Below are 41,467 nucleotides of genomic sequence, written 5' to 3' on the forward strand. Positions count from 1 at the left end.
GCTCGCGCGCGACCACCGGCCGGGGCGGCGTCCTTGCCCGACTTCGCGGCGGCGGCCGTGGCGGCGGTTGCCGCGGCGGCGCCGGCGGATTTCCGGCTGAACAGTTTGCGTGCGAGCCCACCGAGCGCCTTGGCGCCCTTCTTGGGTCCGCTCGCACCGACCGCCGGCTGAGCGCCAGTGTCGGCGTCGCCCTCCACGTCGGCGAAGTTGCGGTAGGCGTCGAAGTCCATCACGTCGGAGAACCCGCCGTCGGCCCGCTCGCGCGGATCGGCACCGGCGTCGACCTCGGAGAGGTCGTAGGTCACCACGTCGTCGGATTCGACGACGACGAGCCCCTCTTCGGAACCCTCCACGACCGGGATGATGCCGGTGACCGCGTTCGCCGACTCCTCGTCGACGGGGGCGGAGTCGCGGGGTGGGCTCATCCGCCGGGCAACGGAATCCGAGCTGAAGTCCCGGGTGGCCGGCGGTGCCTCGCCGAAACCGGGCATGCCGCTGGCGTTGCGACCGGACGTCGAGAACGGCCGGTCCGGACGGGAGCGGTCGGCGACCGGGCGGTCGTCGGCGGAGCGGCGCGCGACGGGGTTCCCCGACCGCGGGAACGGACCGCTGGGGCTGCCGGTCCCCGACCAGCCCGCGGGACCCCAGGCGCGGGGTGCGGCCGACTCCGGGCCGGAGGTCTCGGGATCGGAGGTTTCCGCGGGTTCGGGGGCTTCCTCGGGTTCCGGAGCCGACGGTTCGGTGGCCGATTCGGGCGTCGAGGGCTCCGGTGCCGATGCGGCCTCGGGGGCTTCCGTCTCCGGCTGCTCGACCTCGGCGACCTCGTCCCGGGGTGCCTCGACCTCGGGTGTCTCCGCCGCTGCGGGTTCGGCCGCCTTCTCGTTCGCGGGCTTCGCGTCGCCGGGAGCGGGCGTGTCACCGGCGTGTGCCGCGGACGCGTCGGTGATCGTCGGGATCTCGCCGGTCAGCTCGGACACCGAGACCGATCCGTCGCGACCTGCGCGCCGACGGCCGCGACCGTCACGCCGCGTGGGCGTGGTGCCGCCGGCCGCCTGCGAGCGCGCGAGTAGTTCCGATACCGAAATGGGTCGAGATTCGGGCTCCGAATCCTTCGACATGAAGTGGCTCTCCGTCCTCGAACGTCACCGGATGCCGGTTGAGCGCATCCGCTTGGGTACTTCTCGGCGCTCGTGGACGCACCGTCGACCGTCTCCCCCATCCCGCGTGCCCGTGGGCATCGCAGACCGGATCAGCCGACGCCGCCCCGGGCGCCAGTCGTCTGTGAGGGCTCGAACGAGTCGGCTGGTTCCGCATCGAGTCGACGCAAGATCACACCCTCCCGCAGAGCCCACGGACAGATTTCCAGTGTATCGACTCGGAGGGCCCGCATAGCCGCCTCCGCCACGAGCGCGCCGGCGACCAGCTGACCGGCACGATCGGCGCTGACGCCCTCGAGTTCGGCGCGATCGGAGCGGGTCATGCGGGAGATGAAGGAGATGAGCTGACGGAGTCCGCTCGTCGTCAGTTCGCGCCGGACGCGGGGTCCCGCGCTCGACGGTGCCGCGCCGGTGAGACGGGCGAGGCTGCGGAAGGTCTTCGAGGTGCCGACACACAGGTCGGGTGCGCCGGGCGCGAGTAGCTCCTTGGCGGGGGTGCGCAGCTCCGCGTCGAGCCAGTCCCGCAGGACACCGATCCGACGCCGGTCCGGCGGGTCGTCGGGCAACCACTCGCGGGTGAGTCGTCCGGCGCCGAGCGGCAGCGACAGCGCGACGTCGGGTTCCTCGTCGACGCCGTTGGACATCTCCAGCGAACCGCCACCGATGTCGAGGGCGAGGATGCGGCCCGCGCTCCAGCCGTGCCAGCGGCGGACGGCGAGGGAGGTGAGACGTGCCTCGTCGCGACCGGAGAGGACCGCGATGCGCACCCCGGTGCGCTTCTCGACCTCGTCGAGCAGGTCGTCGGAATTGGCGGCATCACGGACGGCCGAGGTCGCGAAGGCCATCATCTGCTCGCAGCCGGAGGTGCCGGCGATGTGGGTGAACTCGTCGACCGAGTCGATCAGCTTCGACACCGCTTTGTCGCTCATCCGCCCGTCGGCGTCGATCTGTTCGGCCAGGCGCAGAACGGCCTTGGTCGAACTCATGGGCGTCGGGTGGCCACCGCGATGTGCATCGACCACCAGGAGGTGGACAGTGTTGCTGCCCACGTCCAGAACTCCTAAGCGCACGGGTCAACGGTAGTGCAGCCGCCGTCTCGGCACGATCCCGGCTACCGTTGTAGTCGTGACCGCACTCTCGCCGTCCGCGCCACGAATCACGCCCGCCCCGGAAGTCGAACTCGACTTTCCGCGTGAATGGTACGAATTCGTCGATCCGGCCGATCCCGAACACTTCATCAGAGCCGACCTCACCTGGCTGCTGTCGCACTGGACGTGCGTCTTCGGCACCCCGGCCTGCCAGGGCATCCTGCCCGGACGCGAGACCGACGGCTGCTGCAGCCACGGCGCCTACCTGTCCGACTCCGACGATCGGGAACGTCTCGCCCACGGCGTCTCCATGCTCACCCCGGAGGACTGGCAGTTCTACAAGAAGGGCTCGGGCAAGAACCCGCTCGGCCCCAAGGGGTATCTCGAGGAGGGCGACCTCGACGACGAGCCCGCACTCAAGACGCGACTTCACAAGGGCGCGTGCATCTTTCTCAACCGGCCGGGCTTCGAGGGCGGCGTCGGATGCGCGCTGCACTCGATGGCCCTGCGCAAGGGACTCGAGCCGCTGACCGTGAAGCCCGACGTGTGCTGGCAGTTGCCTGTGCGCCGCGAGCAGGACTGGGTGGAACGTCCCGACGGCACCCAGGTCCTGCAGACGACGATCACCGAGTTCGACCGCCGCGGCTGGGGCGAGGGCGGCCACGATCTCAAGTGGTACTGCTCGGGATCACCCGACGCCCACGTCGGCGCGAAGCAGGTGTGGGAGTCCTATGCGCCCGAGCTGACCGAACTCCTCGGCGCGCCGGCCTACGAGGCGCTCGCCGCCGCCTGTCGGCGTCGTAACGGGCTGGGACTCATCGCCGTTCACCCGGCGACCACGGCCGCGACTGCCCGTCGCGAGACCGACGTCAAATACGAGCTGCAACCGCCGGAGTGACCCGGGTGCGCGGGAGACCGCGCACCCGTGTCAGGCCTCGAGTTTGTACCCGAGACCGCGGACGGTGATGAGGTGCTTCGGGTTGCCCGGGTCGGGCTCGATCTTGGAGCGCAGCCGTTTGACGTGCACGTCGAGGGTCTTGGTGTCGCCGACATAGTCCGCGCCCCAGACCCGGTCGATGAGCTGCCCGCGGGTCAGGACACGGCCGGCGTTGCGCAGGAGATACTCGAGGAGATCGAACTCCTTGAGCGGCAACGTGATCGACTCACCGTTGGCTGACACGGTGTGTCGCTCGACGTCCATCCGGACCGGGCCCGCCTCGAGGACACCGAGATCGAGGTCGTCCTCGCCGGCATCCGCGCCGCGTCGCAGGACCGCCCGGATACGGGCGATGAGCTCGCGCGCCGAATACGGCTTCGTCACATAGTCGTCGGCGCCGAGTTCCAGTCCGACAACCTTGTCGATCTCGGCGTCGCGGGCCGTCACCATGATCACCGGCACGTTCGACCGGGCACGCAGGGCCTTGCAGATCTCCGTCCCCGACATCCCGGGGAGCATCAGGTCGAGGAGGACGATGTCGGGGCTCACGCGGTCGAAGGCGGGCAGCGCCTGGGCACCGTCGTTGACGATGCTTGCCTCGAACCCCTCCTTGCGCAACAGGAAGGCCAGCGGATCGGCCAGCGATTCCTCGTCCTCGACGATCAGCACGTGGGTCAACTCTCGGATTCCTTGTCGTCAGCGGACCAGCCCACGTCGGACAGGTCCTCGGGGATGCACAGCGTGAACGTGGAGCCGGTACCCGGTTCGCTCCACAGCTTGATCGTGCCGCCGTGATTGGCGGCCACGTGTTTGACGATCGCCAGGCCCAGACCGGTGCCACCGGTCATCCGCGACCTCGCCTGGTCGACGCGGAAGAAGCGCTCGAAGACACGCTGCTGGTCTGCGCGGGCGATCCCGATGCCGCGGTCGGTGACGGCGATCGCCACCATCGGACGTCCGGCGTCGGTGATGATGCGGCGACTGACCGAGACGACCGTGTTCGACGGCGAGTAGGCGATGGCGTTGGAGATCAGATTGCTCAGGGCCGTCATGAGCAGCACACGGTCGCCAGAGATCGTCGCGCCGAGCGGCTCGTCGGACCGTAGCTCGATGGACGCCGCCTCGGCCGTCAGCGTCGCCGCGGCGAGAGCGTCGTCGACCAGCTCGTCGACGTCGATCCGGGTGAACTCGGGGGTGTCGCCGTCCTGCAGCCGGGACAGCGCGAGCAGCTCGCTCACCAGCCTGCCCATCCGTTGGGTCTCCCCCACCACCCGCTGGCCGAAGTGCTGGACCGACTCGATGTCGTCGGAGGATTCCAGGAGGGCCTCGGCGAGCAGGCCGATCGCCCCGACCGGCGTCTTGAGTTCATGCGACACGTTCGCCACGAAGTCGCGGCGGGTGGCCTCGAGGCGCTTGTGTTCGGTGTCGTCGAGGCCGTAGACGACGGCGTACCGCTCATCGTCCTGCGCCACCACCTTGGCCAGGCAGCGCACATGTTCGACGGTGGGCCGCGGGGTGCGGCCGGTGGAGACGAAGCCGAGGGTCGAGGTCGGCGGGCTGAACTCGAAATGTTGCTCGACGGCGGTGTCGAGGACGTCCTTCACCGCATCCCAGACGGGGTCGGCGAGCAGCATCTCGCGGACGATGCCCAGTTCGACCGCCCGGTGGTTGAACATCACGACGTCGCGGAACTCGTCGACCACGGCGACGGCGGTCGTCGAGTTGCGGACGACCATGCTCAGCAGGCCGGCCTTGGTCATCCGGCCGTCGGCGGTCGTCGACGTGACATCGGAATCGCGGATCTCGGCCGAGGCGGGCACCACCCTCGGGACCTGTGCGCGATCGGTGGCCGGGACGGGCAGGACGGCGTCGGATCGTGGGGACGTGTGTGCGCGGCCGAACCAGGAACGGAGGGCGAGGCGTCGGGGCGACCCGGGGGCGCCGAGACGACGACCCAGCATGACTCCGAGGACGAGCGCGAGCACGAACGCGATCGTCGCGGCTGAGATTGCGGCGGCCACGGACCCAGCTTACGGCGGAACCAACGCGAGCTGCACAGATGTCGCAGCTGTTCGGCAGCTGTTCACGTGCCGTTCGCCGAAGACCCGACGACCACCGCACCGTCCGCGGATGGGGCTCACGCCGCCGGCGAGGGTCACTGAGGGACCGGCACCGCCATGTCGGCGAACTCCGGATGGCGCTCGATGAAACGCTGCACGTATGAGCAGACCGGCACGACCTGCTTGCCACTCGTCCGGATGTCCTCGAGGACGAACCGAACCAGTTGTCCCGCATAGCCGTGCCCACTGTATTGCTCACGGACCACCGTGTGGGTGAGCACGACCTGGTAGGGCTCGGAGACATAGTCGAGGTACCCGACCACCTCGTCCTCGCCGAAGGAATCAGAGACGAGAATCGCCTCATACCGTTCCTGAGCAGGTGAATGATCGATCCGAAGGGTGCCCACATCCGCCATAGCGTCTAATGTAGCGCGCGTCACACCAAAGAAGCTATGACGATTGTGTTACGCGCTCGCCGCCCGGCGTTTCCGGGCGGCGAGCGCGCGTGTCGAAGCTGTTTTCGTCGACTACTTCTGACCCTGGGCCGCCACCGCGGCCGCGCCGGCCGCAGCCGCCTCGGGGTCGAGGTAGGTGCCGCCCGGGTTCAGGGGCTTGAGGTTCTCGTCGAGGTCGTAGCGCAGCGGGTTGCCGGTGGGGATGTTCAGGCCCGCGATGTCCTCGTCGGAGATGCCGTCGAGGTGCTTGACGAGCGCCCGGAGCGAGTTGCCGTGTGCCGCGACGAGCACGGTCTTTCCGGCCTTGATGTCGGCGGCGATCGTCTCGGTGAAGTACGGGATCATCCGGGCCACGACGTCCTTGAGGCACTCGGTCAGCGGCACCTCGTCGAGGTCGGCGTACCGCGGGTCGCCGACCTGGCTGTACTCGGCATCGGGCTCGATGGCCGGCGGCGGGGTGTCGTAGCTGCGACGCCACAGCATGAACTGCTCCTGGCCGTACTTCTCCAGGGTGTCGGCCTTGTTGAGACCCTGGAGCGCACCGTAGTGACGCTCGTTGAGACGCCAGTCGCGGACCACCGGGATCCAGTGGCGGTCGGCGGTGTCGAGAGCGATCTGCGCCGTCGAGATGGCGCGTCGCAGAAGCGAGGTGTAGAGGACGTCGGGCAGCAGATCGTGCTCGACGAGCAGTTCACCGGCCCGTACGGCCTCGGCCTTGCCCTTGTCGGTGAGCGCCACATCCACCCATCCGGTGAACTGGTTGGACGCATTCCATTCGCTCTCGCCGTGACGCATCAAGATCAGGGTGCCGTTGCTCATGGGCGATAGTTTCGCACAGTCGCACCGAGGCCTCTTCTCACCGTCCGGCCATTTGGTGGTCATCGCCGCAATTCGCCCGGCGACCGCCACTTCCGAGGTCTAGCGTTATCGCATGGCAGCCAGCACAAACGCCGGCGAGACCGGCAAGAACGCGGCGCAGCAGCCCGAGCTCAAACGCGTACTGGGCTGGAAGCTGCTGCTCCTGTTCATCATCGGCGACATCCTGGGCACCGGCGTCTACGCGCTGACCGGCCAGGTGGCGGGCGAGGTCGGGGGCGCGGCGTGGCTGCCGTTCCTCATCGCCTTCTCGGTCGCGACGCTCACCGCGTTCTCCTACCTCGAACTGGTGACGAAGTATCCACAGGCCGCCGGGGCAGCGCTCTACGTGCACAAGGCTTTCGGCATCCACATCGTCACGTTCATCGTGTTGTTCACGGTGATGTGCTCGGGAATCACGTCCGCGACGACGGCCTCCCGCGCGTTCGCGGTGAACATGCTGACCGCGTTCAGCGGCGGAGAGTCCCCTGACGCCACCGATCCCGCGCTGTTCGCGGTGGCCGTCGGATTCCTCCTGCTCGTCATGTTCATCAACTTCCGCGGCGTCGCCGAGGGCGTCGGCACCAACGTCGTCCTGACCCTCGTGGAATTGACCGGTCTGCTGCTCGTGCTGTTCATCGGCTACTGGTTCATCGTCGGCGGCAACGCCGAACACTGGGATGCGGTGGTGGCCTTCGAGAGTCCCGACGACAAGAACGTCTTCATCGCGGTCACCGCCGCGACCTCGTTGGCCTTCTTCGCGCTCGTCGGCTTCGAGGACTCGGTCAACATGGCCGAGGAGTGCAAGGAGCCGACGCGCATCTTCCCGAAGGTCATGCTGAGCGGCCTGGGCATCACGGCCGCGATCTACGTCCTGATCGCGATCTGCGCGGTCGCGATCGTGCCCGTCGGGGTGCTCGCCGAGAGCGAGACGCCGCTCGTCGACGTCGTACAAGCCGCCGCGCCGGACTTCCCGATGTCGGATCTGCTGCCGTGGATCTCGATGTTCGCGGTCGCCAACACCGCCCTGATCAACATGATGATGGCGAGCCGCCTGCTCTACGGCATGGCCAAGCGTGGCGTCCTGCCCAAGTTCCTGGCCTACGTTCATCCGGGACGCCGGACCCCCGTCGCGGCCATCGTCTTCACCACGGTCATCGCCCTGTTGCTGCTCACCTACGTGAGCTCCGACCCGAAGGGTTCCATCGTCGGACTGCTCGGCGGCACCACCGCGCTACTGCTGCTCGCGGTGTTCACCATCGTCAACGTTTCGGTTCTCGTGCTACGTCGGGACACGGTGGAGCACAAGCACTTCCGCACCTCGACGCCGGTCGCCGTGCTCGGCGTACTCACGTGCGGCTACCTCACCCTGCCGATCACCGGCCGCGATCCCGAACAGTATGTGATCGCCGGTTGGCTGTTGCTGATCGGCGTGCTCCTGTGGGCCCTGACCTACTGGTGGAACAGCCGCTCCGGCGACCATGCGATCGGTTACGACGAGGTGCCGCCGCATCAGATGAGCTGACGGCCTCGCGGAGAGGCCGGATATGAAACGACCCCCAACCGGGTGATCACCTGGTTGGGGGTCGTTTCTGGTAGCGGGGACAGGATTTGAACCTGCGACCTCTGGGTTATGAGCCCAGCGAGCTACCGAGCTGCTCCACCCCGCGTTGCAAGGAGCAACACTATCCGCGGGGTGCGTCCTGCACCAAATCGGCAGCTCGGACGGGTCCTTGTCCTGCGCCCGGACCTACTTGCGCAGGTCCTTGCGGAGGATCTTGCCCGACGCCGACTTCGGGATCGCGTCGATGAACTCCACCGCACGAACCTTCTTGTGCGGGGCCACCTTCGACGCCACGAACTCCATCACCTCGTCGGCGGTCAGCTCGGCCTCGGGCTGCCGGACGACGAACGCCTTCGGGATCTCCTCCCCCGACTCCGCATCGATCGCCCCGACCACCGCCGCGTCGGCGATCTTCTCGTGGGTCAGCAGCAACGCCTCCAACTCCGCCGGCGGCACCTGGTAGCCCTTGTACTTGATGAGCTCCTTGAGCCGGTCGACGATGTAGACGCAGCCCGTCGGGTCGACCTGAGCGAGGTCGCCGGTGTGCAGGAACCCGTCGGCGTCGATGGTGTCGGCGGTCGCCTGGTCGTTGTTGAGGTAGCCGAGCATCACGTTCGGACCCTGCACCCACAACTCGCCCGGCTCGGAGAGCCCTTCCTGCGGCAGCGGTAGGTCCTCACCGGTGGCGGGATCGACGATCTTGTTCACCGTGTTCGGCACCGGCCAACCCGTCGACGACAGCGGCGGATCCTCACGCCCCAGCGTGGCCTGGGTGTCGAAGGGGATGATGTGGGACACCGGGGACAACTCGCTCATGCCGTAGCCCTGCAGCATGTGCAGATCCAGACGCTTGGCCACGGCCTGGCCCAGCTCGTCGTCGAGCGGGGCCGCACCCGACATCATCGTGTGCAGCGAGGACAGGTCGTAGTTGTCCACGATCGGATGCTTCGCGAGCGCCACCGCGACCGGCGGCGCGATGTAGGCCATCGTCACCTTGTGGTTCTGGATGTTCTCCAGGAACTCCACGAGGTCGAAGCGCGGCATGATGACCAGCGAGCCGCGAGCCGCAAGGGCCGCGTTGAGCAGCACGGTCATGCCGTAGATGTGGAAGAACGGCAGCACCGCGATCACCACGTCGTCGGCGGTCATGCCCTGCAACGGACGGAGCTGGGCGACATTGGCGACCAGGTTGCGGTGAGACAGCGCCACGCCCTTGGGGTTTCCGGTGGTTCCGGAGCTGTAGGGCAGGACCGCGACGTGGGTGCTCGGGTCGAACGAGACGTCCGGCGCCGGGAGGTTCGCACCGAGGAGGTCGATCGCGTTCGGGTGACCCGAGGCGTCCTGGCCCTCGCCGTCGAGGACGATGAGGTTCTCCGCGGACAGTCCCACCTCGTCGGCAGCCGCCTTGGCCTGCTCGAACATCGGCGAGATGGTGACCAGCATCTTGGCGCCGGAATCCCGCAGCTGCTTGGCGATCTCGGTCGCGGTGAACAGCGCGTTGATCGTCGTGGCCGTCGCACCCGCACGCAGGATGCCGTGGAACACGGTCGCGAACGCCGGGATGTTCGGCGAGAGGATGCCCACCACGTCCCCGACCCCGATCCCGCGCGACGCCAGGGCCCCGGCCGCGGCCTCGATCTGACCGACCAGCTGACCGTAGGTGGTCGTCGAACCCGACTTCGGGTCCACCAGGGCGATCCGCTCGCGGTCCTCGTCGGCGACCGACCCGAACAGGTAGTCGAAGACACTCACGTCGGGGATCTCGACGTCGGGGAAAGGACTCGTGAAGCTCATGACACCTCCGGTGATGGGTCGGTTTTGCCCGCCTACCGTATCAACACCCATTGACACGGTGTGACCTGGACCTCTCCATCCAACCAAATCCTCCCGGCCGCGTGGGCACCACCTACGAGAACCGGCCCCCGAACCTCCGGAGCGCAGGGGCGACCCCTCGCCGGTTGAATAGGCGAGGAGCTTGCGACGAGGCGTATCGAAACCCGCTGCCGCTCTACAGCGCGGTTACCGGGCGCGATTCTCAGTCGTCGGACGCGGGCTCGTCGCTGGAGGTCTGCGCCCCCTCGACCACGGACTCCCCTGGAACGTAACGTCCTTCCAGCGGGGCGCCGGCCTCGGGCAATGCCTCCTTGTCGATGAGGTGCTCGAAGGCCAGGAGATTGCGGAGGGATTCACCGCGTGAGACGCGCCAGGCCCACTCGCGCTGGATCGAGGAGAGGAAGCCGAGTTCGAGCAGGGTGTTGAAGTCGCCGTCGGCAGCCTCGAGGACCTGCCCGAGGACGCGGTCGAGTTCGTCGGAGCCGAGCGCGTCGGCCGAGATCCGGCCGACGAGATAGATGTCGCCGGTGTTGTCGATGGTGTAGGCGACGCCGTACAGCCGACGGTTCCGCTTGAGCAGGTATCGGTAGACGCCGGCGTGGTTCTCGTCGGGTCGGCGGCACACGAAGGCCTCGACCCTGACCCCGTGTTCACTGGCGGTGAGGAGCACCGTCGTCTTGAGCTTCTGCTCGCCCGGGAGTTCCAGGATGACGTGGTCGACGTCGGCTCCCCCGCCGCCCTTGCGCGAGTAGGCGATCTCGTTCTCGGTCAGTGTCTTCTCGAGCAGGTCGACGACCTCGGTGCGACTCACGACATCCTCTCGGTGGGGAACGGGTACTGCGAGACCCTCAGACGGTCACCCGATTGCGCCGCCGACGCCAGCGTCGACGAGCCCGGGCGGGGCCGCCCGGTGTCTGTGCCGCCGCCTGCTCGGCATCCTTCTGCGCCGCATCGGTTTGGGCGGCAAAGGACTCCATCGCCCGGCGGTAACTCTCGATGAGCTGGTCGACGGTGTGCTCCCAGGAGAACTTCTCGGCGTGCCGGCGGGCGTTGCGGCCGAGTTCGGCCAGGCGATCAGGTTGCGCCAGAAGCTTTTCCAGAGCGTTCGTCCAGTCGCCGGGCACATGACCGTTGACGAGCACACCGGTGCGGCCGTTGTCGACGGCGACGCCGAGACCGCCGACATTGGCGGCGATGACCGGCGTCCCACAGGCCTGCGCCTCGATGGCCACGAGACCGAAACTCTCGGAATGGCTGGGTACCGCGACCAGGTCCGACGCGCGGTACACCTGGCGGAGACGATCCGACGGTTGCGGCGGAAGGAAGGTGACGGACTCGGAGATCCCCAGTTCGGCAACCTGATCCATGAGCGCGGTGGGGCGCTGCAGCCCGGAGCCCGACGGCCCGCCGACGATCAGGAGCCGCAGCCTGCGCCCGGACGCGACGGCGTCCTTGATCAGCGGCGCCATCGCGGTGACGAGGAGGTCGGGGGCCTTCAGCGGCTGGATCCGTCCCACGAACGTCACGATCGTCTCGTCGGGATCGAGACCGAGGATCGACCTGGCCTCGGCCGACGAGCCGGGCGTGTAGCACTCGAGGTCCGCGCCCGGCGTCACCACGTCGATGCGGTCGGCATCGGCGTCGTACATCGAGAGCAGTTCCGCCGCTTCGGTTTCGGTGTTCGCGACCAACCGGTCGGCCTCGCCCACCACCTGCTGCTCGCCGATGACGCGCAGCTGCGGCTCGGCGGTGTCGCCCTCGGCCAGGGCGGCATTCTTCACCGCGGCGAGGGTGTGGGCGGTGTGCACCAGCGGCACGCCCCAGCGGTCGCGCGCCAGCCAGCCGACCTGCCCGGACAGCCAGTAGTGGGAGTGGATCACGTCGTAGTGGCCCGGCGCCTGCGCCGCCTCGGCGCGGAGGACGCCCGCGGTGAAGGCGCAGAGCTGGGCGGGGAGGTCTCGCTTGTCGAGACCCTCGAACGGGCCGGCGACGACGTGGCGGACGGTCACCCCCGGTGCGGCCGCGACCGACGGCGCGTCGGACGACGAGGTCGCCCGGGTGAAGATCTCGACCTCGATGCCGCGTCGGGCCAGTCGGATCGCCGTCTGCCAGACGTAGACGTTCATCCCGCCCGCGTCGCCGGTACCCGGCTGCGCCAACGGCGAGGTGTGCACGGAGATCAGCGCAACACGCCGCGGCAACGGACTCGAGGTCATGGTCTCCACCTTAGAGAAATGACCGCGACGGTGACGCGCGCCCTCCGCGTCGACCAGCGCACACCGCAGATCGCTGACGGCTTCGCGCCCGGCCCGGCCATCCCCTACACTGTTTTCGGTAACGATTGTCATTTGCGTAAAGGGTGTCATGAGGAAAAAGCTTCTGGCCGCGGCCGGAGCCCTGTCCGCGGCCGCGCTGGTCCTGGCCGGCTGCTCGAGCGACTCCGGAAGCGGGGACGGCACCCCGACCGTGGTCGCGTCGACCAACGTCTGGGGCGCGGTCGCCTCGGCCGTCGCCGGCGACAAGGCGACCGTCACCTCCGTCTACACCAGCACCGAGGGCGACCCCCACGAGTTCGAGCCGTCTGCCGCCGACACCGCGACGATCGCCGACGCCGACATCCTCGTCATGAACGGCGGCCACTACGACGCCTACATGGAAGAGGCTGCCGAGTCCTCGGGCGCAACCGTCGTCGACGCCTACGCCCTCACCCGCAGCGACGACCACGACGCGCACGATCACAGCGCAGACGACCACGCGGATCACGCCGAGCACGACCACGGCGACGAGAACGAGCACGTCTTCTACGACCTGCCCGTCGTCGCCGAGGTGGCCGACAAGGTCGCCGACGCCCTCGCCGAACAGGACCCGGCGAACGCGGAGACCTACCGCTCGAACGCCGAGACCTTCACCGGCGGCATCGACGAGCTCCGGACCGAGGTCGCCGGCATCCGCAAGGCGCACGACGGCACGAAGGTGGCCCAGACCGAACCGCTCGCGGGATACCTGCTCACCGAGGCCGGCCTGATCGACGCGGCTCCGGCCGGGTTCACCCAGGCCGTCGAGGAGGGGCAGTCGCCGTCGGCCGCGGACCGCGCGGCCATGCAGGACCTGCTCGCCTCCCGCGACGCCGCCGTCCTGATCTACAACGTCCAGGCCGTCGACCCGGTGACGCAGGCGATGCTCGACGTCGCCGAGTCCGCGAAGGTGCCCGTGGTCGAGTGCACCGAGACCCTCCCGGACGGCGTCACCGACTACCTCGTCTGGCAGCGCGCACAGATCGACGCGCTCGCATCAGCCCTCGACGCCGAGAAGAGGTGACCGCGATGACGGCGGGAGCCGACCCGGTGGTCACGTTCTCGGGTGCGCGGCTCGGCTTCGGCGACCGCGTGCTCTGGGACGACCTCGACCTGACGATCCGACCGGGAGAGTTCGTCGCCGTCCTCGGGCCCAACGGTTCGGGAAAGACCTCGTTCCTCCGCGTCCTGCTGCGTCAGTACTCGCTCGACCGCGGCACCGTGGCGACGACCGACCGGATCGGTTACATCCCGCAGCAGCACGCCGACGAGGGTGACCCGATGGCTCTCCGCGGCCGGGACCTGGTCGGTTTCGGCGTCGACGGCAACCGGTGGGGACTCGGTCTGCGCGGCCGGTCGCGCCGGCGTCAACTCGTCGACCAGGCGCTCGCCGCGGTCGACTCGTTGCCCTACGCCGACGCCCCGCTCGGTGTCCTCTCCGGAGGCGAACAGCAGCGGCTGCGCGTGGCCCAGGCGGTCGTGAGCGATCCCGACCTCCTGCTGTGCGACGAACCGCTGGCGAGCCTCGACCCGACCAATCAGCAGGTGGTCGTCGACCTCATCGACCAGCGCCGCAAGCAGGCGGGAACCGCGGTCGTGTTCGTCACGCACGAGATCAACCCGATCCTCCCCTACGTCGACCGTGTGCTCTATCTGGTCGGCGGACGGTTCCGTGTCGGCACCCCCGACGAGGTGATGACCACCGAGACGCTCAGCGAGCTGTACGGCAGCGACGTCGAGGTGCTCCGGGTCAACGGTCGCCTCATCGTGATCGGCGGCGAGGACGCCCACCACTGCGTCGACATCGCCGAGGCCGGGAGTCAGCCCCTATGAGCGTGACTCCGCTGGCCGCCGAACGACAGTTCAGCGACCTCTGGGACTTCTCGACGACCATCGACCTACTCGGTTACGACTTTGTGCAGCAGGCGCTGCTCGCCATGATGCTGCTGGGGCTGATCGGCGGCCTGCTGGGCCCGCTGATCGTCGCGCGGCAGATGTCGTTCGCGGTCCACGGTTCCAGTGAGCTGTCGGTGACCGGCGCCGCCGCCGCCCTGCTCGCCGGCTTCAGCGTGAACCTCGGCGGCGTGATCGGTGCGGTCCTCGCCGCGGCGGTCTTCGGCATCCTCGGCGCCAAGGCGCGCGAACGCGATTCGGTGATCGGTGTCGTGATGGCGTTCGGCCTGGGCATCGGTGTCCTGTTCCTCGCCCTGTACGGCCGGATCGGCACCGGCTTCGCGCTGTTGACCGGGCAGGTCGTCAGCGTCGGACTGGAAGGCCTGGTCGCGATCGCGATCACGACGGCGATCGTGGTGGCGGTGCTCGCCGTGATCTACCGGCCGCTGCTGTTCGCGTCGACCGATCCGCGGGTGGCGCAGGCGCAGGGCGTCCCGGTGCGCACGCTCTCGGTGGTGTTCGCGATCATCATGGGCCTCGCCTGCGCGCAGGGCGTCCAGATCATCGGCGCACTGCTGGTGATGTCCCTGCTGATCACCCCGGGTGCCGCCGCTGCACGGGTGACCGCCAACCCGATGCGGGCGCTGGTGCTGTCGGTGATCTTCGCCGAGGTCGCCGCGGTCGGCGGCCTGCTGATGTCGCTCGCGCCGAAACTCCCGGTCTCGGTCTTCGTCACGATCATCTCGTTCGTGATCTACGTCGTCTGCCGCGTCATCGGCTCACGCCGCGTGCACACCACTCGCTAGTACTCCTCGGCGAACCCCGGATTGCACCGGGCGCCGATCATGTCCTCCTCGGTGACGACTGGCCGTCCGGGTTCCAGGTTCCAGCTCGGCTTCTCCGGTTCGATGATCCGCGCGAACCGCCAGTGACAGTCGAACTGTGCCTGCATTCCGGGGGTGTCGGCAGTCGCGTCGAGTCCGACGACCTCCCGCCACGCCGCGGCCATCGCCGACGGTTCCTGGGTGTACCGACCCGACGTCGTCGGGAAGACCGAGAGGCTGGGGCCCACCTCGGTGTCCGTCCACTCGACGCGTTCGATGAAGGGCGGCCGGTAGACCACCGTCGGAGTGGTCGACCGACTCGTGGGGCCCGGTCCCGTCGTGGGGGTGGACGTCGGGACAGAATCCGCACTCACCTGACTCGGCGTCGACGCCGTGCCGAGCGACTCGCCCGCGTCGTCGGATCCCGAACCGCAGCCCGCGAGAAACATCGAGCTCGCGACACCGCCCACAACGGTCAAAGCACAGATTCGCGCCGTGATCGCCCCGAAGCCTTTCGTCCCCATACGGCCACCGTAGGGCACGAGTAGCCTGCATCTGTGATTAACCGCGGGGGGCGCCAACTCGATCAGTCCGTCGACCTCTTGCTGGATCGCAACCCGACCACCGTCGACTACCTGCGGAGCCATCACGACACGACGTCTCCCGATGGGCCCGAACACTTCTCGGTGGTCTACGACAAGACCATCCGGATGCTGTCCACCGAACCCGACTACGCGGTCGACGAGTTCACCGAGGTCCGCGCGCCGACGCTGGTGGTGATCGCCGACCGGGGCCTGGTGCGGATGGAGCACGCACTGGACATCGTCCGCACGCTGCCGAACGCCCGGTTCGCGGTGCTGCCCGGGACGCACATCCTGCCGGTGGAGGCGCCCGAGCTGTTCAACCCGCTCGCGCTGTCGTTCCTCGCCGCCGACCCGCCGACCGACTGGCTACCGGGCTGACGGACCGGACGGACGGTCAGGCCCCGGAGGGCGCGTGCACCCGGTACCAGGCCTGACGACGCAGGGTGTCGGGATCGGCGACGACCCGATCCGGGTCGTTGATGACCAGGACCTTCCGTTCGTCGGTGGTGTAGACCGGCCAGCCCAGACCGGGGTCGCCGGTGCGGGCGAAAGCACCCCAGCGCCCCTGCACGTTCTCGGTGACCCGGCGTGTGCCCGGCCAGTCGGCGATGGCGAGGCCAGCCCCCATCGGCGCCCGGTAGGCACCGAACACGGTGAACAGTTCCGTCGCGTGCGTCGCGCCGAAGCCCGTCGCGTCCAGCACCTTCGTCCGGTAGTCGTAGCGGTAGACGTAGGTCGGCGCGACCTTGCTGTGCCCGTCGGCGAAGGCGGTCATCGGCGCCCAGAAGATCGAGTCGCCGGCCAGCCGGATGCGGTCGCGGTCGCCGTTGCCGTACTGGGCGGCGATCTCGCGGCGGACCTCCTCGTCCTCCACCCGCATCAGCATGCGTTCGGAATCGGGTAGGACGTTCCAGAGTTTCGCGAAGAGCTTGCCCTCGTCCTTGTTGCTCCCGATCACCAGCGGCACCGGCACCGTCAGGCCCTCGGTCGCCGCCGCCAGCGGCGAGCGCGGCAGCACGTCACCGTCGACGACCGGCGCGAACGGGATCGCCCCGCCGGACGACTTGGTCGCGAAGCGCATCAGCCGGTTGCCGGCCTCGAGCAACAGGGCCGGGTTGGGTGTGGTGAGGAGGCGCTGCGCCTCGGCCGGGTCGATGGGGTCCTCGGTGCGTTCCATCGAGGTGTTCCGACGCTGCGGGTCGCGCAGGATCCGGACGAACTCGTCGGCGTAGACGGTCGCCTCGTCCTGCTCGACCACGAGTTCGGGTGCCGGGCTCTGCGCGATGGCGTGGTGGAACAGGCCGGTGGCCTCCGGCGCGGACAGCAGGGCGAGCACCGATGAGCCGCCGGCGCTCTCGCCGAAGACGGTCACGTTGTCGGGGTCGCCGCCGAACGCGGCGATGTTCTCCTGCACCCAGCGCAACGCGGCGATCTGGTCGCGCAGACCCGCATTGGTGTCGAACGGCCGGTCGTCCGTGGCGAACTGCGAGAGGTCGAGGAAACCGAACGGCCCGAAGCGGTATTGGATCGTCACCACGACGACGTCCTGGGCGCGGGCCAGGAAGGCGGCGTCGTAGAGCGGCGTCGCGGCGGTACCGAGGATGAAGGCGCCGCCGTGGATGAAGACCATCACCGGGCGCGGCCTGCTCGATTCCACCTCGGGCGAGAACACGTTGAGGGTCAGGCAGTCCTCGGCCATCGGGGCGAACTTGCCCGGCGCGACCGCGGTGAACCGCTTCTCCTGGATGGCGGCCTTGGCGAGCTTGGTGCAGTCCCGCACGCCGGGCCAGTCGTGGACCGGTTCGGGAGCGCGGAAGCGGCGGTGGGCCACCGGGGGCGCGGCGAACGGGATGCCCCGCCAGCTGATCGTGCCGCGGCGAAGCCGCTTCCCCCGGGCGCCACCGACGACGCCGTTGACCGTGGTGACCTTGGTGTCGAGCAGTGCCATGCCCCCACCGTAGACGAATCGCCCGTTTCGTCTGTTCAACCTGCGGCAGAACTAGGATGTGGCCATGACCCCCGACAGGGCCACCTCCGACCCGGCGCGCACTCCTCGCATCGATCTCAACGCTGATCTCGGCGAGGGGGTCGGCGACGACGAGACGATGCTGACCATCGTCACCAGCGCCAACGTCGCGTGTGGGTTCCACGCGGGGACTCCCGCCGACCTGCTGGCCACGTGCCGGGCGGCCGTCGCCGCCGGTGTACGGATCGGCGCCCAGGTCTCCTACCCCGACCGCGCCGGATTCGGCCGCCGATTCATGGAGATGTCGACGCCGAACCTGATCGCCGACCTCGTCTACCAGATCGGCGCACTCGACGCCCTCGCCCGCTCTGTCGGCGGAACCGTCTCCTATGTGAAACCCCATGGCGCGCTGTACAACACGGTCGTCCACCACGAACAGCAGGCCGACGCGGTCGTGACCGCGGTGCACGACGTCAACCCCGACCTCGCGGTGATGGGCCTACCGGACTCGGAGGTCCTGGCCCGAGCCGAACGTGCCGGACTCGCGGTCATCACCGAGGCCTTCGCCGACCGCGCCTACACCCCGGCCGGCACGCTGGTCCCCCGCACCGAGCAGGGGGCGGTTCTCTCCGACAGCGCAGAGATCGCGCGCCGCGTCGTCGAGATGACCACCAGCGGACGGCTCACGGCCCTCGACGGATCGGTCATCACCGTCGCCGCGGATTCGATCTGCCTGCACGGCGACACCCCGGGCGCGGTAGACCACGCCCGCGCGGTCCGCGAGGCCCTCGGCCGGGCCGGCGTCGAGGTCGGGCGCAACCGGTCGTGACGGTTGCCGGGCGCTACCGGCGCCGCTGACGTGCGAACTCGGCGAGCACCACGCCCGCGGCCACCGACGCGTTGAGAGACTCCACGTCACCGGCCATCGGGATGGAGAGGATCGAGTCACAGCTCTCGCGCACGAGACGTGACAGCCCCTTGCCCTCCGACCCGACGACGATCACGGTCGGGCCGGTGCCGTCGTACTCGTCGAGCGTGACGTCGCCGCCGGCGTCCAGACCCACGAGCTGAGCACCTGAATCCGCCCAGTCCTTGAGAGTGCGGGTGAGGTTGGTGGCGCGCGCGACGGGCAGCCGCGCGGCCGCGCCGGCACTGGTCCGCCAGGCCACCGCGGTGACACTCGCGCTGCGTCGGGCCGGGATCACCACACCGTGCCCGCCGAAGGCGGCCACCGAGCGGATCACCGCACCCAGGTTGCGCGGGTCGGTGATGTTGTCGAGGGCCACCAGCAGCGGCGGGGTGCCGCTGGCCTTGGCGTCGGCCATCAGATCGTCGGGATGGGTGTACCGGTACTCCGGCACCTGCAGGGCGATGCCCTGGTGCATTCCGTTGGTGGACAACCGATCCAGCTCCGGCTTGCCGACCTCGAGGATGGAGATCGCCTGATCGCCGGCGATCTTGACCGCCTCGGCGACACGCTCGTCCGGCTCGGAGTTGGTGGCGATGTAGAGCGCCGTCGCGGGCACACCCGCACGCAGGCACTCGACCACCGGGTTGCGACCGAGGACGTACTCGGGCCCTTCGTCCTTCGCCCGCGACGGGCCACCACCGCTGCGTCCGGTGTTCGACTTCGCCGCGGCCTTGGCCTTCTTGTGCGCGGGGTGGTACGGGCGGTCGACCGCCTTCGGGGTGGCGCCGCGGGCCTCGAGCCCACGACGACGCTGGCCGCCGGACCCGACGACCTGCCCCTTCTTGGTGCCCGACTTCCGGATCGCACCCTTACGCTTGGAATTCCCTGCCATCACGCCTCACCCTTCAATGCCCACTGTGCACCATCAGGGGTGTCGGTCACCTCGATGCCGGCCTCGGCCAGGCGGTCTCGGACCGCATCCGCGGTCGCCCAGTCCTTGGCGGAACGCGCGTCCGCGCGTCGTTGCAATTCGGCGCGCACCAGCACGTCCAGCACGGAGGTCGCGGCCGAGTCGTCGGCCGCACCGGCCCACTGGTCGTCGAGCGGGTCGACGCCGAGGATTCCCATCATGCCCCGCACCGACGACGCGGCGGCGAGAGCAGCCGCCCCGTCACCCGATTCGAGTGCGGTGTTGCCCTGTCGGACGACGTTGTGCACCACCGCGAGAGCCGCGGGGACACCGAGATCGTCGTCGAGTGCGGCACCGAACTCGGGATCGATGTCACCGATCACCACCTCACCGACGCGGGCGGCGACACGTTCGACGAACGACTCCACGCGCCGATAGCCGGCGGCCGCCTCGGTGAGCGCACCGGGCGAGTACTCCAGCATCGACCGATAGTGCGCGCTGCCGAGGTAGTACCGCAGTTCGACGGCACGCACGCGCTGCAGCATGGCGGGGATCGACACCACGTTGCCGAGCGACTTGCTCATCTTCTCGCCACCCATGGTGACCCAGCCGTTGTGCAGCCAGTAGCGCGCGAACGGGTCCCCGGCGCCGTGCGCCTGGGCGATCTCGTTCTCGTGGTGCGGGAACACCAGATCCATTCCACCGCAGTGGATGTCGAACTCGGAACCCAGAAGACTGGTGGCCATCGCCGAGCACTCGAGGTGCCAGCCCGGGCGTCCCGGACCCCACGGTGTCGGCCACGACGGCTCGTCGGGTTTGGCCGCCTTCCACAGCGTGAAGTCGCGGTGGTCGCGCTTGCCGGTACCCGCGCTCTCGCCCTGGTGGACGTCGTCGAGCTTGTGCCCGGACAGCGCGCCGTAATCGGGCAGGCTGCGGACGTCGAAGTACACATTGCCGTCGGCGACGTAGGCGTGGCCGCGCTCGATCAGCCGCTCCATGTACTCGACCATCTGGGTCACGAAGCCGGTCGCGCGCGGTTCCGCGGACGGCGGCAGGACGCCGAGGGCGCGGTAGGCGTCATCGAAGGCGCGCTCGTGGGTTGCTGCCCACTCCCACCAGGGGCGCCCGGCGTCGGCCGCCTTGCGGAGGATCTTGTCGTCGATGTCGGTGACGTTGCGGACGAACAGCACGTCGAGGCCCTGGTGGCTCAACCAGCGGCGGAGGATGTCGAAGGCGATACCGCTGCGGACGTGGCCGATATGGGGAACACCCTGCACAGTCGCGCCACAGAGGTACACCGATGCCTGGCCTGGGCGCAGCGGCACGAAGTCGCGCACCTCTCGGGAGCTGGTGTCATAAAGGCGCAGGGTCACGACCGGCCATCCTACCGGACCACGATCGGGCCACCGACCACGCGAGCGCGCGGACGAGCCCCGCTCCGCAGCCGGAATGCCATCAGCCCGCGTCGGCGGCGAGCACCGGGTCGAGAACCGAGTCGAGGAGCGCCTGCATCGTGTCGAGCGTGTCCCCGAGGACCGCCACGGCCCGTTCGGTGTGCGGGTGCCGCACCCGGACATGGATGCCGTCACGGTCGCGCCAGAACCACCACTGTGCCGTGTCGGTCGGCTTCTGACTCGAGATCTGCCGCACGTCGACGTCCCCGCGCGGCATGGGCAGCCGCGTGTAGTCGACGTAGGACATCATGAAGACGTCGCTGCGACCGGGGCGCAGACGATCACCGAAGGCCGCATACACCGGCGTCAACCCGATCTCGGCCAGGGGCAGTGCAGCCGAGAGACGCCGGGTGTTCCGGTACATGGCGGCGTACAGGTCTCCGGTCGCATTGATCCGCAGCGGGGCGTTGCCCACCGACCAGCTCACACAACCCGGTCCCGCCCCGGCGCCGGTGGGCACCACGGTCGCGATCTCGTCGGGTCCGCCGGCTGCGTGGACGGCCATAGCCGCACAGGTGAGGACGGCCGGATAGGTGCGCGCACCGCGACGGTGGACCGTCGAGCTGAAGGTCGCGGCGTCGTCGCCGGACAGCAGCGTCCGGACCATCGTGTGCACGGGCAGGCTGTCGCCCATGGCGACGCCGAGGTCGAGTGGGAACTCGGGCACCGTCCAGCCGGTAGCGGCGAGGAACTGCCCCCAGGCGCCCAGGCGGGGGTCGTCGGCGGTCACCGACGCCTCCCCCTCGGCGACGACGCTCAGGGCCGCGAGCCCCGACTCCGCAGGCTTCAGCTCGCGACCCGCGAGCAGTTCACAGATCTCGGTCGACACGACCGCCAGCGAGCGGGCGTCGACATAGCAGTGGTCGAAAGCGCAGATGAGCGTCGTCCCGCCGGCACGCGTGACCGCCGCCAGGAAATGCGGCATCGGTTCGAAGGGGTCGCAGGTTGCGCCGATGGACTCGATGAGCTTCGCGGCGAATGCCTGTGACGAGAGCCCCTCGGCGGTCTCGCGGAACTCCTCCTTGACGTCGACGCCTGGATGTACCAATCGGGTGACCCCGTCCTCGGCCTGCACATAGTGGCTGCGCAGCGCGTCATGGCGGGCGATGACCGTCCCGACCACCTCGCCGAGCACGTCGGCGTCGATCCGTTCGGGGAAGTCGAGGGTCAGCGCCATCCAGCCCGGCTGCCCCGAGGCGAGCGACGCCAGGTGGAATCGCTCGTTCTCCGACACCGGCGCGCTCGACCGCGCGGCGGCGCCACCCGGCACGGCGCGCCAGCACACCAGTTCACCCGGCTCGACCTCCCACGATTCGGAACTCGAGAGCTTCATCGCAGACCTGCCTAGCTGTTCCGCACGCCCGACTCGCCACCGACGAGCACCGCGTCGATGGCTTCGACGCCGGTCGAGGCACCGAACCGATAGGTGTACTCGCAGTCACCGTCGGCGACGATCCGTTGGAGGATCGCGTGGAAAACGGAGAGGAAGGTCTCGACCGCGGGCGCGTCCTCGGCCGGGAAGCGCGCGGATACGTTGACACCGGTGGGGATGCGGTTGATCCAGAAGTAGACCTCGTCGGCGTCGCGGGTCGCGCTGCGCAGCACGCGTGCCGCGCGCGGCTCCCACTCGGCCGATCCCTCGGCGTGGCGGAGGTCGATGTAGGACACCACGAACCCCGGCGGCGTGACGTCCCCGCCGATGAGCTCGGCGACCGGCGCGAACGGGGCACCGCCCACGTCCTTGTACTGGGCCGAGGTGGCCCCGACGGCGGTCAGCGCGTCGGTGAACTTCAGCGGCCGGCCCGGGCGCACGGCCACCGGGATGATGCCGACGAACCAGCCCACGGCCTCACCCCACTCGATCGAGTTGCGAGTGTGGACCGGACTGATGAAACGCAGATCCGCGGAACCGGTCAGGGCCGCCGACGTCATCGACAGCGCGGTGTAGATGCCGGCGGTCATCGACGACCCGGCCGCCTTGCAGATCGCGTCGAACCGCTTGGTCTCGGCGGGATCGAGCAACCAGTGCGACAGCGTCGTCTGGAAGCCCTCGTCCGGGACCCGCTGCGCGGTGATCGTGCGCGGCGCGTCATCGGGAACGGCGAACTGCGGGAAGCGCGGGATCGGCTCCGGCTGAACAGCGGTGGTGGTGTCGTCGAAGAAGGCTCGCCACTGGCTGACCGCGGCGTTGTTGGCGTCGATCTGCTCACCGAGGCGGCGCTCGGCGTCGCTGAAGTCCAGGTAGCTGCCGAAGGCGGCGAGGCCGTGCGGATCGCCGGTGAGCTCGGCGAGGTACAGCGCGGTCAGCTCGCGGATCGCGAACACCTGGGTGTAGGCGTCCATCACCGTGTGGTCGGCCGCGAACACGACCAAAAAACCCTCGTCGTCGCCGGGCGTCTCGACCGTCACCGCGATGCAGTGGGGCCACGCCAGCGGGGTGACGGTGGTGTCGAAGTACTCGGTGACGAGTTCGGAGACCTCGGCGGGTTCCAGATCCGCTCCGAAGGCCCGCTCGCGCACCGAGATCGCGTCGGCTGCGACGGTGATGCGGGTCAGGTCGCCCTGCGGGTGTCCGGCGTCGTGGACACGGACCGAGGTTCGGAACGCCTCGTGCCGTCGGTGCCACGCGACGAGGGTGCGCGAGAACGCTTCCCGGTCGAGGGGGCGCTGGATGCGGAACGCCGTCCCGATCCACTGGCTGTACCAGTCGTCGCTCTCGCGAACCGCGCGCCGGGCGTGCTCGAGGTGCATGTACGACAGCTGCCGCGAGTCGGTCTGCCATTCCGATGCCTCGACCGCCGGCTCCCACGCGGTCACCGTGCCGCCGGGCATCGCATAATCATTCAGTTCGGTGTATTCCATCGAAACCTCCAGTGCTGAGACACGTGTCGGCCCCCGATTGATGGTCTTTGGGCCCCTCCCCTGAGGCCTCGGCGCTGCGTTGCGCTAGCGGTGTTGTCGATCGAAATCGACCCGGGCACGCGTCCTCGACGCTGAGAACTGCTGTGCCCCCGGTTGTCTCGCCATGGTCACAACCCCAGTCCGCGTCGGAGCGTGGGCCACGACTCCCGCTGTTGGTCAACCCAGTACGGCCACGAATGTGTGCCCGGGTCGACGTAGCGGATGGTGGCCGGGACACCGGCAGCCGCGAGTCTGGACTGCAGCTGCTGGGTGCACCACATCGAGCCGACCTCGATCACGCCGCCGACGATCTGTCGGTCCATGGGGTTCTCGTTGCCCGGGTAGCCCGGGGCATCGTACTTTCCGGAGCGACCCGTCCCGGTGGAGACGTAGACGGCGGAGCCGCGGAGGTTCCCCGCCTGGGCGAGCACATCGTGCGCAGCCCAATCCGGGTCGTTCGGCGCGCCCCACATGTTGTTGGCGTCACCGCCGAACGCGGCGACGATGCCTCGAGGGTAGGCCTGGCCGGCCGGTCCCGTCGTGGTGAAGCATCCGCTGTACGCGGCCACCGCATCGTAGAAGCCCGGATTACGGGCGGCCAGAACGAGCGCCGCACCGGCACCCATCGAAAGTCCCGCGACACCTCGCGCACCGTTCCCGGAGAACCGCGTGTCGATCAGCGGCGGCAGTTCACGGGTCAGGAACGTCTCCCACTTGTAGCGGCCGAGCCTCGGATCGTCGCGCTGCCAGTCCGTGTAGAAGCTGCCGTCACCCGCGATGGGCATGACCACGTTGACGTTCTTGTCGGCATAGAAACCGCCGAGGTCCGTCTTCAGCTTCCAGACGCTGTTGTTCGGATCCTGTTCGTTGAGGCCACCCAAAAGGTACAGGGACGGCCGCGGGCCGGTGTCGGTGCGCGGGGTCAGGACCTGGACCTTGATGGTCTTGCCCATGGACGCGGAGTGCACGTACACGGCATGCAGATTCGGCCCCTCGGGCACCACTCGCTCGATGACCGATCCGCCGGGCATCGCGCTCGCGCTACCAGCCGACACGGTCCCGGCAAGACCTGAGAGTGCGATCGCGGCACACACCACGGTCGCGAGCACACCCCTGGCACGCGTTCCGACACGGCGATACGTGTTCCGGCGGGCAGCACCCGTCATATCGTCGTGTCCTCCGAATTTCGAGATTGGCAGTCAACTGACCAGATCCGCCGGTCTCCCGGATAGCCGGGGCCGGTCCACATTGGTCACGACAGTAACCCGAATTCATCCGATTGGATAGTTCGGCGTACGAATTGCGCGTCAGCAAGGCAACCCTTAAAGATCCATGATATGGCCGTTTTTGAGGATGCCACCGCCACCGAAGGGGCCCACCTCGGAGACCCGTAGACGCCACCGGTACCTCGGGTATGGTTTGCACGGTCTCGACGCCACCGAACACGGATCAGGGTGTCCGGGATCAAACACAAGCACCGAATCCGCAGTTGCGCACGCCATACCGTTCGGCCCACGTCGACACAGCCCGCGCCGGTCCGACGGCCACGGCCGCTCGAGGCATCAGAACGGCGGCGGCGGACGAGGACCTCGGGAGGCGCACACTTGGAAACCTCATGTGACACAGCGCACATCATGGCGAGCTGCGGCAGAAGCCCGTCGGAGCGGCGACTTGTGCAGAAAATCACTCTCGACGAACGGCAGGTGCAGTCTTGAACCCCGCATCCCCCGTCGGCAACACGCCCGACGTCTCCGCCCGCGCGCCCGTCGACTGGCTAACCGCGGACGACGACCTCTTCGTGAAGCTGGACGCAATCCTCGGTCTCCCCGTGATCATGCAGACGGTGTGGCGATTCCCCGGCTCCGTCGACGTCGAGGCGATCGCCTCCGTCGCGGAGCGGATGCTCGCTGGCCGGCTGAGCCGGCTGGTCGCCCGTCACCGCGGACCCGGCCGCGCGTACTGGCGCTACACCCCCGAGGCGGGGTCCGTGACCGTCCAGGCCGAACCCGTCGTCGAGGGCGGGGCCGAGAGTTGGGCACGAGCGCAGGCCTACATTCCCCTCGACGTCGTGAACGGCCCAGCGTGGCGGTTCACCGTTGCCCGCACGGCCGACGGCTCAGCCGTGTTGGCCTCGCTGACGATCGCACACGTCATCGCCGACGGAGGGTCCGGAACCGTCGCTGTCATAGAGGCAGTCCACGGCGTCGAGTTCACGCCAGGAGTCGCACCCGGGATCGTCCACAACGTGGTCGATGCGGCGGACCTGCTGTGGAAGGCGGGCAGGACTGCGTATCGCGTCTGGCGCGAGGGCACCGCACCGACGATGACGCCGGAGCGGATCACCGGAGAACCCGCCCCCGACACCGACCCCTCCACCGCGCAGGCCACTCCGAACGTCACCGTGCTCATCCCACTCGCCGACTACTCGGCGGCAGCAAGCTCACGTGGTGGCACCGACAACAGCCTGTTCGCCGCCATCATGGTCGGCATACTCGAGCGCTGCGGTCGGGTCTCGGACGGAGACGTCGTCCCCGTGTCCTTGCCGGTCTCGACACGCGAAGGCAATGACCGGCGTGCCAATGCCACTTCTGGCGCGCGGGCTTTCGTCGGGGCCTCCCCTGACCGCTATGACGACCTGACCGACATCCGCATAGCGTGCAAGGAGGCGTACGGCCGGATGTCGGTCACGCCGGGCGCAGTCGCCAATCGAAACGTCATCGTCCAGGCACTCCCGAATCCGATCGCCCGGCGTCACGCGGCGAATGCGACGAACCCGCTGTGCCTGGCATCGAATTTCGGCCCGTTCCCCGATGACGTCGTCACGCTCGGCACGGGCGTGCGATCCGAGATAGCCGTCCGTGCGTTCACCGCGGCAGATGACCTCACCCGGTTGAAAGACACCAAGGGTGGAGTCAGCGGTTGGCTCGGAATCAACGGCGACGAGGTGATGCTGAGCGTCAGCTCGCTCGATCCGGTTCGCCTTCCCGATCCCGAGGCTGTTCGCACGTTGGTCGTCGATGAGCTCGCCGCCTGGGGTCTCAGCGGAAGAGACTGGGGCGCATGAGAATCGGCTTCACCGTCCACGGCAGCCGAGGAGACATCCAGCCGGCGATCGCGGTCGGGGCAGAATTGGCCCGTCGTGGACACGAGATCAGGTTCGCGGTGACCGAGGACCTGGTGCACCTGCCTGCCGCGGCAGGATTGCACACGGAGAGCCTCGCGCCGTCCACCGCGGAGCTATTATCCAGCCCGCTGGTCAAACAGCGTCTCAAATCGCGCAACCCGAAGGTGCGGCTCGAAGCACTGCGTGAGATCTCGGATCACGGCCGCGATACATCGGAACAGGTGATGGGCGAACTCGCCCGGTCCTGCGAGCTCCTGGTCACCGGGCCGCTGGCACAGGACCGCGCAGATGCGATCGCCCAGATCCATGGAGCCACTTTCGTCCCGTTGCACTACTGCCCGTTACGGCCCAACACCAGCCTCGGCGTCGGCTATCGCGAGTACCCACGTCCGGTCTCGCGGGCGATGTGGCACCTCGCCGACCAGACCTACTGGCTCACGCTGCGTGCTGCCGACCGGCGGCTACGCACCGAACTCGGCCTCCCATCGGTGAAAGGCCCTCTGGGAAGCCGACTTCGGAAGCGGGGGGTCCCCGAGATCCAGGCCTACGACGCCGCTCTGTTCCCCGGTCTCGAGAACGACTGGGGTCCGCAGCGACCACTCGTGGGATTCCTGTTGCCGGACAACGACACTCGTGCCGCACTGTCGAACGGCGACGACGCGACCTCCCGTGCGGTCGAATGGGCGACCACCGACGAGGCGCCCGTCTACGTCGGCTTCGGCAGCATGAAGATCACCGCCGAGCAGATCGGCGGCATCGTGAGCTCGCTTCTCGACCGCGGCCTGCGGGTCATCGGACACACCGATCACGAACTCCCCCAGCACGATCGGCTTCTGCACCTCACCCAGCCGGTCAACCACGAGACCCTGCTCCCGCAATGCCGCGGCGCGGTTCATCACGGCGGCGCCGGCACCACGGCAGCGGTTACCCGCGCAGGCATCCCGTCGGTGATCGCCTGGCTCAGTGCGGATCAACCGATGTGGGCCGCGGCGCTCCGACGCAAGGGTGCCGGTTCCGGCAACAAGCTGGCCCGGTTCGGACCATCCGATCTCGATCCGCTCACGGATCCGGCAGTGGCGGCCGCGGCCGCGCGTCTGAGTACGGAACTCACCCCGCCGTCCGAGGCCGTCGACCGTGCCTGCGACATCCTGCTGGACGCCGCCGCGCGCTGACCGGGGCGTCGTCGAACGGCGCCTCAGGCGTCGTCGAGCAGGGCGGTGGCGACCGCCGCGATCCCCTCGCCGCGTCCGGTCATGCCCAGACCGTCGGTGGTGGTCGCCGATACGGAGACGGGCCCGCCGACCGCCGCCGACAACACGTCCTGGGCCTCGGTGCGACGGGGTCCGATCTTGGGTCGGTTACCGATGACCTGCACGGCCGCGTTCACGACGCGAAGTCCCTCGGCGGCGATCAGCTCGGCCACATGGGTGAGCATCGCGACACCGGAGACGCCTTCCCACTCGGGTCGCCCGGTGCCGAACACCGAGCCGACGTCGCCGAGTCCGGCGGCCGAGAGCACCGCATCGCACAGGGCGTGTGCGCCGACGTCACCGTCGGAGTGACCCTCGCAGCCGGGCTCGTCGGGAAAGTGCAGGCCGACCATCCAGCAATCCGCTGACGGGTCGATGCGATGCGCGTCGGTGCCGATCCCGACCCTCATGACCGGGCCTCGGCGTCGGCCGCGGATTCACGGACGACGTCGCGGATGATGCGGAGGTCCCACGGTGTGGTGATCTTCATGGCGAGAGGGTCTCCCGGGACGATGTGGACGGGGATTCCGCAGCGTTCGGCGAGGCCGGCGTCGTCGGTTGCGAGACCGGAATCGTCGGAATGCGCGCGCAGGAGGGCGTCGCGGGTGAAGCCCTGCGGGGTCTGTACCGCGCGGAGTTCTTCGCGGTCGACGGTGCGGGCGACGAGTTCGAGTCCGCTGGCATCCGAAGTGACCTGCTTGAGGGTGTCGACGACCGGGACTCCGGGGACCACGGCAGGATGGCCGGCGGCGACGGCCTCGACCACGCTCGTGAAGACGTGAGCGGGCGTCAGGGGCCGTGCCGCATCGTGCACGAGCAGGATCCGGGCGGTGCCGGCCGCGGCGATCCCAGCACGCACCGAATCGGATCGGTGAGCACCGCCGGACACGACAACGACCCCGGGGAGCAGCTCTCGAGCATGCTCCACGAGGTCGGTCGGCACCACGACGACGATGGACGCCCCGAGCGAGTCGGGTATGTTGTCGACGCAGCGCTCGATGATCGTCGCGCCACCGAGGTCGACGAACGCCTTCGGGACCGGCTCGCCGAGTCGGGTTCCCGACCCGGCAGCCGGGATGATGACGCAGACTTCTGCGCCGGAATCCTCCGGCGAAGTGGTCAATGTTCTACCTGATCAGGTACGAACCGATGTCAGGAGGCGGCCGCGAGGACCTCGTCCAGGATGATGGTGGCCTTCTCGTCATCGGTGTTCTGCGCGAGCGACAGTTCGTCCACGAGGACTCGGCGGGCACGGGTCAGCATGCGCTTCTCACCGGCCGAGAGTCCACGGTCCTGCTCGCGACGCCAGAGGTCGCGCACGATCTCGGCGACCTTGATGATGTCGCCGGAGATGAGCTTCTCCTGGTTCGCCTTGAATCGCCGCGCCCAGTTGGTCGGCTCTTCGGTGTGCGGGGCCCGCAGCACCTGGAATACCTGGTCGAGACCCTCTTGCCCGACCACGTCGCGGACGCCCACGTATTCCAACTTCGTCGAGGGAATCTGAACGGTCATGTCACCGTCGGCAACCTTGAGAACAAGGTATTCGATCTGCTCACCCTTGATGGTCCGGGTAACGATGTCTTCGACCCGAGCAGCACCGTGATGGGGGTAAACGACGGTGTCGCCAACTTTGAAATTCAATGTTCCTTGCCCCTTTCGAGTGAACCCAGTCTAGCACGGGCGTTCCGAGGGCCCCACCCAACGGTGCAGGTCAACGCGGTGAACCGGTTCCAGTACTGCCTCTTCCGAGGTGGCGGGGGGTGCCGTAGCAGCGTGTTCGGCGTCACGCAACACCACCCGGACGAGGCCCGCCGAGGCCCCTCCGCCGATGCCCGGAACATGCCCTCGCAGACACGAATCGGGCACCCGGGCGGACTTTTCCGGACGGCGCCCACTACGCTGCGTAGTGCAGGGTTTCGCGCGCTGCAATTCGACTTCGTTTGACCTGGGAGGATCGGGTGTCAGTGCTTCCACTATCCGCACGGCGGTCGGCGGTTCGGCCATCTCGTCTGGCCACCGCGGCAGCCACGATCGGCATCGCCGTTGCCCTGGGCACCACCGGTTGCGGTGCGGGCCAGATCGCGCAGACCGCCAACCAGCTGCCTGCGGTCAACGGCGCGAACGTCAACATCGACGCGCTGCAGCTGCGCGACGTGCAGATCCTCTACCCGGAGAAGGACGCACCGACCGTCTTCGGCAACGGCGGCCCCTTCGAACTCGCGTTCGTCGTCGCGAACGCCGATCAGACCGTCTACTACCGCCTGAAGGAGATCAAGCCCGAGAAGGGTTCGGTCGAGTTCGTCGAGGGCAGTGACTCCGCGGCTCGCGTCATCGCGCCGGGGCAGGCTCTCAGCAGCGGCACGCCCGTCGGCTCCGTCCGCGACAGCGAGAAGACGGTCACCGCCGAGCTGACCGACGCGGGCGACACCGTCGCCGCCGGTCTGACCACCGACCTGACCTTCGTCTTCGAGAAGCGCGAGGGCAACGGCTCGTGGGTCCCGGCCGGTGAGACCACCGTGCAGACCCCGGTCGATGCCGGCGCCGATCTCGAGCGCCAGGACGTCGCCCGCAACGCGGAGCCGACGTTCTACAACCAGCACCACGGCGAGGGCGACCACGGCGAGTCCGAGGGCGGCTCCCCCGAAGCCGGACACGAAGAGGGCGGCGGGCACTGACCCCACCCTTCGAGACACGCAGACGAGGCCTGGCATCCGCCGGGCCTCGTCTGTTCTGTCGGTACATCCGCCTAGGCTGACCGGGTGGCAAAACCCAAATCCTCGTATCGCTGCACCGGATGCGGCCATCAGGTCGCCAAGTGGGTCGGCCGCTGCCCCGAATGCGGTGAATGGGGATCGATCGACGAGGTCGCCGGCACCCCCACGTCCTCCCGGACAACCGCCGCGGTGGCACCGTCGAGCCCGGCCCTGCGTATCACCGAGGTCGACGCGGAGTCCTCGGCAGCGGTGCCGACGGGCATCGGCGAACTCGACCGCGTCCTCGGCCGCGGCGTCGTCCCGGGATCGGTCATCCTGCTCGCCGGTGAACCCGGCGTCGGCAAGTCGACGCTGCTCCTCGAGACCGTCAAGCACTGGGCGGCCAAGGATCGCGTCGCGCTGTACATCACCGGCGAGGAATCGGCCGGCCAGGTACGCATGCGCGCCGAACGCACCGGCGCGGTGCACCCCAACGTCTACCTGGCCGCAGAGACCGATCTGGCGACCATTCTCGGCCACGTCGACACCGTGCGACCGTCGCTGATGATCATCGACTCGGTGCAGACCGTGGTCGCATCCGGCGCCGACGGCGTCACCGGCGGCGTGACCCAGATCCGCGCCGTCACCACCGCGCTGGTCTCGCTGGCCAAGAATCGTGGCATCGCGGTGATCCTGGTCGGCCACGTGACCAAGGAGGGCGCCGTCGCGGGCCCTCGCTCGCTCGAGCACCTCGTCGACGTCGTCCTCGCCTTCGAGGGCGACAAGCATTCGACGCTGCGGATGGTCCGGGGCGTGAAGAACCGGTTCGGCGCCGCCGACGAGGTGGGCTGTTTCGAACAGCGCGACGACGGCATCCACCAGGTGCCCGATCCATCGGGAATCTTCCTGCACCAACGGGATTCGGACGTCAGCGGCAGCGTCACGATGGTGACGATGGACGGCAAACGGGCCCTCGTCGGCGAGGTCCAGGCGCTCGCCAACGGGACCGAGATGTCCAACCCCCGTCGTGCGGTGTCCGGTCTCGACTTCAACCGGGTGGCGATGGTCCTCGCCGTCCTGCAGGCGCGCGCCGGCCGCAAGGAGTTGGGCAAGTCCGAGGTCTACCTGTCGACGGTCGGCGGCATGCGCGTGACCGAACCCGCCGCCGACCTCGCCATCGCGCTGTCGGTCTACTCGACCCTGACCCAGCGTCCGGTCCCGCAGTCGACCGTCGTGATCGGCGAGGTGGGGCTCGGCGGCGAGATCCGTCGGGTCTCGGCGGTCGCACGACGCCTGGCGGAGGCCAAGCGACTCGGCTTCCGCGAGGCGATCATCCCGGCGGCCACCGACGAGGAACTACCGAAGGGCATCCGCATCCTCCGGGTCGCCAACCTCGGCGACGCCGTCCACCTTCGTGATTCCGACCCGGTGGACGCGCCGTTCTGAGCGGGCCTCAGAGCTGAGGTTTGCCGCCCAGGTACTCTGCCGCCTTCGCGCTGTTCTCGATGTGGTCGGCGAAGTGCTCCCGGACGTCGATCTGGACGAACAGTCCGTTCGCACGCGCCACCGGCCGCTCCGGATCACCAAGGTGCGCAACACCTTCGACGTAGATCTTGCGTCGCTGCTTGCCCAGGATCTCGGCATGCAGGTGCAGTGTCCTGCCCACCGGGATGGGCTGGAGGAAATCGACCTGGAGGTGCACGGTCACCGCCGCCGGACCGATCAGCCGCGGCGTCATACCCATGACGTCGTCGAACGCACTGGACAGGATGCCGCCGTGGATCACGCCCGGCCCGCCCTCCATCCAGTGCTGGACGGGCATCTCCGCGTCGACGCTGAAGCCCTCGCCCGCGTAGATCTGGAGGTGTAGGCCGTGCGGGGATTCTGGCCCGCAACCGAAGCACACCATGTTGTGCGGGCGCATGAGTTCGCCCGGCGCGGAGGTCTTCGGGTGGCGCTCGAGCACGTCGAGCTCGTCGGGCACCACAAAACTGCTGCTCTTCACATCCCGGTACCCTAGTCACCGTTGTGACGACCTGCTTCGACGGGCGTCGTCCGCCCGGGAGTGCCCGGTGCCGAAGGGGAGACATGGTTGCCGAAGTGGTGAAGTCCGAGCTCACGCGTGAGACGTTGGCGCGCGTCGCACCGGGCACCCCGCTGCGCGACGGCCTGGAGCGGATCCTGCGCGGCGGTACGGGCGCCCTGATCGTGCTCGGGCACGACTCCGACGTCGAGAAGATCTGCGACGGCGGTTTCCACCTCGACGTCGAGTTCGCCCCCACGCGGCTGCGCGAGCTCGCCAAGATGGACGGCGCGGTCGTCCTGTCCACCGACGGCAAGCGCATCGTGCGCGCCAACGTCCAGCTCGTACCGGACCCGTCGATCCCCACCGAGGAATCGGGCACGCGGCATCGCAACGCCGAGCGCACCGCGATCCAGACCGGGCATCCGGTCATCTCGGTCAGTGCCTCGATGTCGATCGTCAGCGTCTACGTCGACGGCGCGCGTCGGGTCGTCGAGAGCCCCGACCCCATCCTGTCGCGCGCGAACGTCGCCCTGGCGACCCTGGAACGCTACAAGGCACGCCTGGACGAGGTGATCGCCGCGCTGTCGCGCGCCGAGATCGAGGACTACGTACTGCTGCGCGACGCCATGTCGACCGCGCAGCGCATGGAGATGGTGCGCCGTGTGTCGGTGGAGATCGAGGAGTACGTCCTCGAACTCGGCACCAACGGCCGGCAGGTGAGCCTGCAGCTCGAGGAGCTCATCAGCGACAACGACACGATGCGCGAACTCCTCGTCCGCGACTACTACGCCAGCCCCGAACCGGCCACCGCCGAGGACGTGCGGCAGGCGCTCGAGGTGATCGAGGGACTCAGCGACGCCGATCTCCTCGACCTCACCCAGCTCGCCGGCGCCTTCGGCTACCCGACGACGATCGACGCCCAGGACAACGCCATGAGTCCGCGCGGCTACCGCCTGCTCGCACGTATATCCCGTCTGCAGTTCGCGCACGTGGACCGCCTGGTCCGCAGCTTCGGCACGCTGCAGGCGCTGCTCGCCAGCACCTCGGCCGACCTGCAGGCGGTGGAGGGCATCGGCAGCATCTGGGCGCGGCACATCCGCGAGGGCCTGTCGCGGCTCGCGGAGACCAGTATCGAGCGATACGACTAGAGCCCCGACGAATCGGGGCTCCAGACGATCAGGTTTCTCCGTCGATCAGGGTTCTTGCGCCGGTGCGACCACGTTGAAGGTGATCGGGAACGACTCGCGCTCGCCGATCTTGCCGATCGCCGAGTAGGAACCGGCGGGGACCTGGGTCCGCGGGCGTTCACACCCGGGGCTGCTCGTGGTGCCCGACCAAGTGATCGTGTCCTTGACCTGCTGTGCGGGCTTGAGGACCACGTTGTTCACGGTGTCGATCGGCGAACAGTCCCGCGCCGACCACAGTGTGCGCGACCCGTCGAGCGTCCGCACGATCACGTTCTGGGCGGCCTTGCCCACGTCGCGGGTGCAGTCGGACAGGCCGGCGTTCGTGGTGACGATCGTGAAGACCGGTTGCTGACCGATCGTGTACGTCGGTTTGTCGGTGTAGAGGACCACCGAGATCGCCTGATCCGGGCAGAGGTTGGGGCCAGGAGGCCCACCGGGCACGCCTGCGGGGCTCGCCGATTCCGGGGGTGACGCCGACGCGGACGCTCCGCCCGGGGCTCCGGCACCGGCGGGAGCGTTACCACCCGGACCACCACCCGCACCGGCGTTGCCGGCGGCGGGCGGCTCGGACGACAGGGGCGCCGACTCCGACAACGGCGCCGCACTGCTGGGCACCGACGAGGTGGCCGCGGTGTTCTGCGGCGCGTCCCCACCGGAGGTCATCCACACGATGAGAGCGACGACCAACCCCACGACGACCAGCGCGCCACCCCCGGCGACGACGCGTCGTCGCCAGTAGATCTCGGGTGGCAGCGGGCCCTGGGGTTCGATCACGTCCACAACGCTAACGGCCGGATCTTGACTTCCGGTTGATCACGTGCGGCGTGTCGCGGCCGAAAAACGGCCCCGAGCAGGCAAAGTCTAGAGTTCGCCTTCAGGCTCGGGGCCGGTTGCGGCTCAGGCGGTCTCGGCCTGCGCGGTGTGTGACGGCTTCTCGCCGATGTCGCCGTAGACGGATTCCAGGTTCACCCGGCCGTCGCTGAGCTTGTAGGTCAGGCCGACGATCGCGAGCTTCCCGGTGGCGATGCGGTCTGCGATGATGCGGCTGCGCTGCATCAGCAGGCGACCGGTCTCCACGACGTGACGCGCCTCGAACTCGTCGACGCGCGACAGTCCCTCACTGCGTCCGGCGAGGATGGACGGCGTCACGCGCTCGACGACGTCGCGGATGTAGCCACCCGGGATCTGCAGGTCGTCGAGAGCGTCGAGGGTCGCCTTGACCGCGCCGCAGCTGTCATGGCCGAGGAGCACGATCAGCGGGACCTCGAGCACCTCGACGGCGTACTCGAGCGAGCCGAGAACAGCCGAATCGATGACGTGGCCTGCGGTTCGGACGACGAACATGTCGCCGAGCCCCTGGTCGAAGATGATCTCGGCGGCCAGGCGGGAGTCCGCGCAGCCGAACAGCACCACGTGGGGATGCTGCCCTCCGACGAGTCGCTCGCGGTCCTCGATACCCTGACTGGGATGTTGGGACTCGCCAGTGACGAATCGGTCGTTGCCGTCGCGCAGAACGCGCCAGGCCTGACGTGGTGTCATTCCGATCATGATCAATAGTGTGCCACCAGGCGCTTTGCTCGGTTGGTTCGATACCCACGAACGTGACCTGCCTTGGCGAGATCCGTCGTGCACCGGGTGGCAGATCCTCATCAGCGAGATCATGCTCCAGCAGACCCCGGTGTCCCGGGTGATTGAGCCGTGGCGGGTGTGGGTCGAGCGCTGGCCGGTGCCGTCGGCAATGGCCGCCGAGTCCGCGGGCGAGGTGCTGCGCGCCTGGGGCAAACTCGGCTATCCACGCCGAGCCCTCCGTCTCCACGAATGCTCGAAGGTCCTCGCGCGCGACCACGACGACCGCGTGCCCGAGGACGTCGCGACGATGCTGACCCTGCCCGGCATCGGCGACTACACCGCACGGGCGGTCGCCTGCTTCGCCTACGGCCAGGCGGTTCCTGTCGTCGACACCAACGTCCGCCGCGTCATCGCGCGGGCGGTGCACGGCCGGGAACAGCCGGGCAACCCCTCGCGACGGGACCTCGACGACGCCGAGGGACTCCTCCCCCGCGCCGCCGACGCGGGCTTCGCACCCAACGCGCCGAGATTCTCCGCGGCCCTCATGGAATTGGGCGCGCTCGTCTGCACAGCCCGAAACCCCAAGTGCGACAACTGTCCTCTCGTGGACTGCACCTGGGTACGACTCGGCCGTCCCGCACACACCGGCCCGCCGCGGAAGACCCAGAAGTTCGCCGGCACCGACCGCCAGGTCCGCGGCCTCCTTCTCGACGTACTGCGCGGCACCACCGGTTCAGTGGAACGGGCGAAGCTCGATGTGGTGTGGACGAGCGACACCGCCCAACGCGACCGTGCCCTCGACTCGCTGCTCGTCGACGGGCTCGTGGAGATCACCAACGACGGGCGCTATTGCCTTGCAGGCGAGGGCTGAAGCCATCGGACAACCGGCGTCACCGCAGGTCGCGGTAACGCCGCCGACTTCGACGAGACACTCCGCCCACAGGGACACATGATTCGTGCCAAGGTCGGTGCCCAGTCATTTGATCGTTCGGGCATAGTCTCCCGCCGGACCCGGATCGTTGCTAATGTCCCGATCCATGAGTCAGCCGCCGTATCCTCCTGTCCCGCCGTCGGACCCGAATGAGCCGGGTGGACAACCCGGGCAGCAGCCGCCCCAGTACGGGCAGCAGCCACCGCCTCCGCCCCAGTACGGCCAGCAGCCGCCGCAGTACGGGCAGCCCGATTATGGACAGCAGCCGCCGCAATACGGCCAGCAGCCCGATTACGGGCAGCCGCAGTACGGGCAGGCACCGCCTCCGCCGCCCCCGGGTGCACCGCAGTACGGCAGCGCGGGTGCGTACCCGGGCGCTCCCGGCGCCCCGGGTACCAAGGTCGATGTGGGCGAGGCGTTCTCCTGGGCCTTCAACAAGTTCAAGAACAACGTCGGTGCCATGATCTTGCCGGGTCTGGCGGTCTTCCTGCTCGGCGCCGCCCTCATCGCGGTGGGGTTCTCCGCAGTGGCGATCTTCGGTACCACCGAGAGAGTCGACTACGGGAACGGTTACTACTACGAGGAGACGTCGCTGGGCTTCGGCGGCTCGGTGCTCTTCGCCCTCGTGTACATCGTGTTCATCCTGGGCCTGCTCTACATTCAGGCGAGCATCATCTCGGGCGCGGTCCGCGTCGCGAACGGTGAACCGGTGACCGCGAAGTCGTTCCTGACCCCGATCCGGTTCGGGCCGGTCGTCGGCACCGCGATTCTGGTCGGCATCATCACCGGAATCGGCTACGCGCTATGCATCATCCCGGGTCTCGTCGCGATGTTCTTCCTGATGTTCTCGGTGGTCGCGACCATCGACAAGGGACTCTCGCCGATCAACGCGATGAAGACGTCGTTCGAGTTGACCAAGTCGAAGGTCGGCGACTCGCTGATCGCACTGCTGGTCACCTACGCGATCAACCTCGTCGGTGTGCTCGTCTGCTACGTCGGACTGATCGTGGCAGCCCCGGTCGCCCAGCTGTTCCTGGTGCACTGCTGGCGTCGACTCAACGGCGCACCGATCGCACCCGCCGATCCCGCCTGATCTCGATCCATTCTTTCGGGGCGCGCACGAGACATCGTGTGCGCCCCGATCTATTTCTGCGAGCTGTCGAGTCCGGACAGAAACGCTTCCACCGCACCGCGATACACGTGTGGTGCGTCGTCGTGGACGAGGTGCCCGGCCCCCTCGACGCGTAGATACTGCGCATGCTGGTTGACCTCGCACATGCGGCGCATCTGGCCGGGCGGCGTGACCGTGTACTCGGCTTCGATGACCAGCGACGGCACCGCGACCGCTGTCCACTCCGACCAGAAGTCGCGGACGCCCCACTCGTCGGCGATCGCGCCCCACAACGGAATCCGGCCGTGGAGCCGCCCGTCGTCGAACGCCTCGTAGAAGTACCGGCCGGCCACCGGACCGAACATCGCGACCGCCTCGTCGACGGATTCGAAACGCTCGGGCCAGGACTCGAACCAGGGCGTCCAGTTGGTGGTGGTCCGCCCGCGGAAGTCGGGTGCCATGTCCTCGAGTACGAGCGCCGCCACGAGTTCCGGGTAGGACGCGGCGGTGCACCAGGCGTGCAGCGCCCCCATCGAGTGCCCGACGAGGACTGCCGGTCCGCGGTCGATCCAGGTGAGGATCTCGGCGAGGTCGGCAACGAATCGTTCGGTGGCGAGTTCTGTTGTGCTGTCCGGAACCTCGACGTCGGCGCCGGTGTGGAAGGCGGCGTCGTAGGTGAACACCCGGCCGTACCGGCGCAGCCACGGCACCTGTCGCCGCCACGTGCGCCCACGCCCCATCAGCCCGTGCAGCAGGACGATCGGCCGAGCCGTCGTGCCCTGGTCCAGTGGCCCGCGGGCGTCGTCGACGATCACCGGACCCCCATGGTCGCGGAACCCGATCTCGCCGATCGCGTGGGTGTCGAACATGGCCGAAACTGTATCCGTCCGAACGATCCTTCGGGGTCGGGCAACACCGTCACGACCGCCCCCGCAACGCCTATGGTGGACACATGGCTGTTGTGAAGATCAATGCAATCACCGTTCCCGAGGGCGCCGGACCCGAGCTGGAGAAGCGGTTCGCCAACCGCGCCCACTCGCTCGACGGCTCCAAGGGATTCCTCGGGTTCCAGTTGCTGCGTCCGGTCAAGGGCGACGACCGCTACTTCGTCGTGACGCAGTGGGAGTCCGAGGAGGACTTCCAGGCGTGGGCATCCGGCCCGGCGAAGGAGGCGCATGCCGGGGAGCGGGCCAAGCCGGTCGCGTCAGGTGCCGATCTGCTCGAGTTCGAGGTCGTGCTCGACGCGCGACCCAAGGCCTGACGGAGCAGCCCTGAGCCCGTTCATCCCGGCCGGTGAGCAGCTCGTCTCGCCGATGTTCCCGCTCGGCACCGCCCTGCTGCCGGGTGGCGAGTTGCCGCTGCGCGTCTTCGAGCCGCGTTACCGGCAGATGGTCGACGACCTCATGGAGGAGTCCGACGGAAGACCTGTCGTGCGATTCGGGGTGGTTCTGATCGCCCGCGGTTCCGAGGTGGGTGGCGGCGAGGTGCGTTGCGACGCCGGCACGATGGTGCTCGCGGACGTCACCGATCGGCTCCCGGATGGACGGGCACTGCTGGCCGGCACCGGCATCGGTCGGTTCCGGGTCGTCGAGTGGCTGCCCGACGATCCCTATCCCCGTGCCCGGATCGAGGTCCTCCCCGAACCGGAGCCCGCCGAGGCCGACCTCGAGCGGCTGCACTCGATCGACCAGCGCCTGCGCGTCGTCATGCGCCAGACCCTCGAGGCCGCCGGCAAGGACGTCGACACGATCTTCGCCGCCCTCGACATCATCGACGCCGATCCCCTGATGGCGGACGTGTCGCCGATCTACCGCTGGGCCAACCGACTCCAGGTCGAGCCGCACGATCAGCAACGCCTGCTCGAGGCCGCCGACCCGGCCGGACAGCTCGACGTGCTGGAGGACGTCATGGAAGGGCTGGAGGCCCGAGCGGCCTTCGGCCGGGGCTGATTCGCCGCCGCCCCTGGCGGCGAAGTTAGAACGTGTTCTAGTATTGCGTGTGCCGTAGTTCACACTTGCCCGCGTGCGGAGGTAAATCCGCCGCTGACCGGCAAGGACCCGTCCTCCTGAGGAGCACACGCGTAATGACCGAGACCGTGGAGTCCCACACCGCAACAGTCACCGGCGGCGGGGATCAACCCCAGTTGCTCATCGGCGGCCGATGGGTCGATCCCCATTCCAGTGAGACCCTCGAGGTCTTCTCCCCCGCCACCGGGGAACGTGTCGGTTCGGTGCCGCACGCCGACGCCACCGACGTCGACACCGCGGTCAAGGCCGCACGCGCCGCCTTCGACTCCGGAGTGTGGAGCTCGACACCCCCGGCTCGACGCGCCGACATCATCGCCAAGGTCGCCGACCTGATCGACGAGCGCGGCGACGAGATCACCGCACTGGTCTCGGCCGAGATGGGTGCACCGCCGAGCGCCATCGCCACCCTGCAGCAGCTGCCCGGCACCGGCGTGCTGCGCGCCTACGCCAACGCCGCCCGCGACTACCAGTGGGAGGAGTACCGGACCGGCCTGTTCGGGACCACCCGCATCACCCGCGAGCCGGTCGGCGTCGTCGGCGCGATCTGCGCCTGGAACGTCCCGCTGTTCATCACCTGCAACAAGATGGGCGCTGCACTCGCCGCAGGCTGCTCGGTGGTGCTGAAGCCCGCCCCGGAGACCCCGCTCACCGGTAATTACGTGGCCCAGCTGTTCATCGAGGCCGGCGTGCCCGCCGAGGCGATCTCGGTGGTCACTGGCGGCACCGAGACCGGTCAGGCCCTCGTCGCCCACCCCGACGTCGACAAGATCACCTTCACCGGGTCGACCGCCGCGGGCAAGGCCATCGGCGCCGCCTGCGCCGAGACCCTCAAGCGCTGCTCGCTCGAGTTGGGCGGCAAGTCGGCGGCCATCGTCCTCGACGACGTCGACATCGCCGCGAACGCCTTCATGCTGACGTTCCTCGGACTGTTCAACACCGGCCAGGCCTGCGTCGCGCAGACCCGAATCCTGGTGCCGCGCAGCCGTCAGGACGAGATCGTCGCGGCGATGGTCGACGCGGCGAAGGCCATGAAGGTCGGACTACCGTCGGACCCCGAGGCCCAGCTCGGCCCGCTGATCACCGAGAAGCAGCGCCAGAAGGTCGAGGAGTACATCGAACTCGGCAAGAAGGCCGGTGCCACACCGGCTCTCGAGAGCGAACGCCCCGCGGGCCTCGACTCGGGTTACTTCCTCACCCCGACCATCTTCACCGGCGTCACCAACGACATGGCCATCGCCCAGGAGGAGATCTTCGGACCCGTCCTGTCGGTCATCGCCTACGACGACGTCGACGAGGCCATCGCCATCGCCAACGACTCCAACTACGGACTCGCCGGCACGGTGTGGACCAACGACGTCGAGCGCGGTATCGAGATCTCCACCAAGATCCGCACGGGCACCTTTGGGATCAACTGGTACGCAATCGATCCCGAGTCCCCCTTCGGCGGTTACAAGAACTCCGGCATCGGTCGTGAGAACGGCCGCGAAGGCCTGGAGTCCTTCCTCGAGCACAAGTCGACGATGCTGCCGATGGGCTACGAGGTCTCCAGCAACTAGACCCTCACCTCTCACAGGGGAAATCCGGGGCCGGACGCCAAGCGTCCGGCCCCGATTCCGTTGTGGCGGCTCACCGCTGCCTGAGCAGCCTATGAGGGTTTGTGTCAATGGGTCCTGTGGTGGGGTGTGGGCGTGTGGGTGTTGCCGGGCGGCCTGGTTGGGCGGTCCGGGTGCGGGTGCTGGTGGTGGTTGGTCGGCCGGGGTCGTGCCTGGCGCGGGCTCTACCTAGCGGTCAAACGGGTTGGTACCCAACAGCCTTCATCCGAGCTCGGGTCGCGCCGGGTGGGACTGCTCAGGCTCAAGCGCGG

At 68.6% G+C, this 41,467-nt stretch carries 39 protein-coding genes, 1 tRNA gene and 1 pseudogene; 17 read left to right on the plus strand and 24 right to left on the minus strand.

Translation table 11 applies throughout. From position 1 onward, the window contains the following. Both LQD00_RS10635 and LQD00_RS10640 read right to left on the minus strand, forming a co-directional pair. Window positions 1–1,118 (minus strand): annotated as a pseudogene (locus LQD00_RS10635) (hypothetical protein); the annotation flags it as partial. A 131-nt stretch (window positions 1,119–1,249) separates the two neighbouring features. Beyond that, window positions 1,250–2,227, minus strand: coding sequence for a Ppx/GppA phosphatase family protein (locus LQD00_RS10640; RefSeq protein WP_232717112.1), 978 nt, complete (start codon window positions 2,225–2,227; stop codon window positions 1,250–1,252). A gap of 55 nt (window positions 2,228–2,282) precedes the next feature. Here LQD00_RS10640 and LQD00_RS10645 point away from each other — a divergent pair, with 55 nt between their 5' ends. Further along, on the plus strand, window positions 2,283–3,143 hold the full coding sequence (locus tag LQD00_RS10645) for a hypothetical protein (protein WP_232717113.1): 861 nt from the start codon (window positions 2,283–2,285) through the stop codon (window positions 3,141–3,143). A 30-nt stretch (window positions 3,144–3,173) separates the two neighbouring features. On the opposite strand, the gene LQD00_RS10650 is transcribed toward LQD00_RS10645, so the two are convergent. From LQD00_RS10650 to LQD00_RS10665, 4 genes are all read right to left on the minus strand, one after another. Continuing rightward, on the minus strand, window positions 3,174–3,860 hold the full coding sequence (locus LQD00_RS10650; RefSeq protein ID WP_006865309.1) for a response regulator transcription factor: 687 nt from the start codon (window positions 3,858–3,860) through the stop codon (window positions 3,174–3,176). Next, window positions 3,857–5,203, minus strand: coding sequence for a sensor histidine kinase (locus LQD00_RS10655; RefSeq protein WP_232717114.1), 1,347 nt, complete (start codon window positions 5,201–5,203; stop codon window positions 3,857–3,859). The genes LQD00_RS10650 and LQD00_RS10655 overlap by 4 nt, the downstream gene beginning before the upstream one ends. Before the next feature lie 134 nt (window positions 5,204–5,337). Next, complete coding sequence (locus tag LQD00_RS10660; RefSeq protein WP_232717115.1) at window positions 5,338–5,658, minus strand: GNAT family N-acetyltransferase; 321 nt, start codon at window positions 5,656–5,658, stop codon at window positions 5,338–5,340. Between the two features lie 111 nt (window positions 5,659–5,769). Then, window positions 5,770–6,516: a phosphoglyceromutase gene (locus LQD00_RS10665; protein ID WP_005194247.1), complete on the minus strand. Its 747-nt coding sequence runs from the start codon at window positions 6,514–6,516 to the stop codon at window positions 5,770–5,772. Between the two features lie 112 nt (window positions 6,517–6,628). On the opposite strand from LQD00_RS10665, the gene LQD00_RS10670 reads away from it, so the two are divergent. Beyond that, a complete protein-coding gene (locus tag LQD00_RS10670) occupies window positions 6,629–8,077 on the plus strand; it encodes an APC family permease (RefSeq protein WP_232717116.1) in 1,449 nt (482 codons plus the stop codon). A gap of 68 nt (window positions 8,078–8,145) precedes the next feature. On the opposite strand, the gene LQD00_RS10675 is transcribed toward LQD00_RS10670, so the two are convergent. The 4 genes from LQD00_RS10675 to mshA all read right to left on the minus strand — a co-directional run bounded on the left by LQD00_RS10675 (window position 8,146) and on the right by mshA (window position 12,165). Next, window positions 8,146–8,222, minus strand: a tRNA-Met gene (locus LQD00_RS10675). An 80-nt stretch (window positions 8,223–8,302) separates the two neighbouring features. Beyond that, window positions 8,303–9,910 (minus strand): 4-coumarate--CoA ligase family protein, encoded by a 1,608-nt coding sequence (locus LQD00_RS10680; protein WP_232717117.1) that lies wholly within the window; start codon window positions 9,908–9,910, stop codon window positions 8,303–8,305. Window positions 9,911–10,151: 241 nt separating this feature from the next. After that, a complete protein-coding gene (locus tag LQD00_RS10685) occupies window positions 10,152–10,760 on the minus strand; it encodes a type III secretion system chaperone family protein (RefSeq protein ID WP_232717118.1) in 609 nt (202 codons plus the stop codon). Window positions 10,761–10,797: 37 nt separating this feature from the next. Then, complete coding sequence (gene mshA / locus LQD00_RS10690; protein ID WP_232717119.1) at window positions 10,798–12,165, minus strand: D-inositol-3-phosphate glycosyltransferase; 1,368 nt, start codon at window positions 12,163–12,165, stop codon at window positions 10,798–10,800. A gap of 148 nt (window positions 12,166–12,313) precedes the next feature. Between mshA and LQD00_RS10695 the strand changes: the two genes are divergently transcribed. From LQD00_RS10695 to LQD00_RS10705, 3 genes are read left to right on the plus strand one after another with little or no spacing between them, the layout of a single operon-like run. Next, the gene (locus tag LQD00_RS10695) at window positions 12,314–13,267 is read left to right on the plus strand and encodes a metal ABC transporter solute-binding protein, Zn/Mn family (RefSeq protein ID WP_232717120.1); all 954 of its coding nucleotides are present in this window, start codon (window positions 12,314–12,316) and stop codon (window positions 13,265–13,267) included. Window positions 13,268–13,272: 5 nt separating this feature from the next. Next, entirely contained in the window at window positions 13,273–14,076 is an 804-nt protein-coding gene (locus LQD00_RS10700; protein WP_232717121.1) for a metal ABC transporter ATP-binding protein, read from the plus strand. After that, window positions 14,073–14,942 (plus strand): metal ABC transporter permease, encoded by an 870-nt coding sequence (locus LQD00_RS10705; RefSeq protein WP_232717122.1) that lies wholly within the window; start codon window positions 14,073–14,075, stop codon window positions 14,940–14,942. Before LQD00_RS10700 ends, LQD00_RS10705 begins: the two co-directional genes overlap by 4 nt. Here LQD00_RS10705 and LQD00_RS10710 read toward each other — a convergent pair. Further along, a complete protein-coding gene (locus LQD00_RS10710; protein WP_232717123.1) occupies window positions 14,939–15,484 on the minus strand; it encodes a DUF2599 domain-containing protein in 546 nt (181 codons plus the stop codon). The genes LQD00_RS10705 and LQD00_RS10710 overlap by 4 nt on opposite strands. Window positions 15,485–15,517: 33 nt before the next feature. Here LQD00_RS10710 and LQD00_RS10715 point away from each other — a divergent pair, with 33 nt between their 5' ends. After that, window positions 15,518–15,922 (plus strand): alpha/beta fold hydrolase, encoded by a 405-nt coding sequence (locus LQD00_RS10715; RefSeq protein WP_406566999.1) that lies wholly within the window; start codon window positions 15,518–15,520, stop codon window positions 15,920–15,922. 16 nt (window positions 15,923–15,938) lie between these two features. Here LQD00_RS10715 and LQD00_RS10720 read toward each other — a convergent pair whose 3' ends face one another. Next, window positions 15,939–17,492: a carboxylesterase/lipase family protein gene (locus LQD00_RS10720; protein ID WP_232717124.1), complete on the minus strand. Its 1,554-nt coding sequence runs from the start codon at window positions 17,490–17,492 to the stop codon at window positions 15,939–15,941. A 64-nt stretch (window positions 17,493–17,556) separates the two neighbouring features. Here LQD00_RS10720 and LQD00_RS10725 point away from each other — a divergent pair, with 64 nt between their 5' ends. Further along, window positions 17,557–18,339 carry a LamB/YcsF family protein gene (locus LQD00_RS10725; RefSeq protein ID WP_232717125.1) on the plus strand — a complete coding sequence of 261 codons (783 nt, stop codon included), beginning with the start codon at window positions 17,557–17,559 and terminating at the stop codon, window positions 18,337–18,339. A 13-nt stretch (window positions 18,340–18,352) separates the two neighbouring features. Here the strand turns inward: LQD00_RS10725 and rlmB are convergent, their stop codons facing one another. From rlmB to LQD00_RS10750, 5 genes are all read right to left on the minus strand, one after another. Continuing rightward, a complete protein-coding gene (rlmB, locus tag LQD00_RS10730) occupies window positions 18,353–19,312 on the minus strand; it encodes a 23S rRNA (guanosine(2251)-2'-O)-methyltransferase RlmB (protein ID WP_232717126.1) in 960 nt (319 codons plus the stop codon). Further along, window positions 19,312–20,703, minus strand: coding sequence for a cysteine--tRNA ligase (gene cysS, locus LQD00_RS10735; protein ID WP_232717127.1), 1,392 nt, complete (start codon window positions 20,701–20,703; stop codon window positions 19,312–19,314). Before cysS ends, rlmB begins: the two co-directional genes overlap by 1 nt. An 82-nt stretch (window positions 20,704–20,785) precedes the next feature. Then, window positions 20,786–22,117: a condensation protein gene (locus tag LQD00_RS10740; RefSeq protein ID WP_232717128.1), complete on the minus strand. Its 1,332-nt coding sequence runs from the start codon at window positions 22,115–22,117 to the stop codon at window positions 20,786–20,788. An 11-nt stretch (window positions 22,118–22,128) separates the two neighbouring features. Next, window positions 22,129–23,646 (minus strand): condensation domain-containing protein, encoded by a 1,518-nt coding sequence (locus LQD00_RS10745; protein ID WP_232717129.1) that lies wholly within the window; start codon window positions 23,644–23,646, stop codon window positions 22,129–22,131. A 167-nt stretch (window positions 23,647–23,813) separates the two neighbouring features. Beyond that, on the minus strand, window positions 23,814–24,716 hold the full coding sequence (locus LQD00_RS10750; protein ID WP_232717130.1) for an alpha/beta hydrolase: 903 nt from the start codon (window positions 24,714–24,716) through the stop codon (window positions 23,814–23,816). A gap of 680 nt (window positions 24,717–25,396) precedes the next feature. On the opposite strand from LQD00_RS10750, the gene LQD00_RS10755 reads away from it, so the two are divergent. Both LQD00_RS10755 and LQD00_RS10760 read left to right on the plus strand, forming a co-directional pair. Beyond that, window positions 25,397–26,749 (plus strand): non-ribosomal peptide synthetase, encoded by a 1,353-nt coding sequence (locus LQD00_RS10755; RefSeq protein WP_232717131.1) that lies wholly within the window; start codon window positions 25,397–25,399, stop codon window positions 26,747–26,749. Beyond that, complete coding sequence (locus LQD00_RS10760; protein ID WP_232717132.1) at window positions 26,746–27,981, plus strand: glycosyltransferase; 1,236 nt, start codon at window positions 26,746–26,748, stop codon at window positions 27,979–27,981. The genes LQD00_RS10755 and LQD00_RS10760 overlap by 4 nt, the downstream gene beginning before the upstream one ends. A 23-nt stretch (window positions 27,982–28,004) precedes the next feature. Here LQD00_RS10760 and ispF read toward each other — a convergent pair whose 3' ends face one another. The 3 genes from ispF to LQD00_RS10775 are packed head-to-tail and all read right to left on the minus strand — an operon-like array spanning window position 28,005 to window position 29,700. Continuing rightward, window positions 28,005–28,469, minus strand: a complete 465-nt coding sequence (ispF, locus tag LQD00_RS10765) for a 2-C-methyl-D-erythritol 2,4-cyclodiphosphate synthase (RefSeq protein ID WP_232717133.1) — start codon at window positions 28,467–28,469, stop codon at window positions 28,005–28,007. Continuing rightward, entirely contained in the window at window positions 28,466–29,182 is a 717-nt protein-coding gene (ispD, locus tag LQD00_RS10770; RefSeq protein WP_232717134.1) for a 2-C-methyl-D-erythritol 4-phosphate cytidylyltransferase, read from the minus strand. The genes ispF and ispD overlap by 4 nt, the downstream gene beginning before the upstream one ends. Window positions 29,183–29,211: 29 nt before the next feature. Beyond that, window positions 29,212–29,700, minus strand: a complete 489-nt coding sequence (locus tag LQD00_RS10775; RefSeq protein ID WP_006358497.1) for a CarD family transcriptional regulator — start codon at window positions 29,698–29,700, stop codon at window positions 29,212–29,214. Between the two features lie 323 nt (window positions 29,701–30,023). Here LQD00_RS10775 and LQD00_RS10780 point away from each other — a divergent pair, with 323 nt between their 5' ends. Both LQD00_RS10780 and radA read left to right on the plus strand, forming a co-directional pair. Further along, on the plus strand, window positions 30,024–30,734 hold the full coding sequence (locus LQD00_RS10780; protein WP_232717140.1) for a hypothetical protein: 711 nt from the start codon (window positions 30,024–30,026) through the stop codon (window positions 30,732–30,734). A gap of 84 nt (window positions 30,735–30,818) precedes the next feature. Then, on the plus strand, window positions 30,819–32,198 hold the full coding sequence (gene radA / locus LQD00_RS10785) for a DNA repair protein RadA (protein ID WP_232717135.1): 1,380 nt from the start codon (window positions 30,819–30,821) through the stop codon (window positions 32,196–32,198). 7 nt (window positions 32,199–32,205) lie between these two features. Here radA and LQD00_RS10790 read toward each other — a convergent pair whose 3' ends face one another. Further along, complete coding sequence (locus LQD00_RS10790) at window positions 32,206–32,736, minus strand: PaaI family thioesterase (protein WP_232717143.1); 531 nt, start codon at window positions 32,734–32,736, stop codon at window positions 32,206–32,208. A gap of 104 nt (window positions 32,737–32,840) precedes the next feature. On the opposite strand from LQD00_RS10790, the gene disA reads away from it, so the two are divergent. Then, on the plus strand, window positions 32,841–33,926 hold the full coding sequence (gene disA / locus LQD00_RS10795; RefSeq protein ID WP_006865342.1) for a DNA integrity scanning diadenylate cyclase DisA: 1,086 nt from the start codon (window positions 32,841–32,843) through the stop codon (window positions 33,924–33,926). A 45-nt stretch (window positions 33,927–33,971) separates the two neighbouring features. Here the strand turns inward: disA and LQD00_RS10800 are convergent, their stop codons facing one another. Then, complete coding sequence (locus tag LQD00_RS10800) at window positions 33,972–34,739, minus strand: hypothetical protein (protein WP_232717136.1); 768 nt, start codon at window positions 34,737–34,739, stop codon at window positions 33,972–33,974. A 123-nt stretch (window positions 34,740–34,862) separates the two neighbouring features. After that, window positions 34,863–35,513: a carbonic anhydrase gene (locus LQD00_RS10805; protein ID WP_119031335.1), complete on the minus strand. Its 651-nt coding sequence runs from the start codon at window positions 35,511–35,513 to the stop codon at window positions 34,863–34,865. On the opposite strand from LQD00_RS10805, the gene LQD00_RS10810 reads away from it, so the two are divergent. Together LQD00_RS10810 and LQD00_RS10815 are read left to right on the plus strand one after the other, a co-directional pair. After that, the gene (locus LQD00_RS10810; RefSeq protein WP_232717137.1) at window positions 35,512–36,405 is read left to right on the plus strand and encodes an HhH-GPD family protein; all 894 of its coding nucleotides are present in this window, start codon (window positions 35,512–35,514) and stop codon (window positions 36,403–36,405) included. The two genes, LQD00_RS10805 and LQD00_RS10810, sit on opposite strands and share 2 nt — an antisense overlap. A gap of 166 nt (window positions 36,406–36,571) precedes the next feature. Next, a complete protein-coding gene (locus tag LQD00_RS10815; protein ID WP_119031333.1) occupies window positions 36,572–37,558 on the plus strand; it encodes a DUF2189 domain-containing protein in 987 nt (328 codons plus the stop codon). A 50-nt stretch (window positions 37,559–37,608) separates the two neighbouring features. Here LQD00_RS10815 and LQD00_RS10820 read toward each other — a convergent pair whose 3' ends face one another. Then, complete coding sequence (locus LQD00_RS10820; protein ID WP_119031332.1) at window positions 37,609–38,445, minus strand: alpha/beta fold hydrolase; 837 nt, start codon at window positions 38,443–38,445, stop codon at window positions 37,609–37,611. An 83-nt stretch (window positions 38,446–38,528) separates the two neighbouring features. Here LQD00_RS10820 and LQD00_RS10825 point away from each other — a divergent pair, with 83 nt between their 5' ends. The 3 genes from LQD00_RS10825 to LQD00_RS10835 all read left to right on the plus strand — a co-directional run bounded on the left by LQD00_RS10825 (window position 38,529) and on the right by LQD00_RS10835 (window position 41,159). Continuing rightward, complete coding sequence (locus tag LQD00_RS10825) at window positions 38,529–38,837, plus strand: antibiotic biosynthesis monooxygenase family protein (protein ID WP_232717138.1); 309 nt, start codon at window positions 38,529–38,531, stop codon at window positions 38,835–38,837. Between the two features lie 52 nt (window positions 38,838–38,889). After that, on the plus strand, window positions 38,890–39,525 hold the full coding sequence (locus LQD00_RS10830; protein ID WP_232717139.1) for an LON peptidase substrate-binding domain-containing protein: 636 nt from the start codon (window positions 38,890–38,892) through the stop codon (window positions 39,523–39,525). Window positions 39,526–39,659: 134 nt separating this feature from the next. Beyond that, window positions 39,660–41,159: an aldehyde dehydrogenase gene (locus tag LQD00_RS10835; RefSeq protein WP_119031329.1), complete on the plus strand. Its 1,500-nt coding sequence runs from the start codon at window positions 39,660–39,662 to the stop codon at window positions 41,157–41,159. Window positions 41,160–41,467 lie beyond the last annotated feature (308 nt).

The sequence above is a fragment of the Gordonia metallireducens genome, assembly GCF_021245825.1.
Lineage (GTDB): Bacteria > Actinomycetota > Actinomycetes > Mycobacteriales > Mycobacteriaceae > Gordonia > Gordonia namibiensis.

Bases quoted from the DNA above. Each gene is read 5' to 3' on its own strand.
- LQD00_RS10660 (WP_232717115.1), bottom strand. From the start codon at position 5,658: ATGGCGGATGTGGGCACCCTTCGGATCGATCATTCACCTGCTCAGGAA.
- LQD00_RS10665 (WP_005194247.1), bottom strand. From the start codon at position 6,516: ATGAGCAACGGCACCCTGATCTTGATGCGTCACGGCGAGAGCGAATGG.
- LQD00_RS10830 (WP_232717139.1), top strand. From the start codon at position 38,890: ATGTTCCCGCTCGGCACCGCCCTGCTGCCGGGTGGCGAGTTGCCGCTG.
- LQD00_RS10810 (WP_232717137.1), top strand. From the start codon at position 35,512: ATGATCAATAGTGTGCCACCAGGCGCTTTGCTCGGTTGGTTCGATACC.
- LQD00_RS10700 (WP_232717121.1), top strand. From the start codon at position 13,273: ATGACGGCGGGAGCCGACCCGGTGGTCACGTTCTCGGGTGCGCGGCTC.
- LQD00_RS10670 (WP_232717116.1), top strand. From the start codon at position 6,629: ATGGCAGCCAGCACAAACGCCGGCGAGACCGGCAAGAACGCGGCGCAG.
- LQD00_RS10680 (WP_232717117.1), bottom strand. From the start codon at position 9,910: ATGAGCTTCACGAGTCCTTTCCCCGACGTCGAGATCCCCGACGTGAGT.
- LQD00_RS10725 (WP_232717125.1), top strand. From the start codon at position 17,557: ATGACCCCCGACAGGGCCACCTCCGACCCGGCGCGCACTCCTCGCATC.
- ispF (WP_232717133.1), bottom strand. From the start codon at position 28,469: ATGAGGGTCGGGATCGGCACCGACGCGCATCGCATCGACCCGTCAGCG.
- disA (WP_006865342.1), top strand. From the start codon at position 32,841: ATGGTTGCCGAAGTGGTGAAGTCCGAGCTCACGCGTGAGACGTTGGCG.
- LQD00_RS10815 (WP_119031333.1), top strand. From the start codon at position 36,572: ATGAGTCAGCCGCCGTATCCTCCTGTCCCGCCGTCGGACCCGAATGAG.
- LQD00_RS10695 (WP_232717120.1), top strand. From the start codon at position 12,314: ATGAGGAAAAAGCTTCTGGCCGCGGCCGGAGCCCTGTCCGCGGCCGCG.
- rlmB (WP_232717126.1), bottom strand. From the start codon at position 19,312: ATGGCAGGGAATTCCAAGCGTAAGGGTGCGATCCGGAAGTCGGGCACC.
- LQD00_RS10760 (WP_232717132.1), top strand. From the start codon at position 26,746: ATGAGAATCGGCTTCACCGTCCACGGCAGCCGAGGAGACATCCAGCCG.
- LQD00_RS10750 (WP_232717130.1), bottom strand. From the start codon at position 24,716: ATGCCCGGCGGATCGGTCATCGAGCGAGTGGTGCCCGAGGGGCCGAAT.
- LQD00_RS10835 (WP_119031329.1), top strand. From the start codon at position 39,660: ATGACCGAGACCGTGGAGTCCCACACCGCAACAGTCACCGGCGGCGGG.
- LQD00_RS10745 (WP_232717129.1), bottom strand. From the start codon at position 23,646: ATGGAATACACCGAACTGAATGATTATGCGATGCCCGGCGGCACGGTG.
- LQD00_RS10825 (WP_232717138.1), top strand. From the start codon at position 38,529: ATGGCTGTTGTGAAGATCAATGCAATCACCGTTCCCGAGGGCGCCGGA.
- LQD00_RS10740 (WP_232717128.1), bottom strand. From the start codon at position 22,117: ATGAAGCTCTCGAGTTCCGAATCGTGGGAGGTCGAGCCGGGTGAACTG.
- LQD00_RS10720 (WP_232717124.1), bottom strand. From the start codon at position 17,492: ATGGCACTGCTCGACACCAAGGTCACCACGGTCAACGGCGTCGTCGGT.
- LQD00_RS10710 (WP_232717123.1), bottom strand. From the start codon at position 15,484: ATGGGGACGAAAGGCTTCGGGGCGATCACGGCGCGAATCTGTGCTTTG.
- LQD00_RS10705 (WP_232717122.1), top strand. From the start codon at position 14,073: ATGAGCGTGACTCCGCTGGCCGCCGAACGACAGTTCAGCGACCTCTGG.
- LQD00_RS10820 (WP_119031332.1), bottom strand. From the start codon at position 38,445: ATGTTCGACACCCACGCGATCGGCGAGATCGGGTTCCGCGACCATGGG.
- mshA (WP_232717119.1), bottom strand. From the start codon at position 12,165: ATGACCTCGAGTCCGTTGCCGCGGCGTGTTGCGCTGATCTCCGTGCAC.
- LQD00_RS10805 (WP_119031335.1), bottom strand. From the start codon at position 35,513: ATGATCGGAATGACACCACGTCAGGCCTGGCGCGTTCTGCGCGACGGC.